Below are 55,739 nucleotides of genomic sequence, written 5' to 3' on the forward strand. Positions count from 1 at the left end.
GAGGGGGTCAATTTTGCGTGTCGCAAGGGGGTCAGTTTTGCGTGTCGCTTGACAACTCTTGGCCGGGTGTGCGTGGATACAATACCCCGCAAGGGGAAAGAAGCGCGCCGTCGTTTGTCGGTTTTCGGCACCCGGTTCATTCACCATCCCCGAAAAGGAGACAAACGCCATGCCCACGAACACCCCCACCCCATCCCGCACCATCCGCATCCAGGTATCCGAGAAAGGCAAGTTGCGCCTTGTGGATGCCGATCTGTTCCCCGGCCAAGGGAACGCCTCTCCCGAGTCGTACCAGAAGCGGCACCAGCTTTCCGACATGCGATCTTTTGATGATGGCGAGGCGCTGTTGAGGGAACTGCGCATGCTTGCCTTTGATCGTCGCGACGCCGGACAGAAGATCGATCCGGATGAGTTGTTGCCCTTCCTGGACGATCTGCAAGCCGTGCTGGTCCGGGCCGTCACCATCGCTGGTGATACGCTGTTTCGGATGAGTCTCACGAAAGATCTGATCAAGGGATGGATCGGGCCGCAACAGAAGCTCTTATGACCAACACGTCCGCCAGCGTTGATGCTGGCGCGAGGAACATGCATACGGCTGCCAGGGATGGCGGCCATCTGTCTGGAGGTGATGAGACGTCGGGGGGCGCCCGTTCTTGCGGGCGGCTTATGCGAAAGGGTACGGAAAAAATCCTTACCCCTGGCGGATCCTGATTTCGTGGGCCTGTGGAATGACTCTCAGCCAGATTGAAGGTCATTATCTCGTCTTCATCCAGAGGGACGGGCATTCATCCTGGAAGAGGAAAGTTCAACCCTGTCAGGGTTTTGACAAAGACGCCGATTTCCACCAAGTGGCTATACTGTGGCTACATCAAAAAAAAACGGCTCACACCGAAACCGATGTAAGCCGTTGATTTCTTTGGAGCCGCTTCTCGGAATTGAACCGAGGACCTGCTCATTACGAGTGAGCTGCTCTACCCCTGAGCTAAAGCGGCTTATCCAATCAAGGATAGGACAAACCGCGTCGCTTTGTCAAGGGATTACAGATCGCTGGCGTGGTTGGCCAGGTATTCGGCCACACCGGCGGTCGAACCCTTCATGCCGGCCTTGCCCTTGTTCCAGCCCGCCGGGCAGACCTCTCCGTGCTCTTCGGTGAACTGCAAGGCATCGACCAGGCGCAGCATCTCGTCGATGTTGCGGCCCAGAGGGAGGTCGTTGACCACCTGATGGCGGACGATACCCTGACGGTCGATCAGGAAGGAGCCGCGCAGGGCGATGCCGGCACCCAACAGCACATCGTAGCTCTTGGCGATCTCCTTGGTGAGGTCGGCCACGAGCGGATACTGGACATTGCCGATGCCACCCTGATTGATCGGGGTGTTCTTCCAGGCCAGATGGCAGAAGTGGGAGTCGATCGACACGCCGACCACCTCCACGTTGCGCTGCTTGAACTCGTTCAAACGGTGGTCGAAGGCGATGATTTCCGAGGGGCAGACGAAGGTGAAGTCCAGGGGATAGAAGAACAACACCACATACTTGCCGCGCAGCGAGGAGAGGGTGAAGGCGTCGGCGATGCTGTTGTCGGGCATGACGGCCTTGGCGGTGAAGTCGGGTGCGGGTTGGGTGACCAGAACGCTCATGTGATTTTTTCTCCTGTAATAACAGTTTTGCTTAGATACAATGGAGGCTACTGTGCGCCGAGTCGCTGGTTTGCGTCAAGCGGAAAATCAATATGCTGTCAATTTTGTTGTCAGATTGTCAAGCGGAGGCGAATGCCAACATGATCACCAATCTGGTTGGTACGCGAATCCGTTCGATTCGCCGGCAACGGAAGCTCACCCAGCAGCAGTTGGCCGATCTGGCCGGGATTCCCAGGGCGACTCTCGCCACGGTGGAGAAGGACGATGCCAATCCGAGCCTGGCCGTGGTTTTCAAGATCGCCTGCGCGCTGGAGATGACGCTTGATCAGTTGGTGGATGCCTCGCGTCGTTTCATTCGGGTTCTGCCGGTGGATCAGATGCGGCGCGTGGAGTCCGGAGAGGGGCGATATCAGGCGATGATGGTGACGCCATCCAACATGCTGCACCTGACGCAATGGTCCTTCACGTTGCAACCGGGTGGGGGCTACGCGGGAAAGCCCCATCTTCCCGGTAGCGAAGAGTATCTCCACGTTCTGGAAGGAGAGGTGGAGCTGGAGGTGGGTGGAGAGCGGGCCAGGGTCGGCGCGGGACAAACCGCCTGCTTTCACGGCAACGCCCAGCACCACTACCGCAACCTCTCGACACGTCAGGTGGCGCGGGGCATCATGACCATCCTGGCGATCGATCCGGAAAAAAAGTGATCCTCTGCACAAATGATCTTGACTTTCGACCGTGCGACGTTTAAATGTTTCTAGCTCAACCGAGGCCAATCCTGAAGGCCGTATTTTTCAGGACCCGGTTGAACGAGATGGGCTTAGGGAGGGGTTCCCAAGCGGCCAAAGGGAGCAGACTGTAAATTTGCCGGCTCAGCCTTCGGAGGTTCGAATCCTCCCCCCTCCACCAATCTCGCCAGAGCAAGCGGGCGTAGTTTAGTGGTAGAACGTTAGCCTTCCAAGCTGATCATGGGGGTTCGATTCCCCCCGCCCGCTCCAAAAGCATTTCAACCAGGGCGTATGCAGATGATCCTGGCCTTGGAGTGAAGAATTTGGTAGATTCTGGTATGCAGTGCTGTTTCGCCCATGTAGCTCAGTGGTAGAGCACTTCCTTGGTAAGGAAGAGGTCCTCGGTTCAATCCCGAGCATGGGCTCCACTCTATATTTTTCTGAACTTTTCAAGCCCGCGACTTCAGTCTCGGGGCATTTTTTTATTTTCTAAGTTTTTGTCCATTATTCGAGATTGCAGAGTCCCAGCGGAGAGATTGTCATGGCCAAGGCGAAATTCAATCGAAACAAACCGCACGTCAACATCGGCACCATCGGTCACGTTGACCATGGCAAGACGACCCTGACGGCGGCAATCACCAAGCATCTGGCGACCAAGGGGCTGGCCGAGTTCAAGGCGTATGACCAGATCGACGCGGCTCCCGAGGAGCGGGCTCGTGGTATCACGATCTCGACCGCCCATGTGGAGTACGAAACCGATCAGCGCCACTATGCGCATGTGGACTGCCCCGGTCACGCGGACTACATCAAGAACATGATCACCGGTGCCGCACAGATGGACGGCGCCATCCTGGTGGTCTCTGCCGCCGATGGCCCGATGCCGCAGACCCGCGAGCACATCCTGTTGGCCCGTCAGGTGGGTGTTCCCTCGCTGGTGGTCTTCATGAACAAGGCCGACCAGGTGGATGATCCGGAACTGCTGGAGTTGGTCGAGCTGGAGGTGCGTGAGCTGCTGTCGAGCTATGACTTCCCGGGCGACGAAATCCCGATCGTGATCGGTTCGGCGTTGAAGGCCATGGAGGGGGATACCGGCCCGATGGGTTCCGGCGCGATCCAGAAGCTGATGGATGCGGTGGATGCCTACATCCCGCAACCGGAGCGTCCTCTGGATGGAGCCTTCCTGATGCCGATCGAGGATGTGTTCACCATTTCCGGTCGTGGCACGGTGGTGACCGGTCGCGTGGAGCGCGGTATCGTCAAGGTGGGTGAGAACGTCTCCATCGTCGGCATCAAGAATACGACGAACTCGGTCTGCACCGGCGTCGAGATGTTCCGCAAATTGTTGGATCAAGGTCAGGCGGGCGACAACATCGGCGTGCTGCTGCGTGGCATCAAGCGCGAGGATGTGCAGCGTGGTCAGGTTTTGGCCAAGCCGAACTCGATCACCCCGCACACCAAGTTCAAGGCCGAGTGCTATATCCTCTCCAAGGAGGAAGGTGGTCGTCATACCCCGTTCTTCACCAACTATCGCCCGCAGTTTTATTTCCGCACCACGGATGTGACCGGTGTGCTGAATCTGCCCGAGGGCGTGGAAATGGTGATGCCGGGCGACAACATCGCCATGGAAGTTGAACTGATCGCACCGATTGCCATGGAGAAGGGACTGCGCTTCGCCATTCGCGAAGGCGGCAAGACCGTGGGCGCGGGTGTTGTTTCGGAAATCATGAAGTAAGTCGTGGCTCGCGTGCGATGGCCGAACATCCTCGGGTGTTCGGCTCATTGTCCGCCGGATCGGTTCGAACCGACGATCGATGCCAAGACAGAAAGCAGCCAGGGAACTGGGAGAGATAGATGCGTGACCTGATCAGCCTCTGTTGCGAAGTGTGCAAGCGGCGCAATTATACGACCGACAAGAACAAAAAGAACAAGCCGGAAAAAATGGCGCTCAAGAAGTTCTGTTCGGCGTGCCGCAAGCATACCCTGCACAAGGAAGGAAAGATCAAGTAGATATCACGTCGCGTCCCTGGGGCGCGACGTGAACATGTTGGATTAGGATAGTAGCTCAAGTGGTAGAGCATCGGTCTCCAAAACCGGCGGTTGGGGGTTCGAGTCCCTCCTGTCCTGCCAATGTGTATGGCGTATCGGCTTGAAGGCCCCTTGACCGGGGTTCCGATGGTGCTGGTGCTTAAGGTCCAACATTCATTTGCCTTCCTCACCGTAAGAATCACTCCATGATCAATGACAGCGGGCGGATCGCCCAATTCAGAACCTACCTGACTGAGGTGCGTGCCGAGGTCGGCAAGGTGGTTTGGCCTACCCGGAAGGATACGATGAACACGACCATCGTCGTATTCGGCATGGTGGTTCTGGTATCTCTGTTCTTGTGGATGGTGGATGCGATCCTGGCGCTCGTCGTGCGTCAGATCATGAAAGATCAAGTAGATATCACGTCGCGTCCCTGGGGCGCGACGTGAACATGTTGGATTAGGATAGTAGCTCAAGTGGTAGAGCATCGGTCTCCAAAACCGGCGGTTGGGGGTTCGAGTCCCTCCTGTCCTGCCAATGTGTATGGCGTATCGGCTTGAAGGCCCCTTGACCGGGGTTCCGATGGTGCTGGTGCTTAAGGTCCAACATTCATTTGCCTTCCTCACCGTAAGAATCACTCCATGATCAATGACAGCGGGCGGATCGCCCAATTCAGAACCTACCTGACTGAGGTGCGTGCCGAGGTCGGCAAGGTGGTTTGGCCTACCCGGAAGGATACGATGAACACGACCATCGTCGTATTCGGCATGGTGGTTCTGGTATCTCTGTTCTTGTGGATGGTGGATGCGATCCTGGCGCTCGTCGTGCGTCAGATCATCGGTTGACGGCTTGGGACCGCGCACAAAGAAAAAGGACAACCATGGCCAAACAGTGGTATGTGATTCACGCCTACTCGGGATTTGAGAAAAAGGTCAAGAGCACCCTTGAGGAGCGTGTGCGACTGACCGGTTCCGGGGAGTTGTTCGAGTCGATCCTGGTCCCCTCGGAAGAGGTGGTTGAGTTGCGTGGCGGTCACAAGGTGACCTCGGAGCGCAAGTTCTTCCCTGGTTATGTCCTGGTCAAGATGGAGTTGAACGACGAGACTTGGCACTTGGTGAACGCCATTCCCAAGGTGACCGGCTTTCTCGGTGGTGGAGGACGCCCGCAGCCGTTGTCCGAGCGTGAGGTGGAAAAGATCCTTCATCAAGTCGAGGTGGGCATGGAAAAACCCAAGCCCAAGGTCACCTTCGCGGTGGGTGAGAGCGTACGTGTGACCGATGGTCCGTTCGTCTCCTTCAACGGCGTGGTGGAGGCGGTGGATGAGGACAAGACACGTTTGAAGGTCTCGGTGAGCATCTTCGGACGCGCAACACCCGTGGAGTTGGATTTCGTTCAGGTCGAAAAGCTGTAATTTGCATGATGGGGGGAGAACCCCCTCACCCCCCGACCATGGATCTCCCTGGCGGGAGTTCATGGTAATTCACGCTTTCAAGATATGGTGTCACAGATTGGGGATTCGCCAAAATGGCCAAGAAAATCACAGCGTATGTCAGATTGCAATGCCCGGCTGGCGCGGCCAAGCCCAGCCCGCCCGTGGGACCGGCTCTGGGTCAGCACGGCCTGAACATCATGGAGTTCTGCAAGACCTTCAATGCCCGTACCCAGACGTTGGAGCCTCTGGCTCCGACCCCGGTGTTGATCACGGTCTACGCGGATCGAACCTTCACCTTCGAGATCAAGACCCCGCCGGCCACCTATCTGCTGCGCAAGGCATCCGGCGTGCCCAAGGGCGCGGTGAAGCCCGGCAAGGGTGGTCCGATCGGCAAGGTGACCTGGGATCAGGTGGCACAGATCGCCGAAACCAAGATGGTGGATCTGAACGCCAAGGATCTGGAAGGCGCGAAGCGGATCATCGCCGGCTCGGCCCGTTCCATGGGGCTGGAAGTGGTGTGAGTGGATGGATCGACCGAGGCTCTTCCGGCGGAAGAGGCCACGGTTGGCGGGTGAGGGGGATACCCCACATCATGCACGTTTGAAAAAGAATCGAGGAGCGAGTCATGGCCAAGCGCGGTAAACGGATCAAAGCTCTTTGGGAGGGTCTTGACCGTACCACCCAGTTCACGCTGGAAGACGCGGTGCGTCTGGTGAAAGAGAAGAGCAACGCGAAGTTCGACGAGTCGGTCGAGATCGCGGTCAATCTGGGCGTTGATCCCCGGCATGCCGATCAGATGGTTCGCGGCACGGTGGAGTTGCCCCATGGTACCGGCAAGACGGTTCGGATCCTCGCCTTTGCCAAGGGTGACAAGGCCCAGGAGGCCCAGGCCGCCGGAGCCGATTATGTCGGCGCGGATGAGTTGGTCGAAAAGATTCAAGGGGGTTGGCTGGAGTTCGATCGCGTCGTCGCCTGCCCCGATGTGATGGGCATCGTGGGTCGCCTGGGACGTGTTCTGGGACCCCGTGGCCTGATGCCCAACCCGAAGCTCGGCACCGTGACCTTCGACATGGCCGGCATCATCAAGTCCATCAAGGCCGGTCAGGTGGCCTTCCGCGTCGAGAAGGCGGGTATCATCCACGCCGGCGTGGGCAAGGTCTCCTTCGATGCCGACAAGATCAGCGACAACTGTCGTGCCCTTGTGGGCCAGCTCAAAAAGCAGCGTCCCACCGTGGTCAAAGGCACCTATGTGAAGAAGGTGACCGTCTCTTCGACCATGGGGCCGGGCGTGCGGGTGGATGTGCATACGGTGTGACCCGCGGTTCCCGTTCGGGAGCGCGCCACCGGTTTGAATTCGTCCAAGACAGCGGGTGAGGCGTGCATGACGCGCCTCTTAATGGAAATCAGCTTCGGCCCGCCGAGACCAATCATGCGGAATATCCTCTGGTTGGGGACGCTTTTGTTGGTACGAGACACGAAAACCGGCGACCTGGCCAACCCTTGACAGGGATGGGGGGCGCACCAACTCAGCCAGAAAGGAGCACAGTCGGTGAACCAAACCGAAAAATCAGTGATCATCCAAGAGGTCCAGGAGAGCATGGCCCGTTCGCAGGTGGCCATCGCCTCTCACTACCGTGGCATGACCGTGGCCCAGATGACCCGTTTGCGGCGTGAAATTCGTGCCGCTGGCGCGGAGTTGCGGGTTGTCAAGAACACCTTGACCCGGCGAGCGATCCAGGGATCCCAGTTCGAGCCGTTGGGTAAGGTTCTCACCGGTCCCACGATCCTGGCCTTCTCCAAGGATCCCGTGGCCCCGGCCAAGGTGCTCACGGAATTTGCCAAGAAGCATCCCCTGCTGATCGTGCAGGGAGGCGTTCTCAACGGCGTCTTCATGAACCCGGCGGAGATTGTCGAGCTTTCCAAGCTGCCCTCGCGCGAGGTGCTGCTGGCTCGTCTGCTCGGTACCATGATGAACCCGGTGCAGAACATCGTCGGTGTCCTGGCCGCCGTGCCCGCCAGCTTCGTGCGCGTGCTCGACCGGATCCGCGAGGAAAAAGAGAAACAAGCCGCTTGACCCTTACCCTGGCCTGGACTCCAGGTGGGGGACTGGGCTTGTCATTCACAAAATTCGCGCATGGCGCGATCGATATGATTGGAGAAAGAACATGGCTCTGTCGCAACAAGAACTGATTTCCGCCATCGAAACCATGACGGTCCTGGAACTGGCCGAGCTGGTCAAGGCCCTGGAAGAGCGCTTCGGTGTTTCCGCTGCCGCTCCGGTTGCCGTGGCCGCTTCCGCCGCTCCCGCCGAGGCCGCTGCCCCGGTGGAAGAGCAGACCGAATTCACCGTCATCCTGGCCGATGTGCCGGCAGACAAGAAAATTCACGTCATCAAGGCCGTGCGCGCCATCACCAGCCTGGGTCTGAAAGAGGCCAAGGATCTGGTCGAGGCCGCGCCGAAGCCGGTCAAGGAGGGTGTCTCCAAGGCCGATGCCGAGAAATTCAAGAAAGAGCTGGAAGAGTCCGGCGCCAAGGTCGAGATCAAGTAATTCCACGTTTTTGTCAGGTTCCCGCCCGCGATCCACGAGGAAATGGAGTTCGGATCGCGCGGCGGGTCTTGGCATTTGTGGCGTTTGAGAAATTTCAATATTGAAAGTCATGCCACGCTGTTCGGCCATTTCGTATCCGAGGGCATGTTGAGGTCAGTCGGGTGGATGGGTTGGTCTTGGATCATACTCCGGAGGGTCGCTCCCCTGGGGATGCTCCGTCACCAAGATTCCCATCGCGCCAACAGGATGTGGCGCAATACCGTGCATGATCGCCGGGACTAGGTGCGGGTAGTTGGCGTGGGGACCCCCTGTTCCCACTGCGCGCGAGTCCCATGTTTTGTTTCCAAACAGGTCGTTCCAGGAGTTCCGATGGCTCTGTCGTTCACTGAAAAGAAAAGGCTGCGCAAGAACTTCGGCCGCATCCCGACCATCATCGACATTCCCAACCTGATCGCCATCCAGACCCAGTCCTTTCAACGCTTCCTCCAGGAAGAAGTTGACCCGGATCTGCGCCGTGACATGGGATTGCACGGGGTCTTCCTGTCGGTCTTCCCCATCCAGGACTATTCCAACACCATCAGTCTCGAATATGTCCGTTACCAGCTTGGCGAGCCCAAGTATGAGGTGGACGAGTGCCTGCAGCGCGGAATGACTTTTTCGGCGCCGCTCAAGGTCTCGTTCCGCCTGGTGATCTGGGAGGAGAACGAGGACGCCGGAACCCGTTCGGTGCGCGAGATCAAGGAGCAGGAGGTCTATCTGGGTGAGATGCCCCTGATGACCGCCACCGGCACCTTCATCGTCAACGGCACCGAGCGCGTGATCGTCTCGCAGATGCACCGTTCGCCGGGCGTCTTCTTTGACCACGACAAGGGCAAATCCCACTCCAGTGGCAAGTTGCTCTTCTCGGCGCGGGTGATTCCCTATCGTGGCTCCTGGCTCGACTTCGAGTTCGATCCCAAGGATATCGTCTACGCGCGCATCGACCGTCGGCGCAAGTTGCCGGTGACGACCCTTCTGCGTGCCATGGGCATGTCGGGCGAGGAGATCCTCAACCGTTTCCACGATTCCGAGCGGTATCGCAAGCAGGGCGTGGTCTGGGAGAAGAAGCTCGACTTCGAGCGCCTGATGGGCAGCCGTTTCAACTATGCCATCGTCGATCCGGAGAGTGGCGAGGAGTTGGTGAGCGCCAAGCGCAAGATTACGGCGCGGGCGGTGAAGAAAATCCAGCAGCTCGGCCTGGAGTGGCTGCCGGTGCCTGCCGAGGATCTGATCGGGCGTTTCCTCTCCCACGACATGCACACCGCCGAAGGGGATCTGATCGCCGAGGCGGGTGGCGAGGTGACCGAGGATCTGTTGGTTCGTTTCGAGGATGCGGGGATTCAGGAGATCGAGACCCTGTTCATCGATTACACCACCGTGGGTCCGTATCTGCGCAATACCATGGCGCTGGACAAGAATCAGACCACCGATGACTCGCTGATCGATATCTACCGGATGATGCGTCCGGGCGAGCCGCCGACCTTGGATGCGGCCACCAATCTGTTCAACAACCTCTTCTTCAACCCGGAGCGGTATGATCTCTCCGCCGTGGGTCGGATGAAGATGAACAAGCGGCTTGATCTGGAGTGCGACCTGGATGTCCGCGTGCTGCGCAAGGAGGACATCATCGGCGTGTTGTCGATCCTCCTCAAGCTCAAGGATGGTCACGGCAAGGTGGACGACATCGACCATCTGGGCAACCGGCGTGTTCGTTCCGTGGGCGAGTTGTTGGAAAACCAGGTGCGCATCGGTTTGGTGCGCATGGAGCGGGCAATTCGCGAGCGCATGTCCGCTGCAGACTCCGACTCCCTGATGCCGCACGACATTCTCAACTCCAAGCCGTTTTCGGCGGTGATCCGCGAGTTCTTCGGCTCCAGCCAGCTCTCGCAGTTCATGGATCAAACCAATCCGCTCTCGGAGATCACCCACAAGCGGCGTCTCTCCGCGTTGGGACCGGGCGGCATGACCCGCGAGCGCGCCGGCTTCGAGGTGCGCGACGTCCATCCGACCCACTATGGCCGCATCTGTCCGATCGAGACCCCGGAAGGTCCGAACATCGGCCTGATCAACAGCCTCTCCACCTATGCGCGCATCAACGAGTTCGGCTTCATCGAGAGCCCGTATCGCCGCGTGGAGAGTGGCCAGGTCACGGACGAGGTGGATTATCTCTCCGCCATCGAGGAAGAGAACTACGTCATCGCCCAGGCCAACGCCGCCTTGGATCGTCAGGGGCGTCTGACCGGTGAGCTGATCCAGTGCCGTCACAAGCTCGAATTCACGGTGGGCGAGCCCATCCGCGTCGAGTACATGGACGTCTCGCCCAAGCAGATCGTCTCCGTGGCCGCCGCGTTGATTCCGTTTCTGGAGAACGACGACGCCAACCGCGCGCTGATGGGTTCGAACATGCAGCGTCAGGCGGTACCTCTGATCAAGACCGATGCCCCTCTGGTGGGCACGGGCATGGAAGGGGTGGTGGCGCGGGATTCGGGCGTGGCGATCGTGGCCAAGCGTTCCGGCATCGTGGACGAGGTGGAGGCGGGTCGCATCATCATCAAGGCGGATGACGAGCCGGGTGCGACCGAGCCGGGCGTGGACATCTACAATCTGATCAAGTTCTCCCGTTCCAACCAGAACACCTGCATCAACCAAAGCCCTCTGGTGCGGGCCGGTGAGCGGGTGAACAAGGGTGACATCATCGCCGATGGTCCGAGCACCCAGTGGGGCGAACTGGCGTTGGGACGCAACGTTCTGGTGGCCTTCATGCCATGGAACGGCTACAACTTCGAGGACTCGATCCTCATCTCCGAGCGTCTGGTGCGCGATGACGTCTTCACCTCGATCCACATCGAGGAGTTCGAGGTCATGGCGCGGGACACCAAGCTCGGCCCCGAGGAGATCACCCGCGACATGCCGAACGTCGGCGAGGATGCGCTGCGCAATCTCGACGAATCGGGGATCATCTATGTGGGTGCCGAGGTCAAGGCCGGGGATATCCTGGTCGGCAAGGTGACCCCGAAGGGCGAGACTCAGCTGACTCCGGAGGAGAAACTCCTGCGGGCCATCTTCGGCGAAAAGGCTTCGGATGTGCGTGACACCTCGTTGCGTCTGCCGCCTGGTGTCGCCGGAACGGTCGTCGATGTGCGCGTTTTTTCGCGTCGCGGCCTGGAAAAGGACGATCGCGCCAAATTGATCGACCAGGAGGAGATCGTCCGGCTGCGCAAGGACATGGCTGCCGAGAGGCGCATCATCGAGTTGGACGCGGATGCCCGCATTCGTGCGTTGATGGTTGGCAAGAGTGCGCGTGGTGGCGCGGGTCTGGCTCCCGGGACCGAGATCACCAATGAGTTGCTGAGTCAGTTGGGTTCACGCCGTTGGGATTCGGTGGTGCTGGACGACGATCAGATCACCCAGCAGATCGAGGGGATCCGCGAACAGATCGAGAAGGCTGCCGCCCGTTTGAAGAAGCGGTTCGACAGCAAGGTCGAAAAGCTGGAACGTGGTGACGACCTGCCGCCCGGCGGTCTGAAAATGGTGAAAGTCTACATCGCGGTGAAGCGCAAGCTGCAACCCGGTGACAAAATGGCTGGTCGCCACGGGAACAAGGGCGTCATCTCCAAGATCAACCCGGTCGAGGATATGCCGCATCTGGAGAATGGCACGGTGGTGGACATCGTGCTCAATCCCCTGGGTGTGCCGTCGCGTATGAACGTGGGTCAGATTCTGGAGACCCATCTCGGTTGGGCCGCCAAGGGGTTGGGGGTGCGTATCGGCGAGGCGCTCGATGCCTACCGTACCCAGGAGTCCCAGGATATCGAACAGGTGCGCGAGGTGCTCTCCATCGTCTTCACCAATCCGCGTCAGTCGCGCGCCGTCAAGGCACTGACCGACGAGGAGGTGTTGACCCTGTGCGGCAACCTGCGCGATGGGGTGCCGATCGCCACCCCGGTCTTTGACGGGGCCACGGAGAAGGATATTGTCGAGCTTCTGGAGAAGGCCAATCTGCCCAAGTCCGGACAGCATCGTCTGATCGACGGGCGCACCGGCGAGCCGTTCGATCGCCCGGTCACCGTGGGCTATATCTATATCCTCAAACTGCACCATCTGGTGGACGACAAGATCCACGCCCGCTCCATTGGTCCCTATTCGCTGGTCACCCAGCAGCCGTTGGGCGGCAAGGCGCAGTTCGGTGGACAGCGCTTCGGGGAAATGGAGGTGTGGGCCCTCGAGGCCTATGGCGCCTCCTACACGTTGCAAGAGATGCTTACGGTCAAATCCGACGACGTGGCGGGCCGCACCAAGATCTACGAGTCGATCGTCAAAGGCGACGACTCCTTTGATGCGGGCATTCCGGAGTCGTTCAACGTGTTGATCAAGGAGTTGCAATCCTTGGCGTTGGATGTGGAGTTGAAGACCGCAGATTGATTTTTTGCCGGGGGTGGCACCGAACGGGGATATTCTCCTTGTGGAGCCTGGTCAAGAATCAGCGACTTCCCAATCAGGATACAACCGCGCCGGGGCGACGACTCTTACCGTGGCGCCCGTCAGGGAGGTCCACGGTTGGGGGGTGAGGGGGTCCTCCCCCCATCATGCAAGTTATTTTGTGGAGCGAGAGGACGTGAAACCAAATCTCTTCAAGTTGTTCTCCCGACCGACCGCGGGCCGCACCAAGATCTACGAGTCGATCGTCAAAGGCGACGACTCCTTTGATGCGGGCATTCCGGAGTCGTTCAACGTGTTGATCAAGGAGTTGCAATCCTTGGCGTTGGATGTGGAGTTGAAGACCGCAGATTGATTTTTTGCCGGGGGTGGCACCGAACGGGGATATTCTCCTTGTGGAGCCTGGTCAAGAATCAGCGACTTCCCAATCAGGATACAACCGCGCCGGGGCGACGACTCTTACCGTGGCGCCCGTCAGGGAGGTCCACGGTTGGGGGGTGAGGGGGTCCTCCCCCCATCATGCAAGTTATTTTGTGGAGCGAGAGGACGTGAAACCAAATCTCTTCAAGTTGTTCTCCCGACCGACCCTGGGACAGAATTTCAACGGCATCCGCATCTCCCTGGCATCCCCAGAGAAGATCCGGTCCTGGTCCTTCGGAGAGGTCAAAAAGCCCGAAACCATCAACTACCGTACCTTCAAGCCGGAGCGCGACGGTCTGTTCTGCGCCAAGATCTTCGGACCGGTGAAGGATTACGAGTGTCTGTGCGGCAAATACAAGCGCCTCAAACATCGCGGCGTGGTCTGCGAGAAGTGCGGCGTGGAGGTGATCCAGTCCAAGGTGCGGCGCGAGCGTATGGGCCACATCGAGCTGGCCGCGCCGGTGGCGCACATCTGGTTCCTGAAATCCCTGCCGAGCCGCATCGGTCTGTTGTTGGACATGACCTTGAAGGATCTGGAGCGGGTGCTCTACTTCGAGAACTTCGTGGTGCTCGATGGTGGCATGACCCCGCTCTCCAAGGGGGAACTTCTCACCGAGGAGCGCTACCATCAGCTGTTGGATGAGTATGGCGAGGACTTCACCGCCGGCATTGGCGCCGAGGCGATCCGCGACATGCTCGCCGGCATGAACATCCCGCGGGAGATCGAAACCCTGCGCGAGGAGATGTCGGCCACCAACTCGGATGCCCGTCGCAAGCGGATCATCAAGCGGCTGCATACGTTGGAGTCGTTCCAGGAGTCGGGCAACCGTCCGGAGTGGATGATCCTGGAGGTACTGCCGGTGATTCCGCCGGAGCTGCGTCCGTTGGTGCCCTTGGATGGCGGTCGTTTCGCCACCTCGGATCTCAACGATCTCTACCGTCGGGTGATCAACCGCAACAACCGACTGAAGCGCCTCTTCGAGCTGCGCGCGCCGGACATCATCATCCGCAACGAAAAGCGTATGTTGCAGGAGTCCGTGGATGCCCTGTTCGACAACGGACGACGGGGACGGGTGATCACCGGCACCAACAAGCGCCCGTTGAAATCCCTCTCCGAGATGCTCAAGGGTAAGCAGGGTCGCTTCCGTCTGAACCTGCTGGGCAAGCGCGTGGACTATTCGGGCCGTTCGGTCATCGTCGTCGGTCCGGATCTCAAGCTGCACGAGTGCGGTCTGCCGAAGAAAATGGCCTTGGAGCTGTTCAAGCCCTTCATCTACAATCGTCTGGAGGAGAAGGGGCTCTCGACCACCATCAAGGCGGCCAAGCGCATGGTGGAGAAGGAGAAGAGCGAGGTTTGGGATATTCTCGAGGAGGTGATTCGCGAGCATCCGGTCATGCTCAACCGCGCACCGACCCTGCACCGTCTGGGTATCCAGGCCTTCGAGCCCAAACTGATCGAAGGCAAGGCGATCCAGCTTCATCCGCTGGTCTGCACCGCCTTCAACGCCGACTTCGACGGCGACCAGATGGCCGTGCATGTGCCGTTGTCGGTGGAGGCGCAGATCGAGGCGCGCGTGTTGATGATGTCCACCAACAACATCCTCTCGCCAGCCAACGGCAAGCCGATCATCGTGCCAACCCAGGACATCATCCTGGGTCTCTACTACATGACCTCCGAGCGGCTCGGTGTCGCCGGCGAGGATATGATCTTCAGCTCGCCCGCCGAAGTGCGTCAGGCGTTTGATTCGGGAATCGCCGGTCTGCACGCGCGCATCTATTGCCGCATGAACGGCCTGCGCATCCAAACCACCGTCGGACGCGTGTTGCTGACCGAGATTCTGCCGGATGTGGTGCCTTTCGAGCGCATCAACCGTCTGCTCACCAAGAAGGAGGTTGCCAACCTCATCGATCTGGTCTACCGCAATTGCGGCGCCAAGGAGACCGTGGTTTTCTCGGATCGTTTGATGGGCATGGGCTTCTCGTTCGCAGCCCGGGCCGGGATTTCGTTTGGCAAGGATGACCTGGTGATCCCGCAGGCCAAGAAGAAACTGGTGCGCGAATCCCAGGTGAAGGTTCAGGAGATCGAGCGGCAGTATTCGGACGGTCTGATCACCGAGGGCGAAAAGTACAACAAGGTGGTGGACATCTGGTCCCAGTGCACCGAGCGGGTCGCCGAAGCGATGATGAAGGCGATCTCCTCGGAAGAGGTGATCGACAGCAAGGGACAGAAACAGGAGCAGCTCTCCTTCAACTCCATCTTCATGATGGCCAACTCCGGCGCGCGCGGTTCTGCCGCCCAGATGCGTCAGTTGGCGGGCATGCGCGGTCTGATGGCCAAGCCATCTGGCGAGATCATCGAAGCGCCGATCACCGCGAACTTCCGCGAGGGGTTGACGGTGTTGCAGTACTTCATCTCCACCCACGGCGCGCGCAAGGGTCTGGCGGATACCGCCTTGAAGACCGCCAACTCGGGTTACCTGACCCGTCGTCTGGTTGACGTGGCCCAGGATTGCATCGTGCGTGAGCTTGACTGCAAGTCCGAGGAGGGGTTGACCGCCGCCGCGCTGTTGGAAGGCAACGACGTTGTGGAGTCCCTCGGCGACCGGATTCTCGGACGCACGCCGGTGTATAACGTGTATGATCCGGTGACCGACGAGCTGTTGGTTCAAGCGGGGCAGATCATGGACGAGGCGGATGTGGATCGCATCGAGAACTCGAACGTCGAGTCGGTGTTGATCCGGTCGCCTTTGACCTGCGCCACGGAGCGCGGGGTGTGCGTGCTGTGCTATGGACGCGATCTGGCGCGTGGCGTGCCGGTGACCGAAGGCGAGGCGGTGGGTGTGATCGCGGCTCAGAGCATCGGCGAGCCAGGGACGCAGTTGACCATGCGCACCTTCCACATCGGTGGTACGGCGTCGCGCGCGGTGGAGCGATCCTCCATCGAGACGGTCAACGGCGGCATGGTGCGCTATCACAATCTTTCCACCGTGACGGATCGCAACGGTCACTTCGTGGTGTTGTCGCGCAACAGCGAGGTGACGGTCCATGATGCCCGCTCTGCGGATGAGAGTGGCAAGTTGGAACGCGGCTTCGTCGGTCGCGAGCGCGAGCGCTATCGGGTGCCTTACGGTGCACGTTTGGCCGTGGCCAATGGCGGCGCGGTGGAGCGGGGTGGCGTACTGGCCGAGTGGGATCCATTCGCGACCCCGATCATCACCGAGTTCAACGGTGTGATCCGTTACGGGGATCTTCAGGAAGGAACCACCCTGCGCGAGGTGACGGACGATACCACCGGGTTGAGTTTCCGCGAGGTGACCGACTGGAAAGGGCAGGGGCGTCGCGTGGACATGCGTCCGCGATTGACCCTCAAGGATCCCCAGACCGGCGAGACCCTGATTTCGCCGACCGGCACGGCGGTGAGTTACTACCTGCCGGTGGGGTCGGTCATCGTGGCCCAGGAGGGGGATCAAGTGCAGGCTGGCGACATCATCGCCAAGATTCCGCGGCAAAGCTCCAAAACCCGCGACATCACCGGCGGTCTGCCGCGTGTGGTGGAGTTGTTCGAGGCGCGGCGTCCCAAGGAGTTTGCCATCATTGCCGAGAACGAGGGTGTGGTGTCGTTCGGCAAGGATCTCAAGGGCAAGCGTCGGGTGATCGTCACCCCGGATGATGGGGGTGAGCCGCGTGAGTATCTGCTGCTCAAGGGCAAGCAGTTGGCGGTGAACGAAGGAGACTGGATCCGTCGGGGTGAACCACTGATCGAGGGATCGCTGGTTCCCCAGGACATTCTCAAGGTACTTGGTCTGGAAGCGTTGTGCCGTTTCATGGTCAACGAGATTCAGGAGGTGTACCGTCTGCAGGGCGTGCGCATCAACGACAAGCACATCGAGGTGATCGTGCGTCAGATGTTGCAGAAGGTGACCGTGCTCGAACCGGGCGATACCACGCTGGTGGCGGGTGAGCAGGTGGAGCGCAGCGAGTTGCTGCGCATGAACGACAAGGCGCGTGCCCGTGGAGGTCGTGAGGCGTCGAGTGCGCCGTTGCTGTTGGGTATCACCAAGGCCTCGCTCTCCACGCCGTCGTTCATCTCCGCGGCATCGTTCCAGGAGACCACGCGGGTATTGACCGAGGCGACCATCTCCGGCAAGGCCGATACCTTGACTGGACTGAAAGAAAATGTCATTGTGGGTCGATTGATTCCCGCCGGGACCGGGCATGCCAAGGAGCTCTTCCACCAGAAGGTTCGCCTGGCGGTCTCCTGAGTTACAATAAGCAACAAACGTGCGAAAAACCAGGAAATGCACATTTTTTTGATTAAAAAGCGTTGACAATCCTGGTGCGCATGGTTAGTATGAAGGGCTTTCACGATATGGCGATTTGAACGGCGGGATCGCCCCGCCGTTCTGTTCACCATAAAGGCGAAATATAAGGTTGGTCGGTCGGGTCGACGATTTGATTCAAAAAAAGTGTGAAGCAAGGCTTTACCGACGGCTGAAATGTTGTTAAACTATCGGGTTAATGGTTTGGGGTGAGATTGGGATGCCAACCGTAAATCAACTTGTGCGTTTTGGACGCAAGACGGTCAAGAAAAAGACCAACGTCCCGGCCATGCAGGCCTGCCCGCAAAAACGTGGCGTCTGCACCCGCGTCTACACGACGACGCCGAAGAAACCGAACTCAGCGCTCCGTAAAGTTGCGCGCGTGCGTTTGACCAATGGCCATGAAGTCACCGTCTATATTCCCGGTGAGAGCCATAATCTTCAAGAGCACTCGGTGGTGCTGGTGCGCGGTGGTCGTGTGAAGGATCTTCCTGGCGTGCGCTACCACATCATCCGTGGCACCCTGGATACCCAGGGGGTCAAGAATCGCAAGCAGGGCCGCTCCCTGTACGGAGCCAAGCGGCCAAAGTAATCTGCATCACCCGGAGCATGGTTTCAAACGGGTGAAATCTCCGCTACCGGTTTGCATTCCCTGGTTACCGGTTTTGAGAAACAATCTCTTAGTTTGCAGGAGCTGAATGCATGTCGAGACGGCGTGACGTTCAACAACGGGACACGATCGGTGATCCTGTGTATGGCGACCAGTTGGTGGCCAAATTCATGAACTGTCTCATGCGGGACGGCAAGAAATCCCTCTCCGAGCGGCTGTTCTATGGTGCCTTGGAGATCGTGGGCGAGAAGACCAAGGATGATCCGATGAAGATCTTCCGGGATGCCATCGACAACACCCGTCCGACGGTTGAAGTGCGTTCCCGTCGCGTGGGTGGCGCCACCTATCAGGTGCCGGTCGAGGTTCGTCCGAGTCGGCGTCAGACTCTGGCGATCCGCTGGATTGTCAAGTATGCCCGTGATCGTGGGGAGAAGACCATGCGCGAGCGACTCGCCGCCGAACTGATGGATGCCGCCAACAATCGCGGTTCCACAGTCAAGAAGAAGGATGATACCCATCGCATGGCCGAGGCCAACAAGGTCTTTGCTCATTATCGCTGGTAAGGTTTGATGATTCGGATGCACTTGATCATCCGAATCTTTCGTGTACAGGGGATGTGACGTGTCTAGGGAAATACCACTGTCTCGCGTGCGCAATATCGGCATCATGGCACACATCGATGCTGGTAAGACCACCGTGACTGAGCGGATTCTGTATTACACCGGTCGCTCGCACAAGTTGGGCGAGGTGCATGAAGGAACCGCGACCATGGACTGGATGGAGCAGGAGCAAGAGCGTGGCATCACGATCACCTCTGCTGCGACCACCTGTTTCTGGACCGATCATCGCATCAACATCATCGACACCCCTGGGCATGTGGACTTCACCATTGAGGTGGAACGCTCCCTGCGTGTGCTGGATGGCGCAGTGGCGGTTTTTTGTTCGGTGGGCGGTGTTCAGCCTCAGTCCGAGACGGTGTGGCGTCAGGCGGACCGTTATGGCGTGCCGCGTGTGGCCTTCGTCAACAAGATGGACCGCATGGGTGCGGACTTCTACCGTGTGGTCACGATGATCAAGGATCGTCTGAAGGCCAAGGCGGTTCCGCTCCAGTTGCCGATCGGCAGCGAAGAGAATTTTCGTGGCATGGTGGATCTGCTCTCCCGCAAGGCATTCATCTTTGATGATGAGTCGCTGGGAGCGCGCTACGAAGTTCAAGAAGTTCCGGCCAACATGCTGGACACCGTGAACGAGTATCGCGAGAAGCTGATCGAAACGGCCCTTGAGGAAGATGATGCCCTGATGGAGCGTTATCTGGAGGGCGAGACCATCACCGAGACCGAGATCCGTTCCTGCGTCCGCAAGGGTGTGATCCGCAGTTCCTTCATTCCGGTGATGTGCGGTTCCGCCTTCAAGAACAAGGGCGTGCAGGCCCTGTTGGATGCTGTCGTGGCCTACTTCCCCTCACCCGAGGATGTTCCGGACGTGCAGGGCGTGAAGTCGGTGGACGATTCGACCCCGGACTCTCGTGAAGCCAAGGACACGGAGCCCTTTTCGGCTCTGGCCTTCAAGATCATGTCCGATCCGTTTGTGGGAAGTCTGACCTTCTTCCGTGTCTATTCGGGCGTGTTGACCGCTGGGTCCTACATTCTGAATCCAGGCAAGGACAAGAAGGAGCGCATTGGTCGCATCATGTTGATGCACGCCAACAAGCGTGAAGATGTGAAAGAAGTGAGAACCGGTGACATTGCCGCAGCTGTGGGCTTGAAAATGACCACGACCGGTGATACACTGTGTGACCCAGCCAAACCGATCATCCTGGAGAGAATGACCTTCCCGGAACCGGTGATCTCGATCGCTATCGAGCCGAAGACCAAGGCTGACCAGGAAAAGATGAGCTTGGCTCTTGGACGGTTGGCCCAGGAGGATCCATCCTTCCGGGTTTCGATCGATCACGAGACCAACCAGACGATCATCTCGGGCATGGGTGAGCTGCATTTGGAGATCCTGGTGGATCGCATGATGCGCGAATTCAAGGTCGAGGCGAATGTCGGCAAGCCGCAGGTTGCCTACCGCGAAACCATCACCAAAACGGTGGAATCCGAAGGCAAGTTTGTCCGTCAGTCTGGTGGTCGTGGTCAGTTCGGTCATGTATGGCTGCGTATCGAGCCGCGTGAACCTGGAGCCGGCTTCCAGTTTCTGGATGAGATCAAGGGTGGCGTGGTTCCGCGCGAGTATATCTCTGCCGTGGCCAAGGGAGCTGAAGAGGCCCTTGGGAGCGGTGTGATGGCCGGCTATCCGATGGTGGATATTCAGGTTGCCCTCTATGACGGCTCCTACCACGAGGTAGACTCGTCGGAAATGGCATTCAAGATCGCGGCATCCATGTCTCTCAAGGCGGGTTGTGCCAAGGCTTCGCCAGTGATTCTGGAGCCGATCATGGAGGTGGAGGTCGAGGTGACCGAGAACTTCATGGGGGATGTGATCGGTGATCTGAACTCACGGCGCGGTACGATTTATGGGATGGACTCCATCGCGGGCAATCAGTTGGTGAAGGCGATGGTCCCTCTGGCCAATATGTTCGGATACGCCACGGATCTGCGGTCCATGACCCAGGGCCGAGCGACATTTACCATGCAGTTTCATCACTACGAACCGGTGCCGAAGAGTGTCGCTGACGAAATCGTGGCGAAGGTCAAGGGCTAAAGGGAAAAAGAGATGGCCAAGGCTAAATTCAATCGAAACAAACCGCACGTCAACATCGGCACCATCGGTCACGTTGACCATGGCAAGACGACCCTGACGGCGGCAATCACCAAGCATCTGGCGACCAAGGGGCTGGCCGAGTTCAAGGCGTATGACCAGATCGACGCGGCTCCCGAGGAGCGGGCTCGTGGTATCACGATCTCGACCGCCCATGTGGAGTACGAAACCGATCAGCGCCACTATGCGCATGTGGACTGCCCCGGTCACGCGGACTACATCAAGAACATGATCACCGGTGCCGCACAGATGGACGGCGCCATCCTGGTGGTCTCTGCCGCCGATGGCCCGATGCCGCAGACCCGCGAGCACATCCTGTTGGCCCGTCAGGTGGGTGTTCCCTCGCTGGTGGTCTTCATGAACAAGGCCGACCAGGTGGATGATCCGGAACTGCTGGAGTTGGTCGAGCTGGAGGTGCGTGAGCTGCTGTCGAGCTATGACTTCCCGGGCGACGAAATCCCGATCGTGATCGGTTCGGCGTTGAAGGCCATGGAGGGGGATACCGGCCCGATGGGTTCCGGCGCGATCCAGAAGCTGATGGATGCGGTGGATGCCTACATCCCGCAACCGGAGCGTCCTCTGGATGGAGCCTTCCTGATGCCGATCGAGGATGTGTTCACCATTTCCGGTCGTGGCACGGTGGTGACCGGTCGCGTGGAGCGCGGTATCGTCAAGGTGGGTGAGAACGTCTCCATCGTCGGCATCAAGAATACGACGAACTCGGTCTGCACCGGCGTCGAGATGTTCCGCAAATTGTTGGATCAAGGTCAGGCGGGCGACAACATCGGCGTGCTGCTGCGTGGCATCAAGCGCGAGGATGTGCAGCGTGGTCAGGTTTTGGCCAAGCCGAACTCGATCACTCCGCACACCAAGTTCAAGGCCGAATGCTACATCCTTTCCAAGGAAGAGGGTGGTCGGCATACGCCGTTCTTCACCAACTATCGGCCTCAGTTCTATTTCCGGACCACCGATGTAACCGGTGTCCTGAATCTGCCCGAGGGTGTGGAGATGGTGATGCCGGGCGACAACATCGCCATGGAGGTGGAGTTGATCGCACCGATCGCCATGGAAAAAGGGTTGCGTTTCGCCATTCGTGAGGGTGGCAAGACCGTGGGTGCCGGCGTCGTCTCGGAAATCATGAAGTAAGCGATGGCCTGTTAGGGTACGGCGTCAGGAAGGCGATTTGGGTGAATGGGTAATGGATAATCAGAAGATACGAATCCGGTTGAAGGCATTTGACCATCGGATCCTGGATCAATCCACCGGTGAGATCGTGCAGACTGCACGTCGCACCGGAGCGGAAATTCGCGGGCCGATCCCGTTACCGACTCGCATCAGCCGGTATACGGTACTGCGTTCACCGCACGTGGATAAGAAATCCCGTGAACAGTTCGAGATCCGCACGCACAAGCGGGTCATCGATATCATCAATCCGACGCCTCAGACCGTGGACGCCCTGATGAAACTCGATCTGGCCGCTGGCGTTAACGTCGAGATCAAGCTGTAGGCGGCAGGTCTGAAGAAAGGATAATCAAGATGCGCGCGGGATTGATCGGACGCAAACTCGGTATGAGCCGGATCTTCACGGAAGATGGCAAAAGTGTGGCCGTCACCTTGGTGAAGGTGGGTCCATGCCCGGTCATCGGGTTGAAGACGAGCGAGAAGAATGGCTATGATGCCGTACAGCTCGGCTTTGAGGATGCCAAACCCTCTCGGGTCAAGAAGCCGGTGCGGGGAATTTTTGCCAAGGCCAATGTGCCGCCGCAACGAATTCTCAAGGAGTTCCGGGTGACGGATACGGGGGAGTATGAAGTCGGCTCCTCTTTGAGCCTGGACCGATTTGAAGCTGGCGGTCGAGTGGATGTGACCGGGAAGAGCGTCGGAAAGGGGTTCGCCGGTGGGATGAAGCGCTGGGGATTCCGTGGTGGTCGTGCCACCCACGGTGCCCATCTAACCCATCGTTCCCCTGGTTCCATCGGTCAGTGTCAAACGCCGGGTCGAGTCTTCAAGAACAAGAAGATGGCCGGCCACATGGGTGATGAGAATGTGACGGTCATGGGGTTGACCGTGGCCTCCGTGGATCTGGAGCGCAATCTGCTGGTTTTGAAAGGCAGCGTGCCGGGTTCCAAGGGATCGGTGCTATTCATCCGCGATGCCGTCAAGGCGGTCCGGAAATGACCAGTTCGAGATCGGACGAGATGATTGACTTTCCTGTAATCGACGCGGCCAACAATGAGTCGTCGCGCACCGTGAAGCTGAGCAGCCTGGGTTTTGGTTGTGTTGTACGCGGTGACCTGCTGACACGGGTGGTTCACTACCAACTGGCCAAGCGCCGTCTTGGCACCGCTTCGACCAAACGTCGCGGCGAGGTGCGTGGTGGCGGACACAAGCCTTATCGTCAGAAGGGAACCGGTAATGCCCGTCAGGGTACGATCCGGGCTCCGCAATATCGGACCGGTGGTGTGGTATTCGGCCCGCATCCCCGTGACTATGCGGTCAAGATGACCAAGAAGGAACGCGCCCTCGGGCTGCGTACCGCCTTGTCCGCCAAGCGCGAGGCCGGTGAGTTGATCGTTGTTCAGGATTTTGGCCTGGAGCGCATCAAGACCAAGGCGATGCTCGAGATCCTCAAGCGGATCGGCGCCGATCGTTCTTCCCTGATCGTGTTGCCGGGTATCGATGCCAATGTCGAGTTGTCGGTCCGCAACCTTCCGGGCGTGGATGTGATCCTGGTCGAGGGTGTCAATGTGTACGACATTCTCTCCCACGAAAAGCTGGTGATGACCGAAGCTGCACTGGCCAAACTGGAAGAGCGTCTTGCCAATCTGCCCGGCTCCAAGGCCGTCGAGATTGATGCAAGCGAAGGAGATCAGGCATGAGCGGTCCTTACACTCTGTTTCAGGTCCTGGATGCCCCGCGCATCACTGAAAAGGCTACCATGTGCCTGGAGCAAGGTAACCAGGTCGTCTTCCGCGTGGCCAAATGGGCCAATAAGCCACAGATCAAGGCTGCGGTCGAAAAATTGTTCAACGTCAAGGTCGAAGCCGTGCAAACCCTGACGCAGTCGGGCAAGACCAAACGGGTGGGTCGCACGCAAGGACAAAGAAGCGACTGGAAAAAGGCGATCGTTCGCATTGCCGAAGGGCAATCGATCGACTTTTATGCCAAGTCCTAACCGAGTGCGACGCACGGAAACGCACGGAGCGCAATCATGGCACTGAAATATTTCAATCCCACCTCGAATGGCAAGCGCACCCAAGTGTGTGTGGACCATAGCGCACTGCATCGTGGTGAACCGGAAGGAAGTCTCACCGAGGGCTTGAACAACTCCGGTGGACGCAACAGCTATGGCCGGATGACGGTTCGTCATCAAGGTGGTGGTCACAAGCAGCGCTACCGCATCATCGATTTCAAGCGCGACAAGCACGGCATTCCGGCCAAAGTCGAGCGGATCGAGTACGATCCCAACCGGACCGCGTTCATCGCCTTGCTGCACTATGTGGATGGCGAGAAGCGCTATATATTGGCCCCGCAGCGTCTCGCCGCTGGCGATCAGGTTCTCTCCGGAACCTCTGCCGAGGTGAAACCGGGCAATGCGATGCCGTTGCGAGTCATTCCGCTCGGTTCGGTAGTGCATAATGTGGAGTTGAAGCCCGCCAAAGGTGGACAACTGGCCCGCTCTGCTGGTAATTATGTACAGTTGATGGGCAAGGAAGGCAAGTATGCGCAGTTGAAGCTCCCTTCGGGCGAGATGCGCATGGTGCTGCTGGATTGCATGGCCACGATCGGGCAGGTTTCCAATCCGGATCATGGCAATGTCAAATTGGGCAAGGCGGGTCGTGCCCGCTGGATGGGCAAGCGTCCGTCGGTGCGTGGTGTGGCCATGAACCCGGTTGACCATCCACACGGTGGTGGTGAGGGTCGTACCTCTGGAGGTCGTCATCCGGTGACCCCGTGGGGTGTTCCAACCAAGGGCAAAAAGACGCGCGTGGGCAGCAAACCCTCGGATCGTCTGATCATGCGTCGGCGCGTGACCGGCGATCGCAAGTAGCGTTCGTACGGCGTGGTTTTATTGGACAACGGGAAGCAACCGGGCACGAGGTCGTCAAGCTTCGGGTCATGACGGGTGCGAGAGGAATAGCATGGCACGTTCGATTCATAAGGGTCCCTTCTTCGATGGGTATCTCCTCCAGAAGGTGGAGAGACTACGCGATAATGGACGCAAGGAGCTGATCAAGACCTGGTCGCGGCGTTCGACGATCATTCCGGAATTCGTCGGCTACACCTTTGGCGTGCACAACGGTCGCAAGTTCATTCCGGTTCTGGTGACGGAAAACATGGTCGGTCACAAGCTCGGAGAGTTTTCCGCCACCCGTACCTTCCCCGGCCATGGCAACGACAAGAAATCCAACCGGAAATAAGGAAGGGACGGGAAGATGGAAGCCGTAGCTCGTTTGAGAAATCTCCCGGTCTCGCCCACAAAGGTCAGACTGGTCGTGGATTTGATTCGTGGTCTGCGCGTGGAAAATGCCCTGCGTACCTTGGAGTTCTCCAAGAAGCGGGTTGCCAATTCCGTGCGTGAGACTCTGAAATCGGCAATTGCCAATGCCGAGAATAATTTTGGTCTGGATGTCGATACGCTTGTGGTCTATCAGGCGAGTGTCGATCAAGGACTGGTCATGAAGCGGTTCCGTCCACGCGCCAGAGGTCGTGCGGGTCGTGTCACGAAACGGACGAGCCACCTGACCATCACGGTCCGGTCCACCGAGCCGTAAGGGCACAGCGGATCGCGAGATCCTCATCAAGATTAGAGCTGGAGAGCGACTCAATGGGTCAAAAGGTACATCCAACAGGATTTCGTCTTGGCGTTACCAAGACGTGGGATACACGCTGGTATGCCGATAAGGCGTTCGCTTCGTTGCTGCTCGAAGATATCAAGTTGCGCGAGTGGATCAAGAAGCGCCTGGAACATGCAAGTGTATCGAAGGTCATCATTGAGCGTCCGGCCAAAAAAGCGCGCATCAATATTCACACCGCCCGACCCGGTATCATTATCGGCAAGAAGGGCGCGGATATCGAGAAGCTGAAAAACGATATCGCCAAGGTGGCCAACACCGAGGTTGCGATCAATATCGTTGAAGTGCGCAAGCCCGAGGCCGAAGCTCAGTTGATCGCCGAAAACGTCGCGCAACAGTTGGAAAGACGTGTGGCTTTCCGTCGAGCCATGAAGCGCGCGGTCACGTCTGCGATGCGGTTGGGTGCTCTGGGTATCCGGATCAATTGTGCCGGGCGACTGGGTGGTGGTGAAATCGCCCGTACCGAGTGGTATCGTGAAGGTCGCGTGCCTCTGCATACCCTGCGCGCGGACATTGAGTTTGGATTCGCGGATGCGAACACCCAGTATGGCGTCATCGGCGTCAAAGTATGGGTGTTCAAAGGCGAGATCATCGACAAGGAAATCAGGAGGCCGTAAGGATCCTTCATCATGCTTTTGCAACCCAAAAAGACCAAGTTCCGCAAGGCCCACAAGGGACGTATCCATGGGATCGCGGGAAGCTGTGATGAGCTGGACTACGGCCAGTATGGGCTCAAGGCCCTGGAGGCCGGTCGTATCACCGCCCGTCAGATCGAGGCCGCGCGCCGTGCCATGACCCGGCACATCAAGCGCGGTGGCCGCATCTGGATCCGGATGTTCCCGGATGTTCCGGTCTCCAAGAAGCCCGCCGAGGTTCGCCAAGGTAAGGGTAAGGGCAACCCGGAGTATTGGATGGCGCGGGTCAAGCCGGGCCGTGTCATGTATGAGATGGAAGGGGTATCGGAGGAGATCGCCCGAGAAGCCATGGCTTTGGCCGGTGCGAAGTTGCCCATCCCCACCAAGTTTATTCATAACTGGAGGAAGGCGTGATGAAGGCCGCTGAAGTCAGGTCGCTGACCGAGGAGCAAATCGCCGACAAGTTGCGCGAGCTTCATCAGGAAGCATTCAATCTGCGCTTTCAACTCGCCACGGCGCAACTCGAAAATACGGCGAGAATTCGCAAGGTGCGCAAGGAGATCTCCCGGATCATGACGATCCAGGGAGAACGTGCGCGGCAACAAAATGCTGTGGCCAAGGGGAGTTGAGTCATGCCGCAACGCATCCTTCAGGGCGTCGTGGTGAGCGACAAGATGGACAAGACCGTGGTGGTCAAGGTGGAGCGTAACGTCCGTCACGAGTTGTACGGGAAGATTATCCGCCGCTCCAAGAAGTATAAGGCCCATGACCCGGACAATCGTCTCAAGGTGGGTGAAGTGGCGCGCATTCGTGAGTGCCCCCCGGTGAGCAAGGATAAGTGCTGGGTGGTGATTTCGGAGGAATCCGCATGATTCAGGTACAAACCACACTCGAGGTGGCGGACAACTCTGGAGCCAAGAAGGTGCAATGCATCAAGGTTCTGGGTGGTTCCAAGCGTCGCTATGCCCTGGTGGGCGATGTGATTGCCGTGGCCATCAAGTCCGCGATTCCGCGCGGCAAGGTCAAGAAGGGTGATGTGGCGCGAGCTGTCGTGGTCCGCACCAAGAAGCAGGTCGTTCGTGACGATGGCAGCTATATCCGTTTCGACCGCAACGCCGCAGTGCTGATCAACAAGTCCGGAGATCCCGTCGGTACCCGTATCTTCGGACCGGTTACCCGTGAATTGCGTGTCCGGAACTATATGAAAATCATTTCGCTGGCCCCTGAAGTACTGTAAGGTGCCGGTTTTGAAAAGTGACGGTGACAAGTAGAGGTCCGATGAATACCGCTTTCAAAACTTCCCTGAAAAAGGGTGACCAGGTCGTTGTGATCTCCGGGAAGGACAAGGGCAAGCGCGGTCGCATCCTGAAGATCGTGACCGGCCAGGAGTCTGCTCTGGTCGAGCGTATCAACATGATCAAGCGTCACACACGGGCGACCAAGGATAAGGAAGCCTCGATCGTGGAAAAAGAGGCCCCGATCCATATTTCCAACCTGATGTTTTACGATGTGGCCACCGGCAAGGGCAGTCGGATCGGCAAGAAGATCCTGGAGGATGGTCGCAAGGTTCGCGTGGCCATCAAATCCGGCGAGACCATCGATCGGTAGGGTGTTTCAACGGACGGTTCAGTTCGTTCATAGTGAAGCCTCGAATGCCAAGGCCCCAGACAGGAACAGACCATGGCCAGATTGAAAGAGCTGTATGACAGGGAGATCGCTCCCGCCCTGATGAAGGAGTTTGGATACCGCAACGTGATGCAGATCCCGCGGATCGAAAAAATCGTCATCAACATGGGTGTGGGCAAGGCGGTCGCGGACAAGAATCTCTTGAACGGCGCCGTGACCGACATGACGGCCATCTCGGGACAAAAGCCGTTGGTGACCAAGGCCAAAAAGTCTGTGGCGGGCTTCAAGCTGCGCAAGGGACAGGCGATCGGCTGCTGCGTGACCTTGCGGCGTGTGCGGATGTACGAATTTTTGGATCGACTGATCAATGTGGCCCTGCCGCGTACCCGTGACTTCCAGGGCGTCAAGGGAAATGCTTTTGATGGTCGTGGCAACTACTGCATGGGCCTCAAGGAGCAGATCATCTTTCCGGAAATCGACTACGACAAGGTCGATGCGGTGCGTGGCATGGATATCGTGATCGTCACCTCTGCCACCACGGACAAGGAAGCCAAGGCTCTGTTGCGGGCATTCCGTATGCCTTTCAAGAATTGATCGTCGAGGATGATGCGAACTCATGGCCAAGAAATCGTTGATTGCCAAGTGCAAGCGTAAACCGAAGTTTTCTGTTCGGACCTATCATCGCTGTGCCCGTTGTGCTCGACCCAGAGGGTATCTGCGCAAGTTCACGCTCTGCCGCATCTGTCTGCGTCAACTTTCGCTGCGCGGTGAGATCCCGGGTATCGTGAAAGCATCGTGGTAAGAACTGTTTTATTGAGAATTGGAGCTTTGTTTCCATGGGTATGACCGATCCAATCAGTGACATGTTGACCCGAATCCGCAATGCGCAGATGGTGCGCAAGGATCAGGTCGATGTCCCCGTGTCCAAGATCAAGACCCGTATTGCCGAGATCCTTATGGAAGAGGGGTATGTCTCCAAGGTCGAACTCGTGGCCGAAGGAAAATTTCCCATTTTGCGCCTGGATCTCAAGTATCGCAAGGGCCGTCCGGTGATCGAAGAGATCAATCGACGCTCCCGACCTGGCCGACGCGTCTATGTGGCGAAGGATGAGATTCCGAAGGTGTACCAGGGCTTGGGAATCGCCATTCTTTCCACCAGCAAGGGTGTTGTATCCAATCGTCAGGCGCGCAAGATGGGCGTTGGCGGTGAGCTTTTGTGTACCGTATTCTAACATTCGAGGAACGTTCTCGTGTCCAGAATTGGCAAATTACCGATCTCTGTCCCCAAGGGGGTGGAGGTGACCATCGACAATCAGACCGTTCAAGTCTCCGGCAAGTTGGGTAGCCTCACCCGCACCTTTCCCGCCGAAGTTCAGGTCACCCGTGATGGGGATCAACTGATTGTCACTCCGCTTGGCAACTCCAAGAACAGCAGTGCGCTCTGGGGGTTGGCTCGTGCTCTTCTGTTCAATATGGTCAAGGGGGTGTCCGAGGGGTTCACCAAGACCCTCGAGATCATTGGGGTTGGCTATCGTGCTGCGGTTGAGGGGCGGGTGCTGAAGCTGAACCTGGGCTTTTCCCATCCGGTGGATTTCAATTTGCCAGATGGCATCGAAGTCTCGGTGGATAAGAATACCCTGTTGGTCTTGAAGGGGATCGATGCCGAGCGTTTGGGTCAGACCTGTGCCGAAATCCGTACCTATCGTCTGCCCGAGCCCTACAAAGGCAAGGGGATTTTGTATCAGGGCGAGAAGATTCAGCGCAAGGTCGGCAAGAAGAAGTAAGCCGGAGTCGGATTTCGGCGGACAACGTCAATACGCATGGGGATGGTTTGATGTCACAGGACAGACATGTGGCCAGAAAGATTCGCAGCGCGCGAATCCGTTTCAAGATCCGTCAAGTCGCTGGAGACCGTCCGCGTCTTTCGGTTTTTCGCAGTGCCAAGCATATTTACGCGCAGATCATTGATGACGCCGTTGGACGGACCATCGTCTCGGCCTCCACGGTGGAAAAAGAGATTCGCGAGCAGCTCAAGAACGGTGGCAACAGAGAGGCCGCTGCCTTGGTGGGGCAACGTATCGCCGAGAAGGCCAAGGCTGCCAATGTGGGTACCGTGGTTTTCGACCGCAGCGGCTATCTGTATCATGGCCGGGTGAAGACCCTGGCTGACGCGGCGCGTGAAGGCGGTTTGGATTTCTAGGGAAGTCAGTCCATTTGATGGGCTTGGACGCAAGATCAGGCAGGAGCGGCGATGGCTAAGCGACGCAGCAATCAGGCGAACAACAACAATAACAACAACGCGCCGGAAGAGAAGATCGGTGGCTGGCAGACCGATGATTACATCGAGAAGCTGGTGACGATCAAGCGTACCGCCAAGGTGGTGAAGGGTGGCAGCCGGTTCAACTTCTCGGCCATTGTCGTGGTTGGTGATGGCAAGGGCCGCGTCGGTTATGGATTGGGCAAGGCCAAGGAAGTTCCGGAGAGCATTCGCAAAGCCACGGAAAAGGCCCGCAAGAGCATGATGGACATTCCGATCAAGGATGGTCGCACCATCTTCCATCAGATGATCGGTCACTATGGCGCGGGTGGTGTCATTCTGCGTCCGGCGGTCGAAGGTACTGGCATCATTGCCGGTGGTTCGATGCGTCCGATCTTCGAGGCCCTCGGAATTCGCGATATTCTCGCCAAGTCCACGGGCACGTCGAATCCGCACAATCTCATCAAGGCGACCTTTGACGCTTTGAAGGCGATTCGTTCACCCAAGGAAGTGGCCGCCAAGCGCGACCTTCCGATGGACCGCTTTGGCGCCGCATAAGGGGGGGATCCGATGTCCAAGACTCTCAAGGTGGAGCAGATCCGCTCTTTGATCGGTCGTCCCGAAGAGCAGCGTTTGATTGTTCGCGGTTTGGGTTTGAAGCGCATTCGACACGTCCGTGAGTTGCAGGACAATCCCTGCATACGCGGCATGATCGCCAAGGTTCCGCATCTGGTGCGCGTGGTCGAGTAGCTTTTTTGTAGAGATTGAAGATGGACATCAAGCCGTGTCAACAGGGCTTGATACCCTACCTATCCTGTAAGGTTGTGGATACCATGAAACTGAATGAACTGCCCAAGAATCCCGCCGGTGCCCGTGGTGGCAAGCGTGTGGGACGTGGTATCGGTTCCGGTCACGGCAAAACCAGCTGCCGTGGTCAAAAAGGTCAGAAGGCCCGCTCGGGTGGCTATCACAAGGTGGGTTTCGAGGGCGGTCAGATGCCCTTGCAGCGCCGTCTTCCCAAGCGAGGCTTCAAGAATCCGTTCCGCAAGGTCTATGCCCTGGTCAACCTGCAGGATCTTGATCTGTTCGATGCCGGTGTGACGGTTGGGATCGAGGATCTCAAGGCTCGCGGTCTGGTGGGGCGTGAGCGTGATGGCGTGAAGCTGTTGGCTCAGGGTGAGATCACCAAGCCGTTGTTCATCACCGTGGATCGTGCTTCGGCCTCGGCGATTGCCAAGGTGCGTGCGGCGGGTGGCAGCGTGACCGTGAATCAAGCTGAATCGGATGAAGAGTCGCACTCCGAAGCGGGTGCCTGAGCGTAGACAGAGGGTTCATGGACGCGCAATCTCCTTTTGCCGGTCTGGCCAATCTTGGCCGTATCCCCGAGTTGCGCAAACGACTCATCTTCACCCTTGGGATGCTGATTGTCTATCGGATCGGTGCTCATGTACCGACACCGGGCATTGATCCCAAGGCTCTGGCGGCCTTTTTTGATCAACAGCAAGGCACGCTGCTCGGCATGTTCAACATGTTTTCGGGTGGTGCGCTTTCCCGATTGACGGTTTTTGCCTTGGGCATCATGCCCTACATCTCCTCCTCGATCATCCTGCAATTGATGACCGCTGTCTTTCCGAAGCTCGAGGCCATCAAGAAGGAAGGGGAGATGGGACGGCGCAAGATCAACCAGTATACCCGATTTGGAACGGTGATTCTCTCCATCTTCCAGGGGTTTGGCATTGCTTATGGCCTGGAATCCATGCAAGCCGGCGGTTTGGGCGTGGTGGTGGAACCAGGTTGGTCGTTCCGTGTCATGACCGTGATCACCTTGACCTCAGGCACGGCATTCATCATGTGGGTGGGTGAGCAGATCACCGCACGCGGCATTGGCAATGGCATCTCGCTGATCATCTATGCGGGGATTGTCGCCAATCTGCCCATCGCCCTGGTCAAGACCCTTGAATTGGCGCGCACCGGTGACCTGCAACCCTTGTTCGTGCTGTTCCTGCTGGTCATGTCGGTGGCGGTGACCGCCTTCATCATCTTCATGGAACGTGCGCAGCGCCGCATTACGGTTCAGTACGCCAAGAGACAGGTGAGCGGACGTCGCATGGTGGGAGGCGAGAGCACCCACTTGCCATTGAAGATCAACACGTCGGGTGTGATCCCGCCGATCTTTGCCAGCTCCATCATTTTGTTCCCTGTGACCATCGCCAATTTTGCGCCGTGGGATTGGCTCAAGGGGATGGCCACCGCCCTATCTCCTGGGCATGTGGCGTATATGGTGGTCTATTCGTTGGCCATTGTTTTCTTCTGCTACTTCTATACCGCGATTGTTTTCAATCCTCAGGAGACGGCGGACAATCTGCAGAAGTATGGTGGGTTCGTTCCGGGTATCCGACCGGGTGCGCGTACAGCGGAGTATCTGGACAAGATTCTGACGCGGCTGACTCTGGTGGGGGCGATGTACGTGACCGGAGTTTGTCTCTTGCCTGAGATTCTGATTTCAAGCTATAATGTGCCGTTTTATTTTGGAGGGACTTCCATGCTGATCGTCGTCGGCGTCACCATGGATACCTCCGCGCAGATTCAATCCTTTTTGATCAGCCGTCAGTATGAAGGGTTGATGCAAAAAGCCCGGATTCGTGGTCGTACCTGACGACCCAAACGTGGAGGAGTTTTCCAGATGAAGGTCCGTGCATCGGTGAAGACACTTTGTAAACTCTGCAAAGTGGTGAAACGCAAGGGCGTTGCTCGGGTGATCTGCCCGGCGCATCCGAAACACAAACAGCGCCAGGGTTGAGTTTGGTATCCTGCTGCGAGAATCCCTTGGGTTCTTGCTGAAATGGCGTATAATCCGTGAATTCGGCTATTGAGGAGATTTGAAGGTGGCCCGTATTGCTGGCGTGAACATTCCGATCAACAAGCGGATGGAAGTGGCTTTGACCTATATCTACGGGATCGGTCCGGTTCGGGCCAAGCAGATTCTGAAGGAGGCCGAGGTCTCCACCGAAGTCCGCGCGCGTGATCTCTCCGAGGCCGAGGTCGCCCGCATTCGCGCCGTCATCGACAAGGATCATGTTGTCGAGGGCGATCTGCGACGTCAGGTCGCGATGAATACCAAGCGGTTGATGGATCTGGGCTGCTATCGTGGTCTGCGTCATCGCCGTGGTTTGCCGGTTCGTGGACAACGTACCCATACCAATGCCCGGACACGCAAAGGACCGCGTCGTGCCGTGGTTGGCAAATGATCTTGAATCTATTACTGATTGGCCCAGGTGATCAGACCGGGCAGGAAATCGAGGAGTAAACATGGCGACGAAGGCTCAGAAAACCGCGACTCGAATCAAAAAGAAGGAGCGGAAAAATATCGCCAGCGGGATCGCGCATATCCGATCCACCTTCAACAATACCATTGTTTCGATCACCGATACCGCGGGAAATGTGATCTCCTGGGGTTCGGCTGGCGCACAAGGGTTCAAGGGATCGCGTAAGTCCACCCCCTTTGCCGCCCAGATGGCTGCCGAAGATGCGGGACGCAAAGCCCAGGAGCACGGCATGCGCAACCTTGAGGTGCGCTTGAAAGGTCCTGGCTCTGGGCGTGAATCGGCCTTGCGTGCCTTGGCCAATATCGGTTTTAACATTGCCTTTGTTCAGGATGTGACTCCCATTCCACATAATGGTTGCCGTCCTCCGAAACGGCGTCGCGTCTGATTCGACTCGGTAGATATAAGGGACTCTAGGGAAACATGGCCCGTTATTTTGGATCCAAATGCAGACTCTGTCGTCGCGAGGCGGCCAAACTCTTCCTGAAAGGGGAGAAGTGCTTTTCGGACAAGTGCGCCATCGAGCGTCGAAACTATGGCCCTGGTCTGCATGGACAGCGTCGCCGCAAGGTTTCGGACTATGGCGTGCATCTGCGCGAAAAGCAGAAGATCAAACGCACCTACTGCCTTCTGGAAAAGCAGTTCCGCAACTACTTCGAGAAGGCCACCCGCATGCCGGGCGTGACCGGTGAGAACCTGTTGGTCCTCCTGGAGCGGCGTCTCGACAATGTGGTCTATCGCCTCGGATTCTCGGCATCGCGTAGCGAAGCCCGCCAGGTGGTCAGTCACAAACAGATCCTCGTGAATGGTCATTGCGTCAACATCGCCTCCTATCTGGTCAAACCAGGTGACAGGATCGCGGTGGATGAGACATGCAAGAACCATTTGCGCATCAAGGGCGCCATGGAAAGTGCCATGCGTCGCAGTTTCCCTTCCTGGCTCGAGGTGGATCCAGTTTCCCTGTCCGGAACGTTCGTGTCGTTCCCGGATCGTGCGGATCTGCCGGCGGATTATAACGAGAACCTCATCGTGGAACTGTATTCCAAGTAACGTGTTTATTTGGATGGGGGATTGTGATGTACAGGAACTGGACGGAATTGATCAAGCCCCGCAAGGTTGAGCTGGTCGGTGATGGAGATTCTCAATACAAGGCGACCTTGATCGCCGAGCCGTTGGAACGTGGTTTTGGAACAACGCTGGGCAATGCTCTACGTCGCATTCTTCTCTCCTCCTTGCAAGGAGCGGCGGTCTCTGCCGTGCGCATCGAAGGGGTTTTGCATGAGTTTTCAAGCATCCCTGGCGTTTTGGAGGATGTGACCGACATCATCCTCAATCTCAAGGGTGTTGCGATTCGCATGAAGAGTAGTACCACCCGCACCATGACCCTCGTCGCGGAGAAGGAAGGGGTGGTTACCGCTGCGGATATCGATTGCGGTCATGATATCGAGATCCTTAATCCGAATCACCACATCGCCACCCTGAACAAGAGCGGCAAGCTCAACATGACCATGACCGTGACCACGGGCAAGGGGTATGTGCGTGCCTCTGCGGGTGCCGATGACCAGCCGACCAACATCGGCGACATCCCCATGGACTGCAGCTACAATCCGGTCAAACGGGTCTCCTACAAGGTCTCCAACGCTCGCGTGGGACAGCAGACCGACTACGACAAACTCGAGCTTTATATCGAGACCAATGGCGTGGTCAGTCCCGAGGATGCCCTGGCCCTGGCTGCCAAGATCCTGCAGGATCAGTTGAGCCTGTTCATCAATTTCGACGATATCCCGATTCACGAGGGACGTGACGACCACGCCTCGCCGAAGTGGAATCCCAACCTCTTCCGCAAGGTGGATGAGCTGGAACTGTCGGTGCGTTCCGCCAACTGCCTCAAGAACGACGATATCGTATACATCGGCGACCTGGTTCAGAAAACCGAGTCCGAGATGTTGAAGACTCCGAATTTTGGACGCAAATCCTTGAACGAAATCAAGGAGGTGCTCGAGGAGATGGATTTGAGCCTTGGCATGCACCTGGATGGGTGGCCGCCTGAAAACATTGAAGAGCTGGCCAAGCAGTTCGAGGAAGAGAATTTTTGATTGTCATGCACTTGGCGCGGATGGATGCAGGTATCATTCGGCGTTGACTGGACGATGGAAGGACACAGAGGATCATGAGACATCTCAAGCAGGGCCGCAAGCTCAATCGCAGACCCGACATTCGCAATGCCTTGTTGCGCAACATGCTGACCAGCCTGTTCCGTTATGAGCGGATCGAAGTGACCGTGCCGCGCGCCAAGGAGTTGCGTATGCTGGCCGACAAGTTGGTGACCCTGGGCAAGGATGGTTCCTTGCATGCCCGGCGTCAGGCTTTGGCGGTGATGCCCGACAAGGAGGTCACCCACAAGCTCTTCTCGGATATCGCCGAGCGCAACAAGGAGCGCAATGGTGGCTATACCCGTATCATCAAGACCAGGCATCGCTACGGCGATTGTGCGCCCATGGCCTTCATCGAGTTGGTGGAGCGGGAAGCAACAGCGTGAATGAGAAGAATCTTCTGATGTATATCTGACAAATTCAGTGGAATTTTATAAGACTATCGCCTATTCTACCAGCAAGTGGTTTAGGCGATTTTTTTTGATTGGCTCTATAATACGAAATACTTGGATTTTATTTTATTCCTCACTATCGATTATTTATATTATTAATCGGTCGGTCATCATGCAATAGGTGGAAGTGACGATGGAAAAGCCGGTTGATTTGGGAGCATGGTTGATGGAGAACAGTAAGATGCCTCCTTTGCATAAGAAGGAGCTTGCTAAGCCGTTTGATTGTTTGATTAGGGATACCAAAGGAATTTCAGGAAAGCTTCACAATGAGATTTCGGATAATTTAAGCAAGGTGTTTAAAGACCCACGGGATCTTGTGGAACAGCTCAAGGATGAGTTGGATATAATAAAAATGTGTGTGGATTTTGATCAGCCAAACAAATAATTTTGATTTTTTTGCGCGAATATATAACATTAATTATTTATTGGTTTTTTATTGTTTGCTGATTTCGAATGGATTTGTGTTTGTTTGTCAATTATTGAATAACTGATGTGTGAGAAAGAATGGTGGAGTCTATGTATCGCATTGATCTTGACGATTTTTATCTGAGTTTTTCCAAGACATGGGAATCGGTGCTTCGTGTATTGTTGTTGGCAGGGTTGCGTCTTGAACGTATACATGGCCATAATGAGCCTGTTTTTTATTCTATGGTGCTTGACCCAATTAGGGATGAGTGTAATAAGATTGTTGCAGTTTTAGATGTTGAGAGAGAACAGATTTTTCATACCACTGTAACCAAAATGGTTACTTATTTAAGGATCTATCAGGTTGAGCAGAAGAGTATAGATCCTATTAAAATAACGTATTGGTTTTGGGAATCTATCATTGATTGCTATCCTTGTTCATCGTCGCATGCTGGTAAACTTGTTCGGCTCGCGATGACTGTGCATATGCGTATCTTGTTGCGACATGATATCAAGAAAAGTCTTGATGTCATGATGGAGCATAAGATTGAACAATCAATCTTGGCAGGTTTGATGAATGAAATTTTCGGTAAATATGGATTGTATATGATTTACAAGAATTGCACCAGGCTGTGTCATAATTGTGGTGATTTTAATGCTATTAGTTATTTTTATCCAGGTTATATTATTAAAATCATTGAAAGGTGTTAGTTGCTGTGAATTTAAAAAACACCAATTGCATAACCTTTAACTAAGGATTGTTGAATCAACCGAGAAAGCCAAGGATGTTTTCCGGGGGGCGACCCAAGACCGCGCGGGTGCCGATCCGGACCACCGGTCTTTCGATCAGCTTGGGATGGGCGACCATAGCGGCGATCAGTTGGGCATGGGTCAGGTTCGGGTCGGCCAATCCCAGTTCCTTGTAGAGCGTTTCGCCGGTGCGCAACAGTTGTCGCGGGGTCAGGTCGAGGGCGGACAGAACCTGTTCCAGCTCTTGGGCGTCCGGTGGTGTCTCCAGATAGTGGACCACACGCGGGGTCATCCCGTTCTCCTCGAGCAGTTGCAAGGTTTGGCGCGACTTGGAGCAGCGCGGGTTGTGCCAGATGGTGATCTCTTCCATGGGTGTACGTTCCTGATGGGTGGGTTGGGTGTGGTACGGGAGGGGTGTCGCCTGGGTTTCAGGCGGACGGCACCGTTTCTGGTCGCACGAAGATCCAATGGGTGGCATTCGACAGCTCTGGACGATACCGGTAGCCTCCTTCCGTGAACGCCTGCAAGGGTTCCGGGAATTCCAGGCGTTGGGTAATCATGTGGCGTGCCATGGCGCCTCGGGCGCGTTTGGCCATCAGGCCGATCACCTGGAGTCTGCCACGTCGCTCCTCCTTGAAGACCGGCGTCACCATGGGCAGTCCAGCGACCGCCTTGGCGTACTCCTCGGAGGCCAGATTGATTACCGTTGGGTTGGCATGCGTGGCGACCTGAGCGGTGATCGCCTCGATCAGTCGTTTGTCCCAAAAGGCATACAGATCCTTGCCGCGTGGATTGGCCAACCGGGTGCCCATCTCCAATCGATAGGGTTGAATCCGGTCCAGGGGACGCAGCAGACCGTAGAGACCGGTGAGGATGCGCAGATGTCCTTGGGCGAATTCCCAGTCGTCAAGTGACCAGGAGTCCACATCCAACCCGGTGTAGGTGTCGCCGCGATAGAGTTGCGCGGCGGGATGGCCAACCTTGGGTGCGGGGTTGGCGATGAACGACTGGAAGCGCCCGGCGTTGAGTCGCGCCAGGGCCGGACTGATGCCCATGAGGGACTCGAGTGCCGGCGCGTCGAATTCTCGCATGACTTCTGCGAGTTCCTGCGCCAACTGTTGAAAAAAAGGTTGCGTGGTGGCCAGGGGGAGCGACTGGGGATGCGGATCCAGGGTTTTGGCTGGTGAGATCAGGGCGAGCATTGTTTCACCGGTATCTGCGGTTCGTGTTGCCGCTGTTTGTTGGGTTTGGGGTTCTGGTGAAGCTGGTACGGTTGGCTTCACCATTCCCGTGCGCTCCGTGCGCGCGAAAAAATTCACCGATCCATTCGGCCATGAGCTGGTTGTCCACGTCAAGTGCCAGACTCTTTCTCGCCATTTCCACCTCGGTACGCTCCTTTTCCGGACGCGGGAGTTCGATCAGGGCCTGCATGTAGGGATGGTCGAACTCCGGATGTCCCTGGATTCCGAGGCTGGCCTTACCCACCTGGAACATCGCGCAGGGGCAGTGGTCACTGGTGGCCAGGGTCTGTCCATCTGGGGGCAGACGGATCACCTGATCGCGATGGGCGAAGGGAAGATGGAGCACGGTTTGGCAAGGCACCATCCAGGGCGTGGGCGCGGTGATCTCGATCCGCCTGGTGCCCAGTCGCAAGCCGCCGTTGGCCCGTTCCACGGAACCTCCCAGGGATTGGGCCAGCAGTTGATGTCCGAAGCAGATCCCCACGAAGGGGTGTGCGGCGGCATGCACGGCGCGGATGAAGGCCATGAGCGGCGGCAGCCATGGCAGGGGATGGTAGACCGAATCGTCGGATCCCGGACAGATGTAGCCGTCGCAGGTACGCACCGAGTCGGGCAGCTTCCCTTCTCTCACCTCGAAGATGCGCAGACGCGCTTCGGGCAGAACTTCGGCCAGCATCCGTTGGTACATCGCCGGGTACTCCCCGAACCGTTCCGTCAGCGGTTTGGGCGGTGTTCCGACACTCAAATAGCCGATTTCCATAGGGGCTCCAGTGTGATCGGTGGATCTTGATCCTCAAACGTGGGGGGTGGCGGCGCGGGCCCTCTCTTTGGAGTGGCCAGCGCCACATGGCAGCACCATCCAATCGGCACCGCGACCGGCAGGATCGACCAGTGGTTGCCGTTCTCCTCCACGGTGCCCCGATTGCCGGTGATGCGCAGGTGCTCCAGGGGAAACGAGAGTCCCCGGCCATCGGCCTTGAGGAGTGCTTCGCCGCGTGTCCAGGCGTTAAAGAAGGCGAGAAACGGCTCCGTCGCCGCTTCGATCTCCTTCCACGCATCGCGGGGGAAGAGCCGTTCGAAATCATGCAGGTCGAGCGGGCGGATCCGTTCGCAATCGATGCCTATTTCACCAACACGGGTCACGGCGCATAGGACCAGACCATCGGTATGGGAGAGGTTGAAGAAAATGTCCTCTGCCACGCTCGGTTTGCCGAACGGACCCAGGCGCCAGGATTCCAGGGTGTGGCCTGGATGGTGTTCGGCGAGCAGCGCCTGTCGCACCAGCCATTTCCCCAGCAGCGCGGCCTGACGATCCTGCCAGCGCTTGTAGCGTTGGATCGTGGGGTGCATCGCGGCGGGAAGGGAGGTCAGCAGTTCTTCCCGAAGGGACTCCGGGAGCGGGGTGGCGTTGTCGGCGGCAAGCACGCGGATCACGCCGGCATTACCCCGCCAGCAGGGTTTTCGAGACGATCTCGCCGATGCGTGGCCACTCTTCGAAAATAAAGAAGTGATCCCCTGGAAAGTGTTCGATGATCAGGGGATGGCGGGTCTCGGCCTGCCACAGCCGCACCAGATCCAGGGTGACGATGGTGTCCCTGGCTCCGGTCAGGGCGGTGATCGGCACGGGCAGGGGGTCGGACGGCTGGTAGTGGTGGGTCTCGACCGCCTGGAAATCGGCGCGCAGGATCGGTTCGAAGTAGTCGATCAGCTCCTGATGAGCCAGCACCTCGCGGGGCAGTCCGCCGTACTGGCTCACTTCGGCCAAAAACGCCTCCTTGGAGAGGCCGTGGATGAGTTTTTTCTTTTTGGGTCGCGTGGGTCCCGCCGCACCCGACACGAACAGATGGCGGGGAGGTTCGACGCCCATCCTGATCAGGCGGCGGATCACCAGGTTGGCCAGATAGGCCCCCAGGCTGTGGCCGATCAGGGCGTAGGGCCCCTCGAGACGGGCGTGGATCAGGTTGGCCAGATCCTCGGTGATGGCCTCGATGGAGGTGAGCAGCGGTTCCTGACCGCGCCGTCCCCGTCCTGGTGGTTCGAGGGGAACGGTGCGGATGAAATCATCCACATGTTTGCCGAGCCCCAGAAACGCATAGGCGTTGCCGCCCGCGTAGGGCAGGGAGAACAGTTGTGTCATGCGGTGGGCCCCGCGTGGTCGTCGTCGATCACCACCTTGCCCATCTCCATCTTGATCAGATGGTCGCATTCGTGGAAGTAGCGATCGTCATGGGTGACGCAGATCAGGGTTTTTCCTCTGGCGCGCATATCGGGCAGGATCTTTTCGTAGAAGAAGGCCCGGAAGGTGGCATCCTGATCCGCGGCCCACTCGTCGAAGATGTTGACTGGTTTGTCTTCGAGCGTGGCGGCGATGAAGGCCAGACGCTTCTTTTGACCGGTGGAGAGGTTGATGTCCGTGAAGTGACCGTCCTGATAGCTGGTTTTGTTCTCCAGTTGCATCAGCCGCAGCAGTTCGTCCAGGGTATCCTCGTCCACGTCCTCCAGGCCGTAGAGGCGATCGAAGAGGTGAAAATCGCTGAAAATCAACGAGAACAGGTTGCGGAACTCCGGATAGTTGGCGCGGTTGACCGGCACGCCGTCGATCAGGATGCGACCCGACACCGGGTAGTAGAGGCCGGTGATCACCTTGAGCACCGTGGATTTTCCGCTGCCGTTGCCGCCGGTCAGGAACAGGATGTTGCCGCGTTTGATGAAGAAGTTGAGCGGTCCGACCGAAAATTCGCCGCCTGACTCTTTGGCGTCGTAGGCAAAGGTGACGTTTTCGAAGCGGATATCCTGGAAGGCGGCCATGCGGTTGGCCAGTCGGACATTGAAGGGTTGGTCGCTCAGTCCCTGGGCATCGAGTTCGCTTTCGAGCTTGTAGAGGTTGCGCACCGCCACATCCGCCAGGGTGAAGATCGGGATTGCGCCCACCAGCAGGTTCACCGGACCGATGATGAACAGGGTCGAGGCGGTGAGTTTGATGACGATGGTGTAGTGGGTGGGTTCGAGTTGCGGCAGAATGAAGACGATGATGGCCAGAAGCAGGTAGAAGGAGACCTGGGAGAACATGAAATCGACCACGAAGCGCAATCCCGAGGTCACCTTCAGCTGTTCGGTTTCCACCGAGATGCGTTCGATGTGCTCGAACAGCCGGTCGCTCTTCTTGGTGTTGACCTTGACCTCCTTGAAGCCGCTCAACAGGTGGTTCAAGGCGTCGAAGAACTCCGACTCCTTGCGGTTGACCGCTTCGAAGGCATCGGCGTTCTTGCGGTTGTTGGCCAGATAGAGGATGCTGCCGGTGCCGAGGGCCACGGTGATGATGAGGAAGCCCACCGGCGAGAGCCAAGCCACGTAGATCAGGGTGGTGACCAGCACGATGGCCGACTGGCTGGCGTTGATGATGATCACCGCCGATTGAGAAATGAGGTTGGCGTCCTGGGTGAGGCGGGTGAACATGCTGGAGCGTCCCATGTTTTCGACAAAGGATAGCTCCGAACGGCGGATTTTGTCGGCGATGCGGATGCGCACCTTGCGCACCGCAGCCTCGACTGCCACGGATGCCGCGCTCAGGGCGAATTTTTTCGTGATGAAGAAGAGCAGGAACGAGGCGATGAAGATCCAGAAATAGTGATCTTTCATCTCCTGGTTGGCCGCCATTTCCGCGCCCGAGTTGATCACCGCCAGCAGAACCGCGCTGGCTGCGCCCGCGATGGTGGTGCTGCCCAGGATGGAGGATTTGGAGATTTCCAGTTCCCGATTGAAAAATTCCAATAATTTCATGATGGGATTTCCAGAAGAGGGCGCAAATTCAGATTCAACGTTCAGGTTTGCATGATAGCGCAATTGCCGCTTGATCACCAGCATCGGTTCACATTTACGACGGGTCTTTCAAGGGAGGGTTTCAAAAAGTCGTTCTCGCCCGGTTGGCGGGGTCCAGGCGCCTCCGGGGGGTATTTGTGTCCAGGCGATTTTTGGGGCCTGCTTTTTGGGCCATGTTCGCGGGAACGTTTCGCCAAAGGCGCGAAACGTTCCCGCTGCCAAGGCTGCGCGCAGCGTTTTTTCGCAAGAGACGCGAAAAAACGCTTTTTTGAGATCGCGCTAAAAGATAAAAGACATTGGATAATAAAAGATAAAGAAAAAACTACGGAGGCTCTGCCTCCGCACCTCCGCCGGGGATCTTGCGGTCCCCGGTCCCCTGCGACAGTGAGGGGGGCTTGGGTCCCCGGCCTCCGCTCCCTGTAACCGTCGTCCCTGAAGGCTGGCTTATCCTTGGGTCTGATCCGTATGCCCGATTCGTTTCAAACGAGGCAACATGGCATTGCCAACCCCGGCCACCAACCCGGTATTGTAGAGCATGATCGATGTCAGTACTCCAAAACGCAGGAAGAAGGCACCCCCCACACAGATGAGACCAGGTACCAGGGTGGTCATGAAACTGGCGTTCATGTTCCGGTCGAACTCGGCGCCCAGTTCAAACAAAGGCAGCAACTGGTTCAAGTCCCCTCCCATCAGCACGATCTGCGCCGAGTCCCTGGCCACGGTGGTGGCGCCGGAAAGAGAGACCGAAACATGGGCCTTTTTCAAGGCGATGGCGTCGTTGATGCCATCGCCGACAAAGCAGACCGAACGACCCTCCTGTTGCAGGCGGATGACCAGCTTGGCCTTGTCCTCGGGGAGCACCTCGGCGAAAACACGCTCGATGCCCAGCTCCCGGGCGAGCATTCGGGTGGGCTGTTCATGGTCCCCGGAGACGATGGCCAGCTGCTTGCCCTGCGCGTGCAACACCTTGATCAGGGATTTGACCTCCGGGCGCACCTTCACCCGCAGTTCGATGATGCCCGACAACCGGTCGTTCACCGCCACATAAACGAACGATGAACCAAGTTCGCCGCCATTGTCGGCATGGCCATGCGGATCCGCCGGCGTGGCGATCCCCTCCATTTGCATGAACCGGTTGCTGCCTACCTTGACCACCTGTCCCTCGAATTCCGCCTGGATGCCGTAGCCCACCTCATATTGGATGTTCTCGGTGGGGGGAAGGTCGATGTGGCGTTCTTTGGCGGCTTGAAGGATCGCCTTGGCGATCGGGTGGGTCTGACGGTACTCGCACGCGGCGGCGTAACGAAGGATCTCGTGTTCGGGATGGAAGTCGGTGGGGCGAATCTGGACGATTTCCGGCTCCACCAGGGTCAACGTGCCGGTCTTGTCAAAGACCACGGTATCGATTTTGCCCAACAGGTCCAGGGAACGTCCGTCCTTGATCAGAATCCCCTCGTTGGCGGCAATGGTGAGAAAATTCAACATGCCCAGAGGTGCGATCAGGCGCATGTTGTAGCCGAAACCGGCATTCAGGACCGCCAGGGATTGGGGGATGCCGGCTGTCAGGGCCAGGCCGCTCATGACGATGGTCGGCAGGACCGCCTCGTCGGCGATGGTCTCGCCGCGCGACTGGATGGCGGATTCGTAGTTGGCGGTTCGATTGAGGATCTCGCCCAACTGGGCGATCACCGTATCTTCCCCGGCTTTCTCCACCCGGTAGTGGATGCGTCCGGAGATCAGCATGGTGCCGGCGAAGACCAACGTGCCGACGGTTTTCTCGACCGGTTTGGCTTCGCCGGTGAGTTGATGCTGGTCCACGCTGCAATCCCCCTGCAGGATGATGCCGTCGGTGGGAATGTACTCTCCGGCATGAACGATCACCGTATCCCCGACCTTGACCTGTTCGATGGGGATTTCGCATTGGATGTGATTGCGCAGGATGAGAACATGTTTGGGTTGCTTCACAAACATGTGGATGGTTTTCTTGCGCGAGTTGTCACGGGTTTTCAGGAGCAGCTTGTCGCTGCCCATCAACAGCGTCACCGCCAGGGAGCAGGCGAAGATGTTGCCGGTTCCCAGCATCGCGGCAATGGATACCATGTCCAGGATGGAGGCGCGAATTTTCTTCTCCTTGAAGATCGCGCGCAGACCATCCTCGGTCAGGGGGGTGCCGACGTAGATGAGACCTGGAATGGCCAGTTTGTCGAGCATCGGAACGCCGGCCATGTTGCTCAGGACGGAGAGGGCCAGGGAGCTGCCGGCGGCGGTCAGGTTTTGATTGACGATCTTTTCTTGGGTCTGACGCGCCCTGTTTTCATCGACCTCCACCGCATCCGCCACGGGAGGCTGGCTGGTCGGCTGGGCGGCGGGCGTTTTTTTTCCGGTACTCTTGGGCGGTGAATTGGGAGGGGGCGTTCGGAGGCGATTGGCCTGGCGTGCCTTGACGGCGGCCACGATGGAAGCGCCCAGAATGACGGCACCAAACCAGATCATGACCGGTCTGCCTCGGATCTTGGGTGAATGGAGGGAAAACGGGTCTGCAAGAAGCGCAGATAGATCCGCAGCTGTGCCGTGTCGAGGGGTGGGCAGGTGATGCGGCTGCCGGACAAGCCCTGCAAGGCGTTGTCGCACCGGAAACGCATGCCGATCGAGGAGATCTCGAAATAGCTCAGATCGGTTCCGGCCATGCCACCGGTGAGAACGGAAAGAATCGGACCGAACAGATTCTCCGCGGCGTGGATCTCCATCCCCTGCAACCGGGCCAACCAGGCGGGATAATCGGTCAAGGTCACGGCATGGCCCAGTTCATTCAAGGCTGCCGCCAAACCGGGCAGGGAGATCGGATCGGGATGGACCAGATGGAACACCCGCTCCGGCGTGACGGCGCGCAGCGACAGATGAATCATGGCCTGGCATACGTAATCCACGGGCACCATGTCCATCGGAGCCTCCAGATTCGGGATGGCCCCCTGGCGCAGGAAGTGGCGCAACAAGCCGATGACGATGCTGTCCGTGTCGGTTCGACCGGTGCGGCTGTGGCCGATCACCCCGCCGGGGCGGTAGATCGAAACCGGCACGCCGCGCGCGCGTGCCTCGTTCAAGAGTTGTTCGGCCACCCATTTGCTCTGGGCATAACCGCCGTGGATGGGCGTATCCGCCTCCAGCCGTACCGCTTCCGGAATGCCCGCATGGTTCACGAATGCGGTGGATTCGAAGATGCCGAGGGTGGAGGTATAATGAACCGGTTTCGTTTTGTGCCGGGTCGCCAGACGGAGAATTTCCACGGTTCCCCCGACGTTGGCCGCCTGGAGGGCCGGGAAGGGGTAGAGAAGATTCACCTCGGCTCCCAGGTGGTAGATCACCTCGATTTCGTGGGCGAGGGTGGCGAATTCCGCTTCGCTCAACCCCAGAAGCGGCAGGGAGAGATCGCCGAGCACCGGAATGATGCGTGGGTCGAGGGTCTGATCGTCGATGAGATCGACCAGTCCGTACTGTTTGAAATGGCGCAACAGGCGCTGTCTGGCCTTTCCCGGCGTCTTGCAGCCACGCACCAGACAGTAAACCCGCGCCCGAGTCTGGCGCAGCAGTTCATCGAGCAGAAAAGCCCCCAGAAAGCCGGTGACCCCGGTCAGGAAGATCCGTTCGGGCATGGAGACCGGCGGCGCGGACGCTTCATGGGCGCGGATCTCTTCGGGCAGATGGACGAGGGATTGCAGTTCACCAACCGTGACCGCCGACAAGGTGGTTCGCGGGGTATCGTCATGGGGCGCGTCATCGATGGCCGCTCCCAATCCGGCGATGGTCGGGTTTTCGAACAGCCGGGTGAGTGGCACCTCCACCTGAAAGCAATCGCGCACCTGCGCGAGCAGCGGCATGATCAACAGGGAGTGCCCCCCCAGATCAAAGAAGCTGTCCGTCCTGCCGATGGGGTGGATGTTGAGGATCTCGGCCCAGATCGTCGCCAGCTTCTCTTCGGTGGCGGTTCTGGGCGGGATGAAGGGGTGTTCGAGCGCGGGCCGTTCCGGCTTGGGCAGGGGCAGGCGGCGACGATCCACCTTGCCGCTCGCGGTGAGCGGGAACGACTCCAGGAAGACGAATGCTGCGGGCAGCATGCTATCGGGCAGATTCTGCCTGAGGTAGTGACGCAGCTTGGGAACCAGGGCCTCGCGGCTTTTCAGGGGGTCGTTGGTGGAGGTCGTCCACGTTCCGGCATGCACCGTTCGCAAACCGGGAAAAAGCCCGGCGTGTACGGTGACCGGCGAGTCGGTGCGTTGCAGCAGCACGTCGTAATGGCCCGGATGGCTGGCATCCGACCAGCACACATGGGCCCGATAGGGCAGCTCCGCCACCAGGTCGGACCACGCCTCCGGCTCGATCCCACCCGGAGGGATGCCCGCCTTCAGGGCGCCGATCGTCCGGGTGGGATCACTCGAGGCCAACGCCTTCATGGCCTGCGCATCCATCCAGAGTCGGGCATTGGGAACCTGGGAGATGGCATGAAACTCCGGGGCGTTTTCGGTCAGGTGCGCGCGCAGGCGCTCCCAGGAGTCGCGTTCCTCCCGCCATGGGGTCCAAACCGGCTCCCGGGTGGGGCGGATCCGCGGTTTTTCCACATGCAGGGTCACGTCGAAACGAAACCGGGTCAGTTCGTTGACCACCCGACCCGGTTTCAACCGGATCTCCACCTGGCCGATGCGTGGGAAGCGGTCGGGCAGCGCGGCGAAGAACTCCGGGCTGAACAGCAGCTTTTTCTCCTCGCTCATGCGCTCGCGGATGCGCTGGTCAAGCTCGCCGACGGTCAGATGGTCCGGGGCCTGATACAGCTGGACCGAGGTGTGGAACAGTTCCAGCAACGTCTGGCTCTGGATGTCCCCCAGAAAGATCTGGCCGCCGGGTTCAACCAGGGTCAGGATCTTTTCCAGGGCAGTGAAAAAATAATCCACCCCTGGAAAGAACTGAATCACCCCGTTCAAGATCACCGTATCCACCGGGTCGATGGCGGGCAGGCTATCCGCCGCCGCCGCGAAAAGGGTGACCGAACCGCCCCAGGGCTTGGTGCGCAGCCGTTGCCGTATGAATTCGATCCCCTCGGTGGCGATGTCCGTGCCCACATAGCGGGCGCAGACCGGCGCGATGCGGAACAACAACAACCCCGTGCCACTACCGATCTCCAGAACCCGACGCGGCGACAACGCCAGAATCCGCGTCACGCCCAGGGTCACCCACTCCCGCACCTGGGATTCCGGCAGGCTGCCCCCCGTATAACTGTCGTTCCAGCCCCCCAGATGGAAATCGTCGTCCCAGGTCTGTCCCGCGGTGCGATAGGCCTCGTCCCAGATTCGTTGCCAGTGGTGGACATGCTCCTCGCCCGCGCGCATGATTTCGGGGGTGCCAGCCGCCAGTCGGGGCACCACATAGGCGATGAGCCGCCTGTCATGGTTGGCATCCTCCTGAGCCACGACCACCGCTTCGCTCACCAGCGGGTGTTGGGCGAGCCGGGATTCGATCTCGCCCAACTCGATGCGGAAACCGCGAATCTTGACCTGATGATCCAGCCGTCCCAAAAATTCGTAGTGACCATCCGGAAGCAAACGGGCCAGATCTCCGCTCTTGTAGAGCCGGCCCGGACCGTGCGGATTGGGGATGAAGCGGTCACGGTTGAGTTCCGGACGCTGCCAGTAGCCGTTGGAGAGGACCAATCCGCCGATGTGAAGTTCGCCGCGCTCGCCTTTGGGCACGATCTGGAGCTTGTCGTTCAGCAGCAGGATCTGACTGTTGGCGATGGGACGTCCGATGGGCGGGAGCCTGGGCCAGCTGGCCGGCGGGCCGCTTAAGGGGTATTCGGTCACCACATGGGTTTCCGAGGGGCCATACTGGTTGATCAGCCGGCAGTCGGCGAGATAGGTGAAGAACTCGACGATGGCCGGGGTGATCTGGAGTTGATCGCCGGCGGTGATCACCTCTTGCAGGGCGCTGGGGACGGTCTCGGTGTCGATGGCCGCCAACGCCAGTTGATGCAGCGCGACCGGGGGGAGAAACAGCCGGTCGATTCGTTTCTCCACCAGAAACCGCAACAGTCCGCGCGCATCGCGTCGCAGCATCGCCGGCATCGTGACCAGCGTGCCGCCCGAACACCAGGTGGAGAAGAACTCCTGGAAGGAGACATCAAAGCTGATCGGCGTGAATTGCAGGGTGCGCCTGGGATCGTGCGAAGCGGCGTTGCCGATCTGCCAGTGGATCAGGTTGACCAGGGGACGGTGGGGCATGGCGATGCCCTTGGGCTGGCCGGTGGAGCCGGAGGTGTAGAGAATATAGGCCAGCGACTCCGGCGTGACGTTGGACGCCGGGTTGTCCGGGTGTTCTCGCGCTTCGAGGGTTTTGTCCTCCTCCAGGCAGTGGACCCGCAAGGCCTGGGTCGGCAGGGCGGTGAGGAATTTTCGTTGCGTCAACAGCACCGGGCAACCAGAGTCCGCCAGCATGTGGGAGAGGCGTTCCAGGGGGTAGGCGGGATCGAGAGGGAGATAGCCATGCCCGGATTTCAGGATGGCCAGCAGCCCCACCGCCAGATGCAGCGAGCTTTCCAGACAGATGCCGACCGGCAGTTCTGGTCCGATTTCCCCGTGGTTCAGCCGATGGGCCAGGTGATTGGCGAGCCGGTTCAACCGGGTATAGGAGACCGACACATCCCCGTCGATCAGCGCGATCGCGTTCGGGGTGCGTTCGACCTGTTTCTCGAAGAGGTGCAAAATCGTGTGATCGTCAGGGAGTTCCCGCATTGCCCCACCACGCGTTCCATCTCGATCGCCGTCTCCCCCCGGAAGGCGTTCGTGCCTGTCGTGTCGTTACCACAAGGAGCCCGCCGCCACGGTGAGATCCTGCATCGTGATCCCCTTCGCCCCCTCCTGGCACAGGAACAGCACCAGGTTGGCGATTTCGGCGGGTTGAATCATCCGTTGTTGCGGATTGGTCTGTTTGATCTCGTTCAGATAGGCCACCGGATCGCGTCCTTCCGTTCGGGCGGTCTGTGCGATGGCGCGTCGCGCCGCGTCGGTTTCGACCCAACCGGGGCTGATCGCGTTGCAGGTCACCCCATGGGCCGCCCCTTCCAGGGCCATGCAGCGGGTCAGGGCCACCACTCCCGCCTTGGAGGCGCAATAGGCCGGATAGGTGGCCGCGCCAACCGAGGCCGCCGTGGAGGCGATGTTGATGATGCGTCCCCATTGGCGTCGGATCATCTCCGGCAGGCACCGTTTGCAGGTGCGGTAGACGCCGTTGAGGTTCACCTCCAGCACCTCGTCCCACAACGCGTCCGGATGATCGGAGAGGGGATGTTCCGGAAAAATTCCCGCCGCGTTGACCAGGATGTCGATCGCGCCGAAGGTTTCGACCGAGGCGCGGTAAAAGGATTCCACCTGATCCGTGGCGCCGAGATCCACATCCAGAACCAGGATCGCCTCCCCCTTGGGGAACCGTTCGGACAGGCCGGAACGTTGCGAGGCGTGACGTGAGCCGATCACCACCCTGGCGCCGGCCTCGGCCAGGGCCAGGGCAACCGCCAGGCCGATGCCCGAGGCGCCCCCGGTGACCATGGCCACGCGCCCGCGCAGAAAGGGGAATGACGGATGGATCCCATCGGACATCGTAACGCTCCATGGAAGAGTCGTTGATGTTATATCAACATGTCGCGGTTATGTCTACTTGTCCAGAAACGCCCACGGGCCATGTCCCCCGACGATCGGGGCGGAGTTGTCCGGGCTCATGCCGTCTTTGGGATGGCCTGCGTCAGTTCGGGGATGGTCTGGTCCGGATGCGCCACGATCGCCTGGAGAAGGGTTTGGAAATTTCTGGCCAGCTGCGCGATGGTGTTCGCTTCGAACCGGTCGGTGCGGTAGGTCAGGGTGCCGGAGACCGCATCCGTCTCTTCCAGCAGACCCCATTCAAGATCATACCACACCCCCAGCCAGGCGGGCAGAAGATCGGGCGCGGCCATCAGACGCAGCCCCCCGCGTTCGATCGGGGATTCCGTGCGCCCGGAGAAGAGCGGCGCCATGTCGCCGTAAAGCGCAAGCGGCAGCATGGTGAACCAGATGTTGCAAAGCGTCTCCCGTTGGAGCTTCAGCCGTCCTTCAAGCCACGTCATCGGAATCCCTTGAAACGCCAGGGCATCCGTCACCGCCTCCCGGACCCGCTGCAAAAGGGTGGGGAACCGGTCGGTCGCCGAGATTTTGGTCCGGATCGCCACCGTGTCGGCAAGGTATCCGACCAGATCGGCCCATTCCGGCATCTCCCGATTCTGCGTGTGGGTGGCCACCAGGATGTCGTTCTGTCCCGAGGCGTGGTGCAACAGGAGCCCGAGGCCGGCCAGCAGCAGCATGTAGAGTGTCACCCCTTTCCGTTTCGCCAGATTGCGCAGCGCGTGTACCAGGGTGGGCTCCAGGTGGATGGGATGACACGCCCCCTGGTGGCGGGTGGGCGACCCGCCGGGGTGATCGGTGGGCAGGTGGACCAGGGGCGGATCATTCGCCAGCCGTTCGCGCCAGTGGTGCCAGGCGCGCTCCCCCTCGGGACCGGCCAGACGGGCGGTTTGCCACTGGGCGAACGCTGCCATCGTCCAGCCCTCGGCGGGCGGGCGGAGGCGTTCGCCGGCGAGTCGCGCCGCGTAACCGGGAAAGAGTTCGTGGATCAGAATGGCGAAGGCCGTGGCATCCACGGCAATGTGGTGGGCGACGATCAGCAGCAGATGATCGTGAAATCCGCGCGTGAACAGATGCCCCCGCACCAGGGGATCGCGAGCCAGATCGAAGGGTCGTCGCGCCGCCGCCTGGATCCGGGCGGTCACCTCCGGCCATGGGGCCATCTGGACGGTGACCGTCTCCAGATGGACGGCGCGGTTTTCGTCCACCCTCTGCACCGGTTCGCCTCCCTGCCGGTAAAAGCGGGTCCGCAAGGCGGCATGGCGGGTGACCAGGTTTTGCAGGGCCCCTTCCAGGGCGATCGGATCCACCGGGGAGAGGATCCGGATCGGCAGACACAGATGCAGGAAGGCGGAGTCGGTCGCGGTTTCGTGCCAGGCAAAGCATGCCTGCTGGTTGAAGAGTTGCGGGATGCCGCGACCCGGAGGGGGCGGGGCGGGGGGCGGCGGGAGGCGCGGCGCGGAAGGGGCCTGGGAGAGATGATCGCTCAACTGGTCGATCGAAGGGTGGCGCAGGGCCACGGCGGCGTCCGCCGCGAGGCGGCTTCCCAATCGGGACAGTTGCAGGGAGTTCAGCCCCAGGTCATGGAAACTCTCCCGGCTGGAGGGCGCGGCGCCGAGCATGTCGGTCAATTCGGCCCGAATCCTCTGCGCCACGCGGTCGCGACGCTCCTGACGCTCCTTGTCGGATTCGAAAGGAGGGGGCGAAGATTCCAAACCTGCACACATGCCGCGCTCCATCTTTTTTGCCGGATCCTGCATCCCCCTGGTTTTCAGGATGCGCTCGTGGGGGTTGGCAGGTTCGCGGCCAGCCAGGCGAGCAGGGTTTTCTTGTTGCGCGAGGCGAGCAGGATCTGACCCTGGCCGGAAAACCGCAATACCACCGCCTCGCCGCTGGTGGCCGCGCTCAGCAGACCGCCCAGCATGCCTCGGGCGCTGTTGGGGGTGGTGATCTCGTGATCGAGTGAGGTTTCCCAGGCGACGATGTGCTCGTTGTCGATGGTGATCGGCTGGCCGGGCTTGACATCGAGCAGGAACACCGAGCCAAAGGCGGCCACGGCCAGCTTCCCCTTCCCCTCGGTCGTCTGGATGAAGAATCCCCCAGTGCCGCCGAAAAAAGCATGGCCCAGGCTCTGCATGGCGTTCGTCACCGTCACCCCGGACTCGCAGGCCAGAAAGGCCCCGTCGGCCAGGTTGAACTGCCGGGGTCCGATCTCCAGAAGATGCATGCCGCCGGGAAATGGCGCGGCCAGCAACACATCGCCCGGACCGGTCTTGGCGGTGATTTTCTGTTGGAAAAGGGTCTCCTCGTTGGCCATCCGGCGCATGATGGCCCCAAACACCCCCTGGTTGCCCAGGGACCCGTCCAGGGTCAGGGACTCCTCCATCATCACCATGGCGTTGGATTCGGCCAGGATCGACTCCCCCTGGCGCAGGGATACATGCAAGAACGGATCGATCTCGCCGGTGATGGTGAATTCGGCCATGATTGCCCCCTTTGGGAAGATGGTTTGGCGGATGCGGGAATCGGGACTTCCATCATGGTCCGGATCCGATGACATGTCCATGCCGGTCATGCGCCTTTCCCGAGGTTGAGAATGGGGTGTTGGGAATTTGTGCCATTGACGTGGTGGGGAGCGATCTTGCAAGATGATCCCTTGGGAAGGGACCGGATGGGCGCGAACCATTCCATGACTTTTATTAATCGCAATGAACGGAGCGCGAGGCGTGATCATGAACCGATTCAAAACCATGGCATTGGCCGGGGTGTGCGCCACCGGTCTTGCGTTGCAGTCCGATGCCCGGGCCGCCGGAGAACAGGGACACTACGTGCATGGGGTGGAGGGGATCAAGGCGGCCTCCCTGCCGCCGCCCGGACTCTACTGGCGGTGGTACAACGCCGTCTACAGCGCCACCAAACTCAAGGACAACCAAGGCAACAACCAGCCGGTCGGGCTCGATCTGGATGTGGTCGCCACGGTGAATCGGCTCATCTGGATGACCCCGAACAAGTTCCTGGGCGCCGATTATGGCATGGACATCATCGTGCCGCTGGTCAACACCGATCTGGACCTGAACAACGTCGGCGGCGGCCTGGACTTCGACCGGTTCGGCCTGGGCGACATCACCATCGAACCGTTGCTGCTCTCCTGGCATGGCGCCCAGTGGGACGCGGCGGCGGCGGTCGGGGCCTACCTGCCCACCGGACGCTACGACAAAACCAATTCCGCCTCGCCGGGCAAGGATTTCTACACCCTCATGCTCACCCTGGGCGGCACCTGGTATCCGGATGCCCGGAAACTCTGGTCCATGTCGCTGCTCTCCCGCTACGAGATCCACTCCAAGAAGGATGATACCGATCTGCGGTTGGGCGACGACTTCCATTTCGAGTGGGGCGTGGGCCGCAAGGTGAGCGATCTGGTGGAGCTGGGGCTGGCCGGCTATGCCCAGTGGCAGGTGACCGATGACAGGGGCTCCGCCGCAGTGGGCGATCCCGCCGTGCACGATCGGGTGTTCGGCATCGGCCCCGAGGTGTCGGCGACCGTCCCCTTCTTGAAAAGCGTGGTGTCGTTGCGGGCCATCAAGGAGTTCGGCGCCGAGGATCGTCCGCAAGGCTCGATCGTCGCCCTGACCCTGACCAAGCCGTTGTGATACGCCGTGGCGCCTGTCGTGAACCGGACAGGCGCGTCGTTCCCGCCGGGGGAGTCTCGTCCCCCGGCGTTACCGGAGGCACCACTCTCCCCAACGCACCATGGAAACACCGGGATGAACACCCCTTTTCAGCGCACCGCCAATCGCCTGATCGGTGGGGTCAGTGGTGCCCTGCGCGGACTGGCCGAGCTGTTGGAGACCGTCGCCGTACAGATCGATCTGAAACGCACCGTGGCCTATGAACTCGAGGATCGGCCCGACGACATCTTCGTCGTCACCTATCCCCGTTCCGGCACCACGCTGACCCAGATGATGCTCTACCAGATGACCACCGACGGCAACATGGATTTTCAGCACATCGGCATGGTGGTCCCCTGGTTCGAGCGGCGCATCATGTCCAATCCGCGGGCCGCCATGGATTATTTCAACGCCATGCCCTCGCCGCGGGTCTTCAAGTGCCATCTGGCCTACGCGGACACCCCGAAAAAACGCGGGAAATACATCTACGTGATGCGCGACGGCCAGGACGTGCTGGTCTCCTATTTCCACTTCTACCGCTCGCATCTGTCGTTTCGAGGCAGCTTCGAGGCGTTTTTCGAGCGGTTCATGCGCGGAGAGGTGCAGTTCCAATCCTGGTTCGATCATGTGCGCGGCTGGTGGGAACATCGCGATGATCCGAACGTGCTGTTTCTGCGCTACGAGGCGGTGATCGCCGATCTGCCGGGCACCGTGCGCCGCGTGGCCGAGTTCTGCGGTCTGTCGCTCGATCCGGAACGGATCCCGGTGATCGCCGAGCGGTGCGGGTTCGCCTTCATGAAAAAACATGAGCCCCAGTTCGACCATACCACCGGCCTGGCCCTGGATCGGGGCTATCAGCTCTCCTCGTTCATCCGCCAGGGGAAGAGCGGCCAGGGGGATCTGTTGATGACCCCGGCGCAGAAAGAGCGCTTCCAGGCCCGGTTCCAACACGATCTGGCGGGAATGGGATCGGATCGGCCTTCCTGAATTTGATGGACGCACAGTCATGGACGAACATCTGAAAGAAAGCGCGCTGGCCTACCACCGCGCCAAGCCGGCGGGCAAGGTCTCGGTGGTGCCCACCAAGCCCATGGCCACCCAGTGGGATCTGTCGCTGGCCTACTCACCCGGCGTCGCCGCCGCCTGCGAGGCGATCATCGCCAATCCCGCCGAGGCCGCGGAACTCACCGGACGGGCCAACCTGGTCGGCGTGATCACCAACGGCACGGCGGTGCTCGGGCTCGGAAACATCGGTCCCCTGGCCGGAAAACCGGTGATGGAGGGCAAGGCGGCCCTCTTCAAGAAATTCGCCGGCATCGACGTGTTCGATCTGGAGATCAACGAACGGGATCCGGACCGCTTCGTGGAGATCGTCGCCACGTTGGAACCTACCTTCGGCGGGATCAACCTCGAGGACATCCGCGCCCCCGAGTGTTTCATGATCGAATCCAAACTGCGCGAACGCCTCAAGATTCCGGTGTTCCACGACGATCAACACGGCACCGCCATCGTGGTGGCCGCGGCGGTGATCAACGGGTTGCACTGCGTCAACAAGCGGCTCGACGAGATCAATGTGGCGGTCTCCGGAGCGGGCGCCGCCGCGATCGCCTGTCTGAACCTCCTGGTGGAGCTGGGGGTCTCGCTCTCCCAGATCACCGTCTCCGATCTGGGCGGCGTGCTGCATGTGGATCGCACCGACCTCTCCCCGGAACAGCGGGTCTATGCCACCAGCCGCAACGTTCGTCACATCTCCGAGGCCATGGTCGGCGCGGATCTGTTTTTGGGACTCTCCGGTCCTCGCGCCATCACCCCGGCCATGGTCCAGACCATGGCCCCGCAACCGCTGGTGTTCGCGCTGGCCAATCCCACCCCGGAGATCACCCCGGACGAGATCCGAAGCGTCTGCCCGG

The 55,739-nt window shown here is 59.0% G+C and carries 62 protein-coding genes, 6 tRNA genes and 1 pseudogene (1 of these 69 running past the window's edge); 56 read left to right on the plus strand and 13 right to left on the minus strand.

The annotated features are described in order from the left end of the window. Positions 1–169: 169 nt before the first annotated feature. The gene (locus tag ACV4UY_RS05965) at positions 170–547 is read left to right on the plus strand and encodes a hypothetical protein (RefSeq protein WP_491606731.1); all 378 of its coding nucleotides are present in this window, start codon (positions 170–172) and stop codon (positions 545–547) included. Between the two features lie 370 nt (positions 548–917). Here ACV4UY_RS05965 and ACV4UY_RS05970 read toward each other — a convergent pair. Together ACV4UY_RS05970 and ACV4UY_RS05975 are read right to left on the minus strand one after the other, a co-directional pair. Then, positions 918–992: transfer RNA gene (locus ACV4UY_RS05970), tRNA-Thr, on the minus strand. Between the two features lie 45 nt (positions 993–1,037). Then, positions 1,038–1,637 carry a peroxiredoxin gene (locus ACV4UY_RS05975; RefSeq protein WP_491606732.1) on the minus strand — a complete coding sequence of 200 codons (600 nt, stop codon included), beginning with the start codon at positions 1,635–1,637 and terminating at the stop codon, positions 1,038–1,040. A 140-nt stretch (positions 1,638–1,777) separates the two neighbouring features. Here ACV4UY_RS05975 and ACV4UY_RS05980 point away from each other — a divergent pair, with 140 nt between their 5' ends. The 52 genes and pseudogenes from ACV4UY_RS05980 to ACV4UY_RS06235 all read left to right on the plus strand — a co-directional run bounded on the left by ACV4UY_RS05980 (position 1,778) and on the right by ACV4UY_RS06235 (position 37,368). Beyond that, positions 1,778–2,338 (plus strand): helix-turn-helix domain-containing protein, encoded by a 561-nt coding sequence (locus tag ACV4UY_RS05980; RefSeq protein ID WP_491606733.1) that lies wholly within the window; start codon positions 1,778–1,780, stop codon positions 2,336–2,338. A gap of 117 nt (positions 2,339–2,455) precedes the next feature. Then, positions 2,456–2,540, plus strand: a tRNA-Tyr gene (locus ACV4UY_RS05985). Between the two features lie 15 nt (positions 2,541–2,555). Beyond that, positions 2,556–2,629: transfer RNA gene (locus tag ACV4UY_RS05990), tRNA-Gly, on the plus strand. A gap of 83 nt (positions 2,630–2,712) precedes the next feature. Further along, a tRNA-Thr gene (locus tag ACV4UY_RS05995) sits at positions 2,713–2,787 on the plus strand. Positions 2,788–2,900: 113 nt separating this feature from the next. Further along, positions 2,901–4,091 carry an elongation factor Tu gene (gene tuf, locus ACV4UY_RS06000; RefSeq protein ID WP_420905701.1) on the plus strand — a complete coding sequence of 397 codons (1,191 nt, stop codon included), beginning with the start codon at positions 2,901–2,903 and terminating at the stop codon, positions 4,089–4,091. A gap of 119 nt (positions 4,092–4,210) precedes the next feature. Then, positions 4,211–4,366 carry a 50S ribosomal protein L33 gene (gene rpmG, locus ACV4UY_RS06005; protein ID WP_420905713.1) on the plus strand — a complete coding sequence of 52 codons (156 nt, stop codon included), beginning with the start codon at positions 4,211–4,213 and terminating at the stop codon, positions 4,364–4,366. Positions 4,367–4,410: 44 nt separating this feature from the next. After that, positions 4,411–4,486 (plus strand) — tRNA-Trp (locus tag ACV4UY_RS06010). 104 nt (positions 4,487–4,590) lie between these two features. Then, a complete protein-coding gene (secE, locus tag ACV4UY_RS06015) occupies positions 4,591–4,833 on the plus strand; it encodes a preprotein translocase subunit SecE (protein WP_491606734.1) in 243 nt (80 codons plus the stop codon). A 12-nt stretch (positions 4,834–4,845) separates the two neighbouring features. Next, a tRNA-Trp gene (locus ACV4UY_RS06020) sits at positions 4,846–4,921 on the plus strand. 104 nt (positions 4,922–5,025) lie between these two features. Then, on the plus strand, positions 5,026–5,229 hold the full coding sequence (secE, locus tag ACV4UY_RS06025; RefSeq protein ID WP_420905712.1) for a preprotein translocase subunit SecE: 204 nt from the start codon (positions 5,026–5,028) through the stop codon (positions 5,227–5,229). A gap of 35 nt (positions 5,230–5,264) precedes the next feature. Next, entirely contained in the window at positions 5,265–5,795 is a 531-nt protein-coding gene (gene nusG / locus ACV4UY_RS06030; protein ID WP_491606735.1) for a transcription termination/antitermination protein NusG, read from the plus strand. A 113-nt stretch (positions 5,796–5,908) separates the two neighbouring features. After that, positions 5,909–6,337: a 50S ribosomal protein L11 gene (gene rplK / locus ACV4UY_RS06035; RefSeq protein ID WP_420905710.1), complete on the plus strand. Its 429-nt coding sequence runs from the start codon at positions 5,909–5,911 to the stop codon at positions 6,335–6,337. A gap of 104 nt (positions 6,338–6,441) precedes the next feature. Continuing rightward, positions 6,442–7,131, plus strand: coding sequence for a 50S ribosomal protein L1 (rplA, locus tag ACV4UY_RS06040; RefSeq protein ID WP_491606736.1), 690 nt, complete (start codon positions 6,442–6,444; stop codon positions 7,129–7,131). A gap of 234 nt (positions 7,132–7,365) precedes the next feature. After that, positions 7,366–7,890 (plus strand): 50S ribosomal protein L10, encoded by a 525-nt coding sequence (gene rplJ / locus ACV4UY_RS06045; protein ID WP_420905708.1) that lies wholly within the window; start codon positions 7,366–7,368, stop codon positions 7,888–7,890. A gap of 91 nt (positions 7,891–7,981) precedes the next feature. Beyond that, positions 7,982–8,365 (plus strand): 50S ribosomal protein L7/L12, encoded by a 384-nt coding sequence (gene rplL, locus ACV4UY_RS06050; RefSeq protein ID WP_491606737.1) that lies wholly within the window; start codon positions 7,982–7,984, stop codon positions 8,363–8,365. 369 nt (positions 8,366–8,734) lie between these two features. Next, positions 8,735–12,826 (plus strand): DNA-directed RNA polymerase subunit beta, encoded by a 4,092-nt coding sequence (rpoB, locus tag ACV4UY_RS06055; protein WP_491606738.1) that lies wholly within the window; start codon positions 8,735–8,737, stop codon positions 12,824–12,826. A 193-nt stretch (positions 12,827–13,019) separates the two neighbouring features. Then, on the plus strand, positions 13,020–13,196 hold the full coding sequence (locus ACV4UY_RS06060) for a hypothetical protein (RefSeq protein WP_491606786.1): 177 nt from the start codon (positions 13,020–13,022) through the stop codon (positions 13,194–13,196). A gap of 232 nt (positions 13,197–13,428) precedes the next feature. Beyond that, positions 13,429–17,475 (plus strand): annotated as a pseudogene (gene rpoC / locus ACV4UY_RS06065) (DNA-directed RNA polymerase subunit beta'); the annotation flags it as partial. 325 nt (positions 17,476–17,800) lie between these two features. Then, the gene (gene rpsL, locus ACV4UY_RS06070) at positions 17,801–18,172 is read left to right on the plus strand and encodes a 30S ribosomal protein S12 (protein ID WP_420905704.1); all 372 of its coding nucleotides are present in this window, start codon (positions 17,801–17,803) and stop codon (positions 18,170–18,172) included. Positions 18,173–18,282: 110 nt separating this feature from the next. After that, positions 18,283–18,753, plus strand: a complete 471-nt coding sequence (gene rpsG / locus ACV4UY_RS06075; RefSeq protein WP_420905703.1) for a 30S ribosomal protein S7 — start codon at positions 18,283–18,285, stop codon at positions 18,751–18,753. A gap of 58 nt (positions 18,754–18,811) precedes the next feature. After that, positions 18,812–20,893, plus strand: coding sequence for an elongation factor G (gene fusA / locus ACV4UY_RS06080; RefSeq protein ID WP_420905702.1), 2,082 nt, complete (start codon positions 18,812–18,814; stop codon positions 20,891–20,893). A gap of 12 nt (positions 20,894–20,905) precedes the next feature. Next, positions 20,906–22,096, plus strand: coding sequence for an elongation factor Tu (gene tuf, locus ACV4UY_RS06085; RefSeq protein WP_420905701.1), 1,191 nt, complete (start codon positions 20,906–20,908; stop codon positions 22,094–22,096). A gap of 52 nt (positions 22,097–22,148) precedes the next feature. Then, positions 22,149–22,457 (plus strand): 30S ribosomal protein S10, encoded by a 309-nt coding sequence (rpsJ, locus tag ACV4UY_RS06090; RefSeq protein ID WP_420905700.1) that lies wholly within the window; start codon positions 22,149–22,151, stop codon positions 22,455–22,457. 29 nt (positions 22,458–22,486) lie between these two features. After that, positions 22,487–23,128, plus strand: coding sequence for a 50S ribosomal protein L3 (rplC, locus tag ACV4UY_RS06095; protein ID WP_491606739.1), 642 nt, complete (start codon positions 22,487–22,489; stop codon positions 23,126–23,128). A 20-nt stretch (positions 23,129–23,148) separates the two neighbouring features. Beyond that, complete coding sequence (gene rplD / locus ACV4UY_RS06100) at positions 23,149–23,829, plus strand: 50S ribosomal protein L4 (RefSeq protein ID WP_491606740.1); 681 nt, start codon at positions 23,149–23,151, stop codon at positions 23,827–23,829. Then, entirely contained in the window at positions 23,826–24,125 is a 300-nt protein-coding gene (gene rplW / locus ACV4UY_RS06105) for a 50S ribosomal protein L23 (RefSeq protein ID WP_491606741.1), read from the plus strand. The genes rplD and rplW overlap by 4 nt, the downstream gene beginning before the upstream one ends. Positions 24,126–24,161: 36 nt before the next feature. Continuing rightward, entirely contained in the window at positions 24,162–25,001 is an 840-nt protein-coding gene (gene rplB, locus ACV4UY_RS06110; protein WP_420905696.1) for a 50S ribosomal protein L2, read from the plus strand. Between the two features lie 91 nt (positions 25,002–25,092). Continuing rightward, the gene (gene rpsS, locus ACV4UY_RS06115; RefSeq protein WP_420905695.1) at positions 25,093–25,371 is read left to right on the plus strand and encodes a 30S ribosomal protein S19; all 279 of its coding nucleotides are present in this window, start codon (positions 25,093–25,095) and stop codon (positions 25,369–25,371) included. Positions 25,372–25,386: 15 nt separating this feature from the next. Beyond that, positions 25,387–25,725, plus strand: a complete 339-nt coding sequence (rplV, locus tag ACV4UY_RS06120) for a 50S ribosomal protein L22 (RefSeq protein ID WP_420905694.1) — start codon at positions 25,387–25,389, stop codon at positions 25,723–25,725. 53 nt (positions 25,726–25,778) lie between these two features. Further along, a complete protein-coding gene (gene rpsC, locus ACV4UY_RS06125) occupies positions 25,779–26,423 on the plus strand; it encodes a 30S ribosomal protein S3 (protein ID WP_420905693.1) in 645 nt (214 codons plus the stop codon). Positions 26,424–26,435: 12 nt separating this feature from the next. After that, positions 26,436–26,855, plus strand: coding sequence for a 50S ribosomal protein L16 (gene rplP, locus ACV4UY_RS06130; RefSeq protein WP_420905692.1), 420 nt, complete (start codon positions 26,436–26,438; stop codon positions 26,853–26,855). Then, entirely contained in the window at positions 26,855–27,070 is a 216-nt protein-coding gene (gene rpmC, locus ACV4UY_RS06135) for a 50S ribosomal protein L29 (RefSeq protein WP_420905691.1), read from the plus strand. Before rplP ends, rpmC begins: the two co-directional genes overlap by 1 nt. 3 nt (positions 27,071–27,073) lie before the next feature. Then, positions 27,074–27,313 (plus strand): 30S ribosomal protein S17, encoded by a 240-nt coding sequence (rpsQ, locus tag ACV4UY_RS06140; protein ID WP_420905690.1) that lies wholly within the window; start codon positions 27,074–27,076, stop codon positions 27,311–27,313. Further along, positions 27,310–27,678 carry a 50S ribosomal protein L14 gene (gene rplN / locus ACV4UY_RS06145; RefSeq protein ID WP_420905689.1) on the plus strand — a complete coding sequence of 123 codons (369 nt, stop codon included), beginning with the start codon at positions 27,310–27,312 and terminating at the stop codon, positions 27,676–27,678. Before rpsQ ends, rplN begins: the two co-directional genes overlap by 4 nt. Before the next feature lie 41 nt (positions 27,679–27,719). Next, positions 27,720–28,049, plus strand: coding sequence for a 50S ribosomal protein L24 (rplX, locus tag ACV4UY_RS06150; RefSeq protein WP_491606742.1), 330 nt, complete (start codon positions 27,720–27,722; stop codon positions 28,047–28,049). Positions 28,050–28,121: 72 nt separating this feature from the next. Then, complete coding sequence (rplE, locus tag ACV4UY_RS06155) at positions 28,122–28,661, plus strand: 50S ribosomal protein L5 (RefSeq protein WP_420905687.1); 540 nt, start codon at positions 28,122–28,124, stop codon at positions 28,659–28,661. A 22-nt stretch (positions 28,662–28,683) separates the two neighbouring features. Beyond that, entirely contained in the window at positions 28,684–28,869 is a 186-nt protein-coding gene (locus tag ACV4UY_RS06160) for a type Z 30S ribosomal protein S14 (protein ID WP_420905686.1), read from the plus strand. A 34-nt stretch (positions 28,870–28,903) separates the two neighbouring features. Continuing rightward, positions 28,904–29,299, plus strand: a complete 396-nt coding sequence (gene rpsH / locus ACV4UY_RS06165) for a 30S ribosomal protein S8 (protein ID WP_420905685.1) — start codon at positions 28,904–28,906, stop codon at positions 29,297–29,299. An 18-nt stretch (positions 29,300–29,317) separates the two neighbouring features. Further along, positions 29,318–29,851: a 50S ribosomal protein L6 gene (gene rplF / locus ACV4UY_RS06170; RefSeq protein WP_491606743.1), complete on the plus strand. Its 534-nt coding sequence runs from the start codon at positions 29,318–29,320 to the stop codon at positions 29,849–29,851. A gap of 50 nt (positions 29,852–29,901) precedes the next feature. After that, positions 29,902–30,267, plus strand: coding sequence for a 50S ribosomal protein L18 (gene rplR, locus ACV4UY_RS06175; protein ID WP_420905683.1), 366 nt, complete (start codon positions 29,902–29,904; stop codon positions 30,265–30,267). 51 nt (positions 30,268–30,318) lie between these two features. Beyond that, complete coding sequence (rpsE, locus tag ACV4UY_RS06180; protein ID WP_491606744.1) at positions 30,319–30,882, plus strand: 30S ribosomal protein S5; 564 nt, start codon at positions 30,319–30,321, stop codon at positions 30,880–30,882. A 12-nt stretch (positions 30,883–30,894) separates the two neighbouring features. Then, positions 30,895–31,074, plus strand: coding sequence for a 50S ribosomal protein L30 (rpmD, locus tag ACV4UY_RS06185; protein WP_491606745.1), 180 nt, complete (start codon positions 30,895–30,897; stop codon positions 31,072–31,074). Positions 31,075–31,157: 83 nt separating this feature from the next. Further along, complete coding sequence (gene rplO, locus ACV4UY_RS06190) at positions 31,158–31,640, plus strand: 50S ribosomal protein L15 (RefSeq protein ID WP_491606746.1); 483 nt, start codon at positions 31,158–31,160, stop codon at positions 31,638–31,640. A 17-nt stretch (positions 31,641–31,657) separates the two neighbouring features. Then, positions 31,658–32,980 (plus strand): preprotein translocase subunit SecY, encoded by a 1,323-nt coding sequence (gene secY, locus ACV4UY_RS06195; RefSeq protein WP_491606747.1) that lies wholly within the window; start codon positions 31,658–31,660, stop codon positions 32,978–32,980. 27 nt (positions 32,981–33,007) lie between these two features. After that, entirely contained in the window at positions 33,008–33,124 is a 117-nt protein-coding gene (gene rpmJ / locus ACV4UY_RS06200) for a 50S ribosomal protein L36 (RefSeq protein ID WP_420905678.1), read from the plus strand. An 85-nt stretch (positions 33,125–33,209) separates the two neighbouring features. After that, positions 33,210–33,572, plus strand: coding sequence for a 30S ribosomal protein S13 (gene rpsM / locus ACV4UY_RS06205; RefSeq protein WP_491606748.1), 363 nt, complete (start codon positions 33,210–33,212; stop codon positions 33,570–33,572). Between the two features lie 61 nt (positions 33,573–33,633). After that, a complete protein-coding gene (gene rpsK, locus ACV4UY_RS06210; protein WP_420905676.1) occupies positions 33,634–34,035 on the plus strand; it encodes a 30S ribosomal protein S11 in 402 nt (133 codons plus the stop codon). Between the two features lie 35 nt (positions 34,036–34,070). After that, the gene (gene rpsD, locus ACV4UY_RS06215) at positions 34,071–34,697 is read left to right on the plus strand and encodes a 30S ribosomal protein S4 (protein WP_491606749.1); all 627 of its coding nucleotides are present in this window, start codon (positions 34,071–34,073) and stop codon (positions 34,695–34,697) included. A 23-nt stretch (positions 34,698–34,720) separates the two neighbouring features. Further along, a complete protein-coding gene (locus ACV4UY_RS06220; protein ID WP_420905674.1) occupies positions 34,721–35,743 on the plus strand; it encodes a DNA-directed RNA polymerase subunit alpha in 1,023 nt (340 codons plus the stop codon). Positions 35,744–35,817: 74 nt separating this feature from the next. Next, the gene (gene rplQ / locus ACV4UY_RS06225; RefSeq protein WP_491606750.1) at positions 35,818–36,186 is read left to right on the plus strand and encodes a 50S ribosomal protein L17; all 369 of its coding nucleotides are present in this window, start codon (positions 35,818–35,820) and stop codon (positions 36,184–36,186) included. 199 nt (positions 36,187–36,385) lie between these two features. Further along, positions 36,386–36,637 (plus strand): hypothetical protein, encoded by a 252-nt coding sequence (locus ACV4UY_RS06230; protein ID WP_491606751.1) that lies wholly within the window; start codon positions 36,386–36,388, stop codon positions 36,635–36,637. A 131-nt stretch (positions 36,638–36,768) separates the two neighbouring features. Beyond that, entirely contained in the window at positions 36,769–37,368 is a 600-nt protein-coding gene (locus ACV4UY_RS06235; RefSeq protein WP_491606752.1) for a hypothetical protein, read from the plus strand. 55 nt (positions 37,369–37,423) lie between these two features. On the opposite strand, the gene arsC is transcribed toward ACV4UY_RS06235, so the two are convergent. From arsC to ACV4UY_RS06290, 11 genes are all read right to left on the minus strand, one after another. After that, on the minus strand, positions 37,424–37,777 hold the full coding sequence (gene arsC / locus ACV4UY_RS06240; RefSeq protein WP_491606753.1) for an arsenate reductase (glutaredoxin): 354 nt from the start codon (positions 37,775–37,777) through the stop codon (positions 37,424–37,426). Positions 37,778–37,835: 58 nt separating this feature from the next. Then, positions 37,836–38,609, minus strand: a complete 774-nt coding sequence (gene yaaA / locus ACV4UY_RS06245; RefSeq protein WP_491606754.1) for a peroxide stress protein YaaA — start codon at positions 38,607–38,609, stop codon at positions 37,836–37,838. Between the two features lie 4 nt (positions 38,610–38,613). After that, on the minus strand, positions 38,614–39,408 hold the full coding sequence (locus ACV4UY_RS06250) for a type 1 glutamine amidotransferase (RefSeq protein WP_491606755.1): 795 nt from the start codon (positions 39,406–39,408) through the stop codon (positions 38,614–38,616). Then, positions 39,390–40,082, minus strand: a complete 693-nt coding sequence (locus ACV4UY_RS06255) for a 4'-phosphopantetheinyl transferase family protein (RefSeq protein WP_491606756.1) — start codon at positions 40,080–40,082, stop codon at positions 39,390–39,392. Before ACV4UY_RS06255 ends, ACV4UY_RS06250 begins: the two co-directional genes overlap by 19 nt. Positions 40,083–40,089: 7 nt before the next feature. Next, positions 40,090–40,785 (minus strand): thioesterase II family protein, encoded by a 696-nt coding sequence (locus ACV4UY_RS06260; RefSeq protein WP_491606757.1) that lies wholly within the window; start codon positions 40,783–40,785, stop codon positions 40,090–40,092. Further along, positions 40,782–42,428, minus strand: a complete 1,647-nt coding sequence (locus tag ACV4UY_RS06265; protein WP_491606758.1) for a cyclic peptide export ABC transporter — start codon at positions 42,426–42,428, stop codon at positions 40,782–40,784. Before ACV4UY_RS06265 ends, ACV4UY_RS06260 begins: the two co-directional genes overlap by 4 nt. 483 nt (positions 42,429–42,911) lie before the next feature. After that, a complete protein-coding gene (locus ACV4UY_RS06270) occupies positions 42,912–44,960 on the minus strand; it encodes a heavy metal translocating P-type ATPase (protein ID WP_491606759.1) in 2,049 nt (682 codons plus the stop codon). Beyond that, on the minus strand, positions 44,957–49,243 hold the full coding sequence (locus ACV4UY_RS06275) for a non-ribosomal peptide synthetase family protein (protein ID WP_491606760.1): 4,287 nt from the start codon (positions 49,241–49,243) through the stop codon (positions 44,957–44,959). The genes ACV4UY_RS06270 and ACV4UY_RS06275 overlap by 4 nt, the downstream gene beginning before the upstream one ends. A 66-nt stretch (positions 49,244–49,309) precedes the next feature. After that, the gene (locus ACV4UY_RS06280; protein WP_491606761.1) at positions 49,310–50,107 is read right to left on the minus strand and encodes an SDR family NAD(P)-dependent oxidoreductase; all 798 of its coding nucleotides are present in this window, start codon (positions 50,105–50,107) and stop codon (positions 49,310–49,312) included. 116 nt (positions 50,108–50,223) lie between these two features. Next, a complete protein-coding gene (locus ACV4UY_RS06285) occupies positions 50,224–51,888 on the minus strand; it encodes a condensation domain-containing protein (protein WP_491606762.1) in 1,665 nt (554 codons plus the stop codon). 44 nt (positions 51,889–51,932) lie between these two features. Continuing rightward, positions 51,933–52,646, minus strand: a complete 714-nt coding sequence (locus ACV4UY_RS06290; protein WP_491606763.1) for a TIGR00266 family protein — start codon at positions 52,644–52,646, stop codon at positions 51,933–51,935. A gap of 247 nt (positions 52,647–52,893) precedes the next feature. Here ACV4UY_RS06290 and ACV4UY_RS06295 point away from each other — a divergent pair, with 247 nt between their 5' ends. The 3 genes from ACV4UY_RS06295 to ACV4UY_RS06305 all read left to right on the plus strand — a co-directional run. Continuing rightward, on the plus strand, positions 52,894–53,811 hold the full coding sequence (locus ACV4UY_RS06295) for a SphA family protein (RefSeq protein ID WP_491606764.1): 918 nt from the start codon (positions 52,894–52,896) through the stop codon (positions 53,809–53,811). 114 nt (positions 53,812–53,925) lie between these two features. Next, positions 53,926–54,816, plus strand: a complete 891-nt coding sequence (locus ACV4UY_RS06300) for a sulfotransferase domain-containing protein (protein ID WP_491606765.1) — start codon at positions 53,926–53,928, stop codon at positions 54,814–54,816. A gap of 19 nt (positions 54,817–54,835) precedes the next feature. Continuing rightward, on the plus strand, positions 54,836–55,739 hold the start of the coding sequence (locus ACV4UY_RS06305; RefSeq protein WP_491606766.1) for an NADP-dependent malic enzyme. Its footprint extends 1,400 nt past the window's final position; the window shows 904 of its 2,304 coding nt (coding positions 1–904); the start codon lies at positions 54,836–54,838; its stop codon lies beyond the right edge, outside the window.

The organism is Candidatus Magnetaquiglobus sp. (assembly GCF_058402785.1).

Bases quoted from the DNA above. Each gene is read 5' to 3' on its own strand.
- ACV4UY_RS05965 (WP_491606731.1), top strand. From the start codon at position 170: ATGCCCACGAACACCCCCACCCCATCCCGCACCATCCGCATCCAGGTA.
- ACV4UY_RS05975 (WP_491606732.1), bottom strand. From the start codon at position 1,637: ATGAGCGTTCTGGTCACCCAACCCGCACCCGACTTCACCGCCAAGGCC.
- ACV4UY_RS05980 (WP_491606733.1), top strand. From the start codon at position 1,778: ATGATCACCAATCTGGTTGGTACGCGAATCCGTTCGATTCGCCGGCAA.
- tuf (WP_420905701.1), top strand. From the start codon at position 2,901: ATGGCCAAGGCGAAATTCAATCGAAACAAACCGCACGTCAACATCGGC.
- rpmG (WP_420905713.1), top strand. From the start codon at position 4,211: ATGCGTGACCTGATCAGCCTCTGTTGCGAAGTGTGCAAGCGGCGCAAT.
- secE (WP_491606734.1), top strand. From the start codon at position 4,591: ATGATCAATGACAGCGGGCGGATCGCCCAATTCAGAACCTACCTGACT.
- secE (WP_420905712.1), top strand. From the start codon at position 5,026: ATGATCAATGACAGCGGGCGGATCGCCCAATTCAGAACCTACCTGACT.
- nusG (WP_491606735.1), top strand. From the start codon at position 5,265: ATGGCCAAACAGTGGTATGTGATTCACGCCTACTCGGGATTTGAGAAA.
- rplK (WP_420905710.1), top strand. From the start codon at position 5,909: ATGGCCAAGAAAATCACAGCGTATGTCAGATTGCAATGCCCGGCTGGC.
- rplA (WP_491606736.1), top strand. From the start codon at position 6,442: ATGGCCAAGCGCGGTAAACGGATCAAAGCTCTTTGGGAGGGTCTTGAC.
- rplL (WP_491606737.1), top strand. From the start codon at position 7,982: ATGGCTCTGTCGCAACAAGAACTGATTTCCGCCATCGAAACCATGACG.
- rpoB (WP_491606738.1), top strand. From the start codon at position 8,735: ATGGCTCTGTCGTTCACTGAAAAGAAAAGGCTGCGCAAGAACTTCGGC.
- rpsL (WP_420905704.1), top strand. From the start codon at position 17,801: ATGCCAACCGTAAATCAACTTGTGCGTTTTGGACGCAAGACGGTCAAG.
- rpsG (WP_420905703.1), top strand. From the start codon at position 18,283: ATGTCGAGACGGCGTGACGTTCAACAACGGGACACGATCGGTGATCCT.
- tuf (WP_420905701.1), top strand. From the start codon at position 20,906: ATGGCCAAGGCTAAATTCAATCGAAACAAACCGCACGTCAACATCGGC.
- rpsJ (WP_420905700.1), top strand. From the start codon at position 22,149: ATGGATAATCAGAAGATACGAATCCGGTTGAAGGCATTTGACCATCGG.
- rplC (WP_491606739.1), top strand. From the start codon at position 22,487: ATGCGCGCGGGATTGATCGGACGCAAACTCGGTATGAGCCGGATCTTC.
- rplD (WP_491606740.1), top strand. From the start codon at position 23,149: ATGATTGACTTTCCTGTAATCGACGCGGCCAACAATGAGTCGTCGCGC.
- rplW (WP_491606741.1), top strand. From the start codon at position 23,826: ATGAGCGGTCCTTACACTCTGTTTCAGGTCCTGGATGCCCCGCGCATC.
- rplB (WP_420905696.1), top strand. From the start codon at position 24,162: ATGGCACTGAAATATTTCAATCCCACCTCGAATGGCAAGCGCACCCAA.
- rpsS (WP_420905695.1), top strand. From the start codon at position 25,093: ATGGCACGTTCGATTCATAAGGGTCCCTTCTTCGATGGGTATCTCCTC.
- rplV (WP_420905694.1), top strand. From the start codon at position 25,387: ATGGAAGCCGTAGCTCGTTTGAGAAATCTCCCGGTCTCGCCCACAAAG.
- rpsC (WP_420905693.1), top strand. From the start codon at position 25,779: ATGGGTCAAAAGGTACATCCAACAGGATTTCGTCTTGGCGTTACCAAG.
- rplP (WP_420905692.1), top strand. From the start codon at position 26,436: ATGCTTTTGCAACCCAAAAAGACCAAGTTCCGCAAGGCCCACAAGGGA.
- rpmC (WP_420905691.1), top strand. From the start codon at position 26,855: ATGAAGGCCGCTGAAGTCAGGTCGCTGACCGAGGAGCAAATCGCCGAC.
- rpsQ (WP_420905690.1), top strand. From the start codon at position 27,074: ATGCCGCAACGCATCCTTCAGGGCGTCGTGGTGAGCGACAAGATGGAC.
- rplN (WP_420905689.1), top strand. From the start codon at position 27,310: ATGATTCAGGTACAAACCACACTCGAGGTGGCGGACAACTCTGGAGCC.
- rplX (WP_491606742.1), top strand. From the start codon at position 27,720: ATGAATACCGCTTTCAAAACTTCCCTGAAAAAGGGTGACCAGGTCGTT.
- rplE (WP_420905687.1), top strand. From the start codon at position 28,122: ATGGCCAGATTGAAAGAGCTGTATGACAGGGAGATCGCTCCCGCCCTG.
- ACV4UY_RS06160 (WP_420905686.1), top strand. From the start codon at position 28,684: ATGGCCAAGAAATCGTTGATTGCCAAGTGCAAGCGTAAACCGAAGTTT.
- rpsH (WP_420905685.1), top strand. From the start codon at position 28,904: ATGGGTATGACCGATCCAATCAGTGACATGTTGACCCGAATCCGCAAT.
- rplR (WP_420905683.1), top strand. From the start codon at position 29,902: ATGTCACAGGACAGACATGTGGCCAGAAAGATTCGCAGCGCGCGAATC.
- rpsE (WP_491606744.1), top strand. From the start codon at position 30,319: ATGGCTAAGCGACGCAGCAATCAGGCGAACAACAACAATAACAACAAC.
- rpmD (WP_491606745.1), top strand. From the start codon at position 30,895: ATGTCCAAGACTCTCAAGGTGGAGCAGATCCGCTCTTTGATCGGTCGT.
- rplO (WP_491606746.1), top strand. From the start codon at position 31,158: ATGAAACTGAATGAACTGCCCAAGAATCCCGCCGGTGCCCGTGGTGGC.
- secY (WP_491606747.1), top strand. From the start codon at position 31,658: ATGGACGCGCAATCTCCTTTTGCCGGTCTGGCCAATCTTGGCCGTATC.
- rpmJ (WP_420905678.1), top strand. From the start codon at position 33,008: ATGAAGGTCCGTGCATCGGTGAAGACACTTTGTAAACTCTGCAAAGTG.
- rpsK (WP_420905676.1), top strand. From the start codon at position 33,634: ATGGCGACGAAGGCTCAGAAAACCGCGACTCGAATCAAAAAGAAGGAG.
- rpsD (WP_491606749.1), top strand. From the start codon at position 34,071: ATGGCCCGTTATTTTGGATCCAAATGCAGACTCTGTCGTCGCGAGGCG.
- rplQ (WP_491606750.1), top strand. From the start codon at position 35,818: ATGAGACATCTCAAGCAGGGCCGCAAGCTCAATCGCAGACCCGACATT.
- ACV4UY_RS06230 (WP_491606751.1), top strand. From the start codon at position 36,386: ATGGAAAAGCCGGTTGATTTGGGAGCATGGTTGATGGAGAACAGTAAG.
- ACV4UY_RS06235 (WP_491606752.1), top strand. From the start codon at position 36,769: ATGTATCGCATTGATCTTGACGATTTTTATCTGAGTTTTTCCAAGACA.
- arsC (WP_491606753.1), bottom strand. From the start codon at position 37,777: ATGGAAGAGATCACCATCTGGCACAACCCGCGCTGCTCCAAGTCGCGC.
- yaaA (WP_491606754.1), bottom strand. From the start codon at position 38,609: ATGCTCGCCCTGATCTCACCAGCCAAAACCCTGGATCCGCATCCCCAG.
- ACV4UY_RS06250 (WP_491606755.1), bottom strand. From the start codon at position 39,408: ATGGAAATCGGCTATTTGAGTGTCGGAACACCGCCCAAACCGCTGACG.
- ACV4UY_RS06260 (WP_491606757.1), bottom strand. From the start codon at position 40,785: ATGACACAACTGTTCTCCCTGCCCTACGCGGGCGGCAACGCCTATGCG.
- ACV4UY_RS06265 (WP_491606758.1), bottom strand. From the start codon at position 42,428: ATGAAATTATTGGAATTTTTCAATCGGGAACTGGAAATCTCCAAATCC.
- ACV4UY_RS06270 (WP_491606759.1), bottom strand. From the start codon at position 44,960: ATGATCTGGTTTGGTGCCGTCATTCTGGGCGCTTCCATCGTGGCCGCC.
- ACV4UY_RS06275 (WP_491606760.1), bottom strand. From the start codon at position 49,243: ATGCGGGAACTCCCTGACGATCACACGATTTTGCACCTCTTCGAGAAA.
- ACV4UY_RS06280 (WP_491606761.1), bottom strand. From the start codon at position 50,107: ATGTCCGATGGGATCCATCCGTCATTCCCCTTTCTGCGCGGGCGCGTG.
- ACV4UY_RS06285 (WP_491606762.1), bottom strand. From the start codon at position 51,888: ATGTGTGCAGGTTTGGAATCTTCGCCCCCTCCTTTCGAATCCGACAAG.
- ACV4UY_RS06290 (WP_491606763.1), bottom strand. From the start codon at position 52,646: ATGGCCGAATTCACCATCACCGGCGAGATCGATCCGTTCTTGCATGTA.
- ACV4UY_RS06295 (WP_491606764.1), top strand. From the start codon at position 52,894: ATGAACCGATTCAAAACCATGGCATTGGCCGGGGTGTGCGCCACCGGT.
- ACV4UY_RS06300 (WP_491606765.1), top strand. From the start codon at position 53,926: ATGAACACCCCTTTTCAGCGCACCGCCAATCGCCTGATCGGTGGGGTC.